The 54,179-nt window shown below is 58.8% G+C and carries 59 protein-coding genes and 1 pseudogene (2 of these 60 cut by a window edge); 20 read left to right on the top strand and 40 right to left on the bottom strand.

Annotation, left to right across the window (positions count from 1 at the left end; translation table 11 throughout):
* The 7 genes in view from TU74_RS03515 to coxB are tightly spaced (at most 57 nt apart) and all read right to left on the bottom strand, a layout consistent with a single transcriptional unit that may run on beyond the window.
* Positions 1-115, bottom strand: the start of a protein-coding gene (locus TU74_RS03515) for a COX15/CtaA family protein (protein WP_048375139.1). Its footprint begins 965 nt before the window's first position; only the first 115 of its 1,080 coding nucleotides appear in the window; the start codon lies at positions 113-115; the stop codon falls past the left edge of the window.
* Between the two features lie 10 nt (positions 116-125).
* Positions 126-719: a hypothetical protein gene (locus tag TU74_RS03520; protein WP_047296346.1), complete on the bottom strand. Its 594-nt coding sequence runs from the start codon at positions 717-719 to the stop codon at positions 126-128.
* The gene (locus TU74_RS03525; protein WP_048375141.1) at positions 694-1,431 is read right to left on the bottom strand and encodes an SURF1 family protein; all 738 of its coding nucleotides are present in this window, start codon (positions 1,429-1,431) and stop codon (positions 694-696) included. The genes TU74_RS03520 and TU74_RS03525 overlap by 26 nt, the downstream gene beginning before the upstream one ends.
* Positions 1,432-1,442: 11 nt before the next feature.
* Positions 1,443-2,330, bottom strand: a complete 888-nt coding sequence (locus tag TU74_RS03530) for a cytochrome c oxidase subunit 3 (RefSeq protein WP_048375143.1) — start codon at positions 2,328-2,330, stop codon at positions 1,443-1,445.
* 12 nt (positions 2,331-2,342) lie between these two features.
* Positions 2,343-2,912: a cytochrome c oxidase assembly protein gene (locus tag TU74_RS03535; RefSeq protein WP_048375145.1), complete on the bottom strand. Its 570-nt coding sequence runs from the start codon at positions 2,910-2,912 to the stop codon at positions 2,343-2,345.
* A 57-nt stretch (positions 2,913-2,969) separates the two neighbouring features.
* Complete coding sequence (gene ctaD / locus TU74_RS03540) at positions 2,970-4,559, bottom strand: cytochrome c oxidase subunit I (RefSeq protein ID WP_047278696.1); 1,590 nt, start codon at positions 4,557-4,559, stop codon at positions 2,970-2,972.
* Between the two features lie 34 nt (positions 4,560-4,593).
* On the bottom strand, positions 4,594-5,721 hold the full coding sequence (gene coxB / locus TU74_RS03545) for a cytochrome c oxidase subunit II (protein ID WP_048375147.1): 1,128 nt from the start codon (positions 5,719-5,721) through the stop codon (positions 4,594-4,596).
* Positions 5,722-6,052: 331 nt separating this feature from the next.
* On the opposite strand from coxB, the gene TU74_RS03550 reads away from it, so the two are divergent.
* A complete protein-coding gene (locus TU74_RS03550; RefSeq protein ID WP_047296350.1) occupies positions 6,053-6,694 on the top strand; it encodes a hypothetical protein in 642 nt (213 codons plus the stop codon).
* Positions 6,695-6,782: 88 nt separating this feature from the next.
* On the opposite strand, the gene TU74_RS03555 is transcribed toward TU74_RS03550, so the two are convergent.
* The 3 genes from TU74_RS03555 to TU74_RS03565 form a co-directional block, all read right to left on the bottom strand.
* Entirely contained in the window at positions 6,783-7,514 is a 732-nt protein-coding gene (locus tag TU74_RS03555) for a carbonic anhydrase (RefSeq protein WP_047278703.1), read from the bottom strand.
* Between the two features lie 93 nt (positions 7,515-7,607).
* Positions 7,608-8,090: a 2-thiouracil desulfurase family protein gene (locus TU74_RS03560; RefSeq protein ID WP_047296351.1), complete on the bottom strand. Its 483-nt coding sequence runs from the start codon at positions 8,088-8,090 to the stop codon at positions 7,608-7,610.
* Entirely contained in the window at positions 8,087-8,722 is a 636-nt protein-coding gene (locus tag TU74_RS03565) for a 2OG-Fe(II) oxygenase (protein ID WP_047296352.1), read from the bottom strand. Before TU74_RS03565 ends, TU74_RS03560 begins: the two co-directional genes overlap by 4 nt.
* A 152-nt stretch (positions 8,723-8,874) precedes the next feature.
* Between TU74_RS03565 and TU74_RS03570 the strand changes: the two genes are divergently transcribed.
* Positions 8,875-9,627, top strand: coding sequence for a DUF2059 domain-containing protein (locus tag TU74_RS03570; protein ID WP_047296353.1), 753 nt, complete (start codon positions 8,875-8,877; stop codon positions 9,625-9,627).
* Positions 9,628-9,636: 9 nt separating this feature from the next.
* On the opposite strand, the gene bipL is transcribed toward TU74_RS03570, so the two are convergent.
* Positions 9,637-10,584 carry a phospholipase BipL gene (gene bipL / locus TU74_RS03575; RefSeq protein WP_047296356.1) on the bottom strand — a complete coding sequence of 316 codons (948 nt, stop codon included), beginning with the start codon at positions 10,582-10,584 and terminating at the stop codon, positions 9,637-9,639.
* A 109-nt stretch (positions 10,585-10,693) separates the two neighbouring features.
* Here bipL and TU74_RS03580 point away from each other — a divergent pair, with 109 nt between their 5' ends.
* Positions 10,694-11,278, top strand: coding sequence for a DUF6436 domain-containing protein (locus TU74_RS03580; RefSeq protein WP_048375148.1), 585 nt, complete (start codon positions 10,694-10,696; stop codon positions 11,276-11,278).
* Positions 11,279-11,306: 28 nt separating this feature from the next.
* Complete coding sequence (locus TU74_RS03585) at positions 11,307-13,688, top strand: penicillin acylase family protein (protein ID WP_048375150.1); 2,382 nt, start codon at positions 11,307-11,309, stop codon at positions 13,686-13,688.
* A gap of 18 nt (positions 13,689-13,706) precedes the next feature.
* Here TU74_RS03585 and ubiA read toward each other — a convergent pair whose 3' ends face one another.
* On the bottom strand, positions 13,707-14,597 hold the full coding sequence (gene ubiA, locus TU74_RS03590; protein WP_047278716.1) for a 4-hydroxybenzoate octaprenyltransferase: 891 nt from the start codon (positions 14,595-14,597) through the stop codon (positions 13,707-13,709).
* Positions 14,597-15,151, bottom strand: coding sequence for a chorismate--pyruvate lyase family protein (locus tag TU74_RS03595; protein WP_164488084.1), 555 nt, complete (start codon positions 15,149-15,151; stop codon positions 14,597-14,599). The genes ubiA and TU74_RS03595 overlap by 1 nt, the downstream gene beginning before the upstream one ends.
* A 209-nt stretch (positions 15,152-15,360) precedes the next feature.
* On the opposite strand from TU74_RS03595, the gene TU74_RS03600 reads away from it, so the two are divergent.
* The 4 genes from TU74_RS03600 (at position 15,361) to TU74_RS03615 (ending at position 17,767) form a co-directional block, all read left to right on the top strand.
* Entirely contained in the window at positions 15,361-15,528 is a 168-nt protein-coding gene (locus TU74_RS03600; protein ID WP_041071620.1) for a rubredoxin, read from the top strand.
* 34 nt (positions 15,529-15,562) lie between these two features.
* Positions 15,563-16,711 carry an NAD(P)/FAD-dependent oxidoreductase gene (locus tag TU74_RS03605; RefSeq protein ID WP_047296364.1) on the top strand — a complete coding sequence of 383 codons (1,149 nt, stop codon included), beginning with the start codon at positions 15,563-15,565 and terminating at the stop codon, positions 16,709-16,711.
* Between the two features lie 189 nt (positions 16,712-16,900).
* Positions 16,901-17,176: an HU family DNA-binding protein gene (locus tag TU74_RS03610; protein WP_047278724.1), complete on the top strand. Its 276-nt coding sequence runs from the start codon at positions 16,901-16,903 to the stop codon at positions 17,174-17,176.
* Between the two features lie 207 nt (positions 17,177-17,383).
* Entirely contained in the window at positions 17,384-17,767 is a 384-nt protein-coding gene (locus TU74_RS03615) for a hypothetical protein (protein ID WP_047278726.1), read from the top strand.
* Between the two features lie 48 nt (positions 17,768-17,815).
* Here the strand turns inward: TU74_RS03615 and TU74_RS03620 are convergent, their stop codons facing one another.
* From TU74_RS03620 to exbB, 6 genes are all read right to left on the bottom strand, one after another.
* A complete protein-coding gene (locus TU74_RS03620; RefSeq protein ID WP_047279564.1) occupies positions 17,816-19,216 on the bottom strand; it encodes an aminoacyl-tRNA deacylase and HDOD domain-containing protein in 1,401 nt (466 codons plus the stop codon).
* A 78-nt stretch (positions 19,217-19,294) separates the two neighbouring features.
* Entirely contained in the window at positions 19,295-21,370 is a 2,076-nt protein-coding gene (gene recG / locus TU74_RS03625) for an ATP-dependent DNA helicase RecG (protein WP_047296396.1), read from the bottom strand.
* Positions 21,371-21,378: 8 nt separating this feature from the next.
* Positions 21,379-22,299 carry a hydrogen peroxide-inducible genes activator gene (locus TU74_RS03630; RefSeq protein WP_047278730.1) on the bottom strand — a complete coding sequence of 307 codons (921 nt, stop codon included), beginning with the start codon at positions 22,297-22,299 and terminating at the stop codon, positions 21,379-21,381.
* A gap of 161 nt (positions 22,300-22,460) precedes the next feature.
* Complete coding sequence (locus tag TU74_RS03635; protein ID WP_047278733.1) at positions 22,461-23,210, bottom strand: TonB family protein; 750 nt, start codon at positions 23,208-23,210, stop codon at positions 22,461-22,463.
* A complete protein-coding gene (exbD, locus tag TU74_RS03640) occupies positions 23,207-23,632 on the bottom strand; it encodes a TonB system transport protein ExbD (protein WP_047278735.1) in 426 nt (141 codons plus the stop codon). Before exbD ends, TU74_RS03635 begins: the two co-directional genes overlap by 4 nt.
* Before the next feature lie 6 nt (positions 23,633-23,638).
* Positions 23,639-24,646 carry a tonB-system energizer ExbB gene (exbB, locus tag TU74_RS03645; RefSeq protein ID WP_047296377.1) on the bottom strand — a complete coding sequence of 336 codons (1,008 nt, stop codon included), beginning with the start codon at positions 24,644-24,646 and terminating at the stop codon, positions 23,639-23,641.
* Positions 24,647-24,831: 185 nt separating this feature from the next.
* On the opposite strand from exbB, the gene TU74_RS03650 reads away from it, so the two are divergent.
* A complete protein-coding gene (locus tag TU74_RS03650; RefSeq protein WP_048375156.1) occupies positions 24,832-25,689 on the top strand; it encodes an NAD-dependent epimerase/dehydratase family protein in 858 nt (285 codons plus the stop codon).
* 45 nt (positions 25,690-25,734) lie between these two features.
* On the opposite strand, the gene TU74_RS03655 is transcribed toward TU74_RS03650, so the two are convergent.
* From TU74_RS03655 to TU74_RS03680, 6 genes are all read right to left on the bottom strand, one after another.
* A complete protein-coding gene (locus TU74_RS03655) occupies positions 25,735-26,478 on the bottom strand; it encodes a hypothetical protein (protein WP_047279567.1) in 744 nt (247 codons plus the stop codon).
* Positions 26,479-26,548: 70 nt separating this feature from the next.
* The gene (locus TU74_RS03660) at positions 26,549-26,929 is read right to left on the bottom strand and encodes a RidA family protein (protein WP_047279568.1); all 381 of its coding nucleotides are present in this window, start codon (positions 26,927-26,929) and stop codon (positions 26,549-26,551) included.
* A 34-nt stretch (positions 26,930-26,963) separates the two neighbouring features.
* Positions 26,964-29,069, bottom strand: coding sequence for a bifunctional GTP diphosphokinase/guanosine-3',5'-bis pyrophosphate 3'-pyrophosphohydrolase (gene spoT / locus TU74_RS03665; protein WP_047278746.1), 2,106 nt, complete (start codon positions 29,067-29,069; stop codon positions 26,964-26,966).
* A 60-nt stretch (positions 29,070-29,129) separates the two neighbouring features.
* The gene (gene rpoZ / locus TU74_RS03670; protein WP_016782707.1) at positions 29,130-29,393 is read right to left on the bottom strand and encodes a DNA-directed RNA polymerase subunit omega; all 264 of its coding nucleotides are present in this window, start codon (positions 29,391-29,393) and stop codon (positions 29,130-29,132) included.
* 168 nt (positions 29,394-29,561) lie between these two features.
* Complete coding sequence (gene gmk / locus TU74_RS03675; RefSeq protein WP_047278749.1) at positions 29,562-30,182, bottom strand: guanylate kinase; 621 nt, start codon at positions 30,180-30,182, stop codon at positions 29,562-29,564.
* Positions 30,183-30,195: 13 nt separating this feature from the next.
* A complete protein-coding gene (locus TU74_RS03680) occupies positions 30,196-31,059 on the bottom strand; it encodes a YicC/YloC family endoribonuclease (RefSeq protein WP_047281549.1) in 864 nt (287 codons plus the stop codon).
* A gap of 284 nt (positions 31,060-31,343) precedes the next feature.
* Between TU74_RS03680 and rph the strand changes: the two genes are divergently transcribed.
* Complete coding sequence (gene rph / locus TU74_RS03685; protein ID WP_047278753.1) at positions 31,344-32,066, top strand: ribonuclease PH; 723 nt, start codon at positions 31,344-31,346, stop codon at positions 32,064-32,066.
* 32 nt (positions 32,067-32,098) lie between these two features.
* Complete coding sequence (locus TU74_RS03690; protein ID WP_047278755.1) at positions 32,099-32,473, top strand: DUF4870 domain-containing protein; 375 nt, start codon at positions 32,099-32,101, stop codon at positions 32,471-32,473.
* A 99-nt stretch (positions 32,474-32,572) separates the two neighbouring features.
* Here the strand turns inward: TU74_RS03690 and TU74_RS03695 are convergent, their stop codons facing one another.
* Together TU74_RS03695 and TU74_RS03700 are read right to left on the bottom strand one after the other, a co-directional pair.
* Positions 32,573-32,776, bottom strand: a complete 204-nt coding sequence (locus tag TU74_RS03695) for a hypothetical protein (RefSeq protein WP_047278757.1) — start codon at positions 32,774-32,776, stop codon at positions 32,573-32,575.
* Positions 32,777-33,006: 230 nt separating this feature from the next.
* Positions 33,007-33,786, bottom strand: coding sequence for an exodeoxyribonuclease III (locus TU74_RS03700; protein WP_048375158.1), 780 nt, complete (start codon positions 33,784-33,786; stop codon positions 33,007-33,009).
* Between the two features lie 83 nt (positions 33,787-33,869).
* Here TU74_RS03700 and pyrE point away from each other — a divergent pair, with 83 nt between their 5' ends.
* Entirely contained in the window at positions 33,870-34,511 is a 642-nt protein-coding gene (gene pyrE / locus TU74_RS03705) for an orotate phosphoribosyltransferase (RefSeq protein WP_048375160.1), read from the top strand.
* A 64-nt stretch (positions 34,512-34,575) separates the two neighbouring features.
* Here pyrE and argB read toward each other — a convergent pair whose 3' ends face one another.
* From argB to coaBC, 4 genes and pseudogenes are all read right to left on the bottom strand, one after another.
* On the bottom strand, positions 34,576-35,481 hold the full coding sequence (argB, locus tag TU74_RS03710) for an acetylglutamate kinase (protein ID WP_047278764.1): 906 nt from the start codon (positions 35,479-35,481) through the stop codon (positions 34,576-34,578).
* A gap of 25 nt (positions 35,482-35,506) precedes the next feature.
* Positions 35,507-36,892, bottom strand: a pseudogene (locus TU74_RS03715) (phosphomannomutase/phosphoglucomutase); the annotation flags it as partial.
* 316 nt (positions 36,893-37,208) lie between these two features.
* Complete coding sequence (dut, locus tag TU74_RS03725; protein WP_047278770.1) at positions 37,209-37,664, bottom strand: dUTP diphosphatase; 456 nt, start codon at positions 37,662-37,664, stop codon at positions 37,209-37,211.
* A 5-nt stretch (positions 37,665-37,669) separates the two neighbouring features.
* Positions 37,670-38,878 carry a bifunctional phosphopantothenoylcysteine decarboxylase/phosphopantothenate--cysteine ligase CoaBC gene (gene coaBC / locus TU74_RS03730; protein ID WP_048375162.1) on the bottom strand — a complete coding sequence of 403 codons (1,209 nt, stop codon included), beginning with the start codon at positions 38,876-38,878 and terminating at the stop codon, positions 37,670-37,672.
* 123 nt (positions 38,879-39,001) lie between these two features.
* Here coaBC and radC point away from each other — a divergent pair, with 123 nt between their 5' ends.
* Entirely contained in the window at positions 39,002-39,676 is a 675-nt protein-coding gene (gene radC / locus TU74_RS03735; protein WP_048375164.1) for a RadC family protein, read from the top strand.
* 3 nt (positions 39,677-39,679) lie between these two features.
* Here the strand turns inward: radC and TU74_RS03740 are convergent, their stop codons facing one another.
* Entirely contained in the window at positions 39,680-41,266 is a 1,587-nt protein-coding gene (locus TU74_RS03740) for an ABC transporter substrate-binding protein (protein ID WP_047296387.1), read from the bottom strand.
* A 512-nt stretch (positions 41,267-41,778) separates the two neighbouring features.
* Here TU74_RS03740 and rpmB point away from each other — a divergent pair.
* Both rpmB and rpmG read left to right on the top strand, forming a co-directional pair.
* Entirely contained in the window at positions 41,779-42,012 is a 234-nt protein-coding gene (gene rpmB, locus TU74_RS03745; RefSeq protein ID WP_019410280.1) for a 50S ribosomal protein L28, read from the top strand.
* A gap of 11 nt (positions 42,013-42,023) precedes the next feature.
* A complete protein-coding gene (gene rpmG / locus TU74_RS03750; protein WP_003437824.1) occupies positions 42,024-42,179 on the top strand; it encodes a 50S ribosomal protein L33 in 156 nt (51 codons plus the stop codon).
* Positions 42,180-42,302: 123 nt separating this feature from the next.
* On the opposite strand, the gene TU74_RS03755 is transcribed toward rpmG, so the two are convergent.
* The 4 genes from TU74_RS03755 to TU74_RS03770 form a co-directional block, all read right to left on the bottom strand.
* Positions 42,303-42,914, bottom strand: a complete 612-nt coding sequence (locus tag TU74_RS03755; RefSeq protein ID WP_048375166.1) for a hypothetical protein — start codon at positions 42,912-42,914, stop codon at positions 42,303-42,305.
* Between the two features lie 9 nt (positions 42,915-42,923).
* Positions 42,924-43,223 carry an I78 family peptidase inhibitor gene (locus TU74_RS03760; protein WP_048375168.1) on the bottom strand — a complete coding sequence of 100 codons (300 nt, stop codon included), beginning with the start codon at positions 43,221-43,223 and terminating at the stop codon, positions 42,924-42,926.
* Between the two features lie 62 nt (positions 43,224-43,285).
* Entirely contained in the window at positions 43,286-43,582 is a 297-nt protein-coding gene (locus tag TU74_RS03765) for a hypothetical protein (RefSeq protein ID WP_047279576.1), read from the bottom strand.
* A gap of 216 nt (positions 43,583-43,798) precedes the next feature.
* The gene (locus TU74_RS03770; RefSeq protein ID WP_048375169.1) at positions 43,799-44,161 is read right to left on the bottom strand and encodes a cupin domain-containing protein; all 363 of its coding nucleotides are present in this window, start codon (positions 44,159-44,161) and stop codon (positions 43,799-43,801) included.
* A gap of 237 nt (positions 44,162-44,398) precedes the next feature.
* On the opposite strand from TU74_RS03770, the gene TU74_RS03775 reads away from it, so the two are divergent.
* Positions 44,399-45,892: an aldehyde dehydrogenase gene (locus TU74_RS03775; protein WP_047279577.1), complete on the top strand. Its 1,494-nt coding sequence runs from the start codon at positions 44,399-44,401 to the stop codon at positions 45,890-45,892.
* A 145-nt stretch (positions 45,893-46,037) separates the two neighbouring features.
* Entirely contained in the window at positions 46,038-47,183 is a 1,146-nt protein-coding gene (locus tag TU74_RS03780; RefSeq protein WP_047296506.1) for an MFS transporter, read from the top strand.
* Here the strand turns inward: TU74_RS03780 and TU74_RS03785 are convergent.
* Complete coding sequence (locus tag TU74_RS03785) at positions 47,180-48,736, bottom strand: phospholipase D family protein (protein ID WP_048375172.1); 1,557 nt, start codon at positions 48,734-48,736, stop codon at positions 47,180-47,182. The genes TU74_RS03780 and TU74_RS03785 overlap by 4 nt on opposite strands.
* Positions 48,737-48,760: 24 nt before the next feature.
* On the bottom strand, positions 48,761-50,185 hold the full coding sequence (locus tag TU74_RS03790; protein ID WP_047279579.1) for an aminotransferase-like domain-containing protein: 1,425 nt from the start codon (positions 50,183-50,185) through the stop codon (positions 48,761-48,763).
* A gap of 181 nt (positions 50,186-50,366) precedes the next feature.
* Here TU74_RS03790 and TU74_RS03795 point away from each other — a divergent pair, with 181 nt between their 5' ends.
* Entirely contained in the window at positions 50,367-50,600 is a 234-nt protein-coding gene (locus TU74_RS03795; protein ID WP_047278787.1) for a DUF1127 domain-containing protein, read from the top strand.
* A gap of 9 nt (positions 50,601-50,609) precedes the next feature.
* Here the strand turns inward: TU74_RS03795 and TU74_RS03800 are convergent, their stop codons facing one another.
* Positions 50,610-51,911 carry an NAD(P)/FAD-dependent oxidoreductase gene (locus TU74_RS03800; RefSeq protein ID WP_047278790.1) on the bottom strand — a complete coding sequence of 434 codons (1,302 nt, stop codon included), beginning with the start codon at positions 51,909-51,911 and terminating at the stop codon, positions 50,610-50,612.
* Positions 51,912-52,058: 147 nt separating this feature from the next.
* On the opposite strand from TU74_RS03800, the gene TU74_RS03805 reads away from it, so the two are divergent.
* Positions 52,059-52,412 (top strand): YkgJ family cysteine cluster protein, encoded by a 354-nt coding sequence (locus tag TU74_RS03805; RefSeq protein WP_047278792.1) that lies wholly within the window; start codon positions 52,059-52,061, stop codon positions 52,410-52,412.
* Between the two features lie 24 nt (positions 52,413-52,436).
* Here TU74_RS03805 and TU74_RS03810 read toward each other — a convergent pair whose 3' ends face one another.
* A complete protein-coding gene (locus TU74_RS03810; protein WP_047278794.1) occupies positions 52,437-52,925 on the bottom strand; it encodes an Lrp/AsnC ligand binding domain-containing protein in 489 nt (162 codons plus the stop codon).
* A 156-nt stretch (positions 52,926-53,081) separates the two neighbouring features.
* Here TU74_RS03810 and dadA point away from each other — a divergent pair, with 156 nt between their 5' ends.
* Positions 53,082-54,179, top strand: partial view of a D-amino acid dehydrogenase gene (dadA, locus tag TU74_RS03815; RefSeq protein WP_047296499.1) — the 5' portion only. 204 nt of this gene lie beyond the right edge of the window; 1,098 of the gene's 1,302 nt are visible here — the first part of the coding sequence; the start codon lies at positions 53,082-53,084; its stop codon lies off the right edge, out of view.

A 54,179-nucleotide genomic window follows, 5' to 3' on the forward strand; every position in this document is an offset into this window, starting at 1 on the left:
GCCAGTCCGGGCAACCCAGCCCGGCGTGGGTCAAACGGGTGTAGGCACCGAGTAACACCACCACCAGTGCCAGCACGGTGGCAAGTAATGCGAGACGAAATCCGGCTTTGGCCATGACGGTTTTCCTACCCGATGTTGGACAGTTTCAACAGGTGGCGCAGGTCGTTGAGCACGTCCTTGCCTTTGACACTGGGGTCGTAACGCAGCACCAGATTGCCGTGCGGGTCGATGATCCACAGCTGAGCGCCGCCATTGCCCTGCGCGCCCCGGGTATACGCTGGCAAGTCCATCGCGTAACGCTGCAACTGCGGGTATTCGCGTTGCAGCCTTGCCACATAGTCAGCGTCCAGCGCCTGCGCGCTCGCCAGCGCATGGGTGGCACGGGAGGCATCGCGGCCCAGGCCGATCTGTATCTGCCGTGCCAAGTACACCAATTGCTGACACGCCACCGTGCAGGTTTGTGGCGCGGTCACCAGCAACTGCCAGCGCTGCTCGTCCGTTTGCACGCCCAGCTCAGCGCGGGTCGGGCCGTTACCTATCAGTTCACCGTGATAGCTGCGGCTTTCGGGCACCCAGAACTTGAGCGTGTACATCCCGGTGGCCAACACCATCGGGCCGATGGTCAGCAACAGAATAAGGATCAACTGCAGCCGTCCACGGCGCCGCGAAGCCGGTGCCGCGTGGTGAGCCGTTTCAGACGGATTGATGGCCGTTCCCATGGCGCTTCTCCCGAGCGTTATGCCAACCGAGGTACCCATAAAGCCCGCACAACGCCAGCGCCATGGCGAACCATTGCACGGCATACGCGGTGTGTTTTTCCGGGCCCATGCCCGTGGCGATCACTGGCCAGTCGGCCTGATACGCCGCAAGGCCGGGCGCAATACGCACTTCATCGTTAAAACCGCTTCGCCCCAGCTCAGCCCACACCTTGGCGGGGAAGACTGCCGTCACCAGCCGCGGCCAGTTACCCGTGGCCGGGTCGGCCTGCAGCTGGAAGGGCGTACCGGGCGACTCATACACCCAGCCTTCCAGCTCCACTAATTGATCCGGGGTACTGAACACCGGCGGCGTGCGCCGACTGGGCCATTCGATCCAGCCCCTATTGAGCAACAGCCACTGGCCACTGGCCTGATCCTGAAAAGGCTGCAACAGCTCCACCCCGACCTTGCCCTCTCGCACCCGGTTGTCCAGCAGCAGGCTGTGCTGCGCATCCAGATGCCCACGCAACTGCACACGGCGGAAAGCGGGCGTTGAGGTGCTCATTAATTGGCCCACATTGAGGGGCGCGGCGGCCCGGTGTACGGCATAGCTGTCGAGCAGGGTGCGTTTTTGCTCGGCACGCCCCAGCTGCCAAACCCCCAGAAACACCAGCACCGGCAAAAGCGCCAGTACCACCACGGTGGGCACACGTCCGGGCGCGAAGGCGGCCATGGTCGCGGCGTCTACAGCACGTAGACAAACAGGAACAGCGCCACCCACACCGCGTCCACAAAGTGCCAGTACCAACTGGCCGCCTGAAAGCCGAATTGATGTTCGGCGTTGAAATGCCCGCGCGCGATACGCACCAGCATCACCAACAGAATCAGGGTGCCGATGGTGACGTGGGCGCCATGGAATCCGGTGAGCATAAAGAAGGTCGCGCCATACACCCCTGAGCCGAGCGTCAGCCCCAGCTCTTTATAAGCGTGAATGTATTCCTCGGCCTGAAAGCCCAAAAAAGCGATGCCCAGCACCACGGTCAGGCCCAGCCAGGCTTTCAATGCACCACGCTGGCCCTTGTTCAACGCATGGTGGGCGAGGGTGAGGGTGACGCTGGAACTGACCAGCAATACCGTGTTCAGCAGCGGCAAGCCCCATGGGTTGATGATGTCTTTGGGCGCCGGGTAAAGCACCGGATCAGGGGTGTTCAGCAATGGCCAGGCGAACTGAAAATTGGGCCACAGCATGTGTGCCAGCCCCTTGCTGCCCTCACCGCCCAGCCACGGGCCCGAGAAATGGCGCACGTAAAACAGCGCGCCAAAAAACGCCGCAAAAAACATCACTTCCGAAAAAATGAACCACGTCATGCCCCAGCGAAACGAACGGTCCAGTTGCGGGCTGTACAGCCCGGCGCGGCTCTCTTTAATCACCGCGCCGAACCAGCCGACCATCATGTAGGCCACCAGCAGGCTGCCGACAAAAAAGATTAGCGGTCCATGGGATTCAGGGCGCGTGGCCTTGAGGTCGTTGAACCACGTGGCCAGCCCCCACACCGTGACCAGCAGGCCGACCGTGGCAATGATCGGCCACTTGCTCTGCGCCGGGACATAGTAGTGATCGTGAGTTGCCATGGAGCGTTCTCCTTATCGGGCTGGCCGTTGAGCGTCATTGCCAGCAGCGGCAACGGGCGGATGGCGCGCAGTGATATCGAACAGCGTGTAGGCCAGCGTCAGGTGTTTCACGTCCTTGGGCATGTCGCGGTCGACGATAAAACGCAGGGGCATTTCGATGCGCTGTCCCGCTTGCAGCACTTGCTGGGTGAAACAGAAACATTCGGTCTTGTGGAAGTACTGCGCCGCCTCGGCCGGGGAAATACTCGGCACCGCCTGGGCCGACATCGGGTGGTCAGACGGGTTGGACGCCACAAACACCATCTCGTACACGCCGCCGGGGTTGACCACTAACTGATCGCCCTTTGGGTAAAACTCCCACACCATGCCCAGGTTGTTGGTGGCCAGAAACTGCACCCGCACCTGCCGCCCGGTGTCCACCACCTGCGCGCCCTCATACTGCCCGGCGGTCTTGCCGTTAATGCCGAAGGCTTTGCACATCACGTCGTAGAGCGGCACCAGGGCAAAGCCGAAGGCAAACATCACCACCACCATCAGCAACAGGCGCATGACCAGGCGCTTGATCGATGTTGAGTCAGCCATGAATCCTCCTGACCCTCTGCCGGCCCTCCCGAAGAGGGTTGGGGTGAGGGCACCGGCTCACTTGATTTCAGGGGGAGTCGTAAAGGTGTGATACGGCGCGGGCGAAGGCACGCTCCATTCCAGACCTTCGGCACCGTCCCACGGTTTGGCAGGCGCTTTGGGCCCGCCGCGAATGCACTTGATGACGATGAACAGGAACAGCAACTGCGTAGCGCCAAACATGAACCCACCGATCGACGACACCATGTTGAAGTCGGCAAATTGCAGGTTGTAGTCAGGAATCCGACGCGGCATACCGGCCAGTCCCACGAAGTGCATCGGGAAGAACGTCAGGTTCATGCCCACGAAGGACAGCCAAAAATGCAGCCTGCCGAGGGTTTCGTCGTACATATGCCCGGTCCACTTCGGCAACCAGTAATAGGTCGAGGCGAAAATGCCGAAGATGGCGCCCGGCACCAGCACGTAGTGGAAGTGCGCCACCACGAAATAGGTGTCGTGGTACTGGAAGTCCGCCGGGGCAATGGCCAGCATCAGCCCGGAAAACCCGCCGATGGTGAACAGAATCACAAACGCCACGGCAAACAGCATCGGCGTCTCGAACGTCAGCGAGCCTTGCCACATGGTGCTGGCCCAGTTGAAGACTTTGACCCCGGTGGGCACGGCGATCAGCAACGTGGCGTACATGAAGAACAACTCGCCCACCAGCGGAATGCCCACCACAAACATGTGGTGCGCCCAGACGATGAAGGACAGGAAGGCGATGCTGGCCGTGGCGTAGACCATTGAGGTGTAACCGAACAGCGGTTTGCGCGAGAAGGTCGGGATGATGGCACTGATCGCGCCGAAGGCCGGCAGGATCATGATGTACACCTCGGGATGACCGAAGAACCAGAACACATGCTGGAACAGCACCGGGTCCCCGCCGCCGGCCGCGCTGAAAAAGCTGGTGCCGAAATGGATGTCCATCAACATCATGGTGACCACGCCTGCCAGCACCGGCATCACGGCGATCAGCAGGAACGCGGTAATCAGCCAGGTCCAGACAAACAGCGGCATTTTCATCAACGTCATGCCGGGCGCACGCAGGTTAAGGATGGTGGCGATCACGTTGATCGCGCCCATGATCGAACTGATGCCCATCAGATGGATGGCAAAGATGAAGTACGTCACGCTCTCGGGTGCATAAGTGGTGGACAAGGGGGCGTAGAAGGTCCAGCCAAAATTCGGCCCGCCCCCGGCCATGAACAAGGTCGACACCAGCATCAGAAACGCCGCCGGCAGCAGCCAGAAACTGAAGTTGTTCATGCGCGGCAAGGCCATGTCGGGCGCGCCGATCATCAGCGGAATCATCCAGTTGGCCAACCCGACGAACGCGGGCATCACCGCGCCAAATACCATGATCAGGCCGTGCAGGGTGGTCATCTGGTTAAAGAACGCCGGCTCGACGATCTGTAAGCCCGGCTGGAACAGTTCGGCACGGATGACCATCGCGAATGAGCCACCGAGCAAAAACATGCAGAAACTGAACCACAGGTACAGGGTGCCGATGTCTTTGTGGTTGGTGGTCAGCACCCAGCGCATCAAGCCTTTGGCCGGGCCGTGAGCGTGGTCGTCCGCGTGCCCGTGGTCGTCGATAACAGCACTCATGTCCTGACTCCTTGCGCGCACATCAATGAGCGGCTCATTTGCCTTGCGCCTGTTTCAGCGCGAGCACGTCTTTGGGGGTGACCATGTCGCCCTTGTTGTTGCCCCACGCGTTGCGTTCGTACGTCACCACCGCCGCGATGTCGACTTCCGACAGTTGCTTGCCGAAGGCGGCCATGGCCGTGCCCGGCTTGCCGAAATACACGCGATGCAGGTGATCGGCGGCGGGGCCGGTGGCAATCGAAGAGCCCTTGAGCGCCGGGAACATCGGCGGCAACCCTTGGCCTTCGGCCTGGTGACAGGCGACGCAAGCGGTGTGGTAGACCTTGTCACCCCGAGCGACCAACTCGTCGAGAGTCCACTCCTTGCTGGTCAGTTCTTTAAGCTGCGCAGCCTGTGCTTTGCGTTCGGCCAGCCAGGCGTCGTAGTCAGGCCGGGTTTTGACATCCACCACAATCGGCATGAAGCCATGGTCCTTGCCGCACAACTCGGCGCATTGCCCCCGATAAACGCCGGGCTTTTCAACGCGGGTCCAGGCCTCGTTGATAAACCCCGGAATGGCGTCGCGCTTGACCGCGAACGCGGGCACCCACCACGAGTGGATGACGTCGGCCGAGGTCACCAGAAAGCGCACTTTGGCGCCAATCGGCAGCACCAGCGGCTCATCGACTTCGAGCAGGTAATGTTCGTCCTTGGGGGCTTTGTTATGGATTTGATCGGCGGGGGTGGCCAGGTTGCTGAAGAACTCGACGTCTTGACCCAGGTATTTGTAATGCCATTTCCACTGATAGCCCGTGACCTGGATATCGACATCCGAATCACTGCTGTCGTAGATGTTGATCAGGGTTTTGGTGGCGGGCACCGCCATCGCCACAAGGATAAGAAAGGGCACGACCGTCCAGAGGATTTCAACCGTGGTGCTCTCGTGGAACTTGGCTGCTTGCTGGCCCGTGGAACGCCGGTGAACGATCATTGACCAGAACATGGCGCCAAACACGATGAGGCCGATCACCACACAGATCCAGAAAATGGTCATGTGCAGGTTGAAGACCGCCTGGCTGACCTCATTCGCGCCGGGCGTCATGTTCACGGTCCAGGCGGCCTGCGCCTGGCTGAAAACGGACCACAACAGCAGGCCCATCCATAGGTTTGGATGTCGCTTCATTGCGGGTTCCCCTTTATTTTTCTTGTTATTGCGCCGGTCTATACCTGCGTTACAAGGGGGCGGTTTTCAAACCAGTGAACCTTGACCGCCGAGCCTCGCCTGCTCAGGCAGTCGGGCATCATCAGAAAACGTTTACAAAATCGAGTATAGCCAGCGCCTTCAACCCCGCAACGCGCTGGCTGAAAACTGTAAAAAACTGACCCCAACGACAAATGGCACTCACTGCCCGCTCACAAAATGAATAACAATACGCGCCCTCTGAAAAAGGCCCTCTGATTCACGGGGCCATTTTTCAACGATATTCCCTGTCTAGTGTCTCCCTGGAGTTCCCATGAACACCGCCGCCATCCGCGAGCAGATCTTGTGTGCCCAAGAACATGAGGCCGATACGGGCCTGCTCGCTCGCCAACTGGAAACCAAACTGCCGCACCTTCACACCGCCATCCGTGTGCCTGAAGAAGACCACCCTAAAAATCTGGTGATGACCCGTTTTGTCAGCGCCTACATCGATCAAGTGCCTGACTTGCTGGAGGCGGCCAATGAAGTCGCGCGCGAAGCGGGCATCGAGTCGCAGATCACGCCGGTGCTGAAAATTGCCGAACAGTTTTTCGTTCAGCCGCCAGCCGTGATGAACGGACACGTCGGTCTGGAAGGTTTGCTGGATGAAGCGTATCTGGCCCACCGCCTGGTGGAAGAGGTCAACGACCTCTATATCAAGCATTTCAACCAGCCGCTGATCCCGCTGGACACCACGGTGGCCAATGTAATCGCCCACCACTTGATTGGTGAAACCTTTGCCAATCAGTTGGATGAAGTGGTTCACCACGCGGTTGATTGCATGCTGGACGACGAATGTTTCACGCTGGAATCGGTGGAAGCCTACCGCGACAAACTCACCAGCCCGGACACCGGCGCTGCCTGGAAGCGCTGGCCGTGCCTGTCCAAACAGTTGGGTGTCGGTTTGAATTTGTAAGCTGACACCTGTCGCACGGGCTCAATGACGTGCGACGGCGCCGCCGCCGAATCAGCCTCTGGTGTTCGGCGGCGACGCTGGGCAACGGTTAGAACCGCGCCTTGGGCGTTGCACTCGGGATCGGGTTGGTCCCGTCGAGCGGCAGGAAAGCGCCTTTATCGGCGTCATACGCTTTGATCTGGCTGGTTTCGATGTCATACACCCAGCCATGAATGAACAAATGCCCGCTGGCCATGCGCGAAGCCACTGACGGGTGCGTGCGCAAATGCTGCAACTGAGCGATGACGTTTTCTTCGGTCAGTACGTGCATGCTTTCGGCTTCATTGGCGCAGTTGCAGTTGTCCTGCACCATGGTTTTAGCGACTTCCACGTGATGCAACCAGGCGCGTACCGTCGGCATTTTTTTCAAACTGGCCGGGTTCAGCACCGCGCGCATCGCGCCACAGTCCGAGTGGCCGCAAATAATGATGTGCTGCACACCCAAGGCCAGAACGGCGTATTCGATGGCGGTTGAAACACCACCGTTCATCTGACCGTACGGCGGAACAACGTTGCCCACGTTACGGGTCACAAACAGATCGCCCGGCGCGCTTTGGGTAATCAATTCAGGCACGATCCGCGAATCCGCACAGGCAATGAACATTGCCCGCGGACGTTGTGCGGTGGCGAGCTTTTTAAAGAAGGCTTCTTGTTCAGGAAAAATTTCGTGATGGAAATGCAAAAAGCCATCAACGATATGGTGCAAGGCTGCGTCGGCGCTTTCAGCGGGTGAAGGGCCAGTGGCCGAAGCAGCAGGCTGCGGTTTTTGTTTATCACTCATCGCGTATTCCCCAAGGCAAAGTGGCACCGGATGTTACCTGAACTCAAATCGGGGCTCTACGCCAAACCGGCGCATGGCCCCGACGATTGCGGGTCATTGTTCCAGCGCTTTGGCCGCATCATCGAGTTCGAGTTCACTGAACACTTGCACGCCAGCCTCACTCAGTAGCGCGGCCGTCACGCCCTGACCGGCCACTTTGGTTGCGCTGAAACTGCCATCGTAGGTTAGCCGGTTGCCGCATGAAGGGCTGTTGGCCTTGAGAATCGCCACGCGGATGCCGTGTTTTTGCACCAGTGCCAGCGCTTGCCGGGCGCCCGATACAAAGGCCTCGGTGACATCGTCGCCGTCTGTCGTTATCACCGCAACCTTGCCGCTGAGGACTTCAATGCCCTGGCCTCCGGGAATTTCGGCCGCCGCGCGCGGCGTGGGCAAACCGCCCGCGACCTCAGGACAAAGTGCAATCACCCGGCCTTGCGCTTGCCACTCCAGCAGTTGCGGATACGGGCCGCTGGCGCCTGCGTCATACCGCACGCGATGCCCCAGCAAGCAGCGGCTGACCAGCACTTTGGACTTCACAGCACGATCTCTGTGGGACGACGCCGGAACCAGCCCGTCAATGACAAGCGGTCACGGGTCGCGGGCATCACTTCATGCGGAACTTCACCCGACAGGAACACCACCAGACAACCGCCCGTCGGCAGCACATCGTATTCGCCGCGGTCATTGAGGTACATGCGCAGGTGTCCACCATGCTCGGGCAACCACGCCTGATTGAGGTACACCACGGCCGACACCATGCGCCGGTCGTCATCGCGAAAACGGTCCAGATGCTTGAGGTAAAACGCGCCGGGCGGGTACATCGCGAAGTGGCTTTCGAAGTCCTCCAGGCCCAAAAAAAGCCTGCGGTTCATGGCGACTCGCAGGCTTTCCATCAAGCCGAGATAACTGTCACAGGCCAGCGCTTCTCCGGGCTCCAGCCATTGAATGTGGTCCCCGCGGATCCCCTCGCGGACCTCCTGATTCAGCCCGCGCCCGACCGCAGCCGGGGTCAGTTCCCCTTCGGCCGAACGTTTGCGGCACTCAGCCGCCAACTCAAGGGTCAAAGCCTCGGGCAGGAAGATGTTTTGCTGTGACCATCCCTGTGCGTACAGGTCGTCGACAATGCGCAGTAATAGCGGGTGATCAGAGGATATGTGCATGGCGCGCATAGTATCCATACGCCTCAAAATCTGACAGAGCCATATAGCGGTGTTCCACGAAAAAATACCGCTCGCACTTTAAAAGCCCTTTGGACCAGACGAATTCTCGACAAGTCCTACGCCACACCCGGACAATAGCGACTTGTTGACAGGAGTCCTTCATGCGCCGCTTGGTTTTATCGTTGCTTATTTTTTGTTCATTACCCGCATGGTCAGACAGCCTGGATGATTTGTACAAGGTCGCTGGCTGGTCGGATCAACGGGCGCATTTCAATGACGCGCTGACGGCAGCCCAAGAACGCTATCGCAGCAATTTGCCGCCCGCTGTGTATCAAGCCCTGGTCAACAACAGCAGTCAGCGTTTCGACCCGCAAGCCATGGACACCCGCGCCAAGGATCAGATGCGCAAGCATCTGCCCGAACCGGCCCCGGCACTGGCTTTTTTCCAGTCCGAGCTGGGGCGCAAGATTGTCGCGGCCGAGCTGCTGGCCACGCGTCGCGACCAGTTGGCCCAGCACGCCCAAGGTTTGCCGCGCATCGAAGCCAGCGCCACCCGCCAATTGTTGATTAATCATTTGTCCAACGCCTTGCCGGCGCGCGAAGCAGGGGCGGAAGTCAGCCTCGCGATTGCGGGCGTGGCGGCAGACAGCCTGAGCTCGATGATCCCGGGACTGCTCGGCGGCGGTCAGGCCCAAGGCATGCTCAACGGTCAGCGCCAGCGGCTGATGGAGCAGATCGGCGGCGAGCTGGATAACACGTTGCTCTATGTGTACCGCGACTTGTCCGATCCCGAGCTCGAAGAATTCGTCACTTTTGCAGAGTCGCCGGAAGGCAAAGCGTATTACCAGGCCGCCTTGAGCGCCGTGCGCGCCGGGCTGGCGGTCGGGCAGAGCACCTCAAATCTGGCGCCGTAACCTTACGGGTTACGCGTCGAAGTGCTGGTCCAGAAACGCGAAATAGCGATCGCGTATGTCATCCGTTTCATTGGCCAAATGATGGCGGGCGCCGGGTAGCAACAACACGTGCGGCTGATGGAATTTGCTTTTGAGCACCTGCAGGTTGTGTCGCCAATCCACTGTTTTGTCCGCGTCGCCCTGAATGATCAGCGGCTGACGCGCGCTGGGTGTTGCGCCTTCAATGCGCGGGATCCAGCGGGCCAGCGCACCGACCCAGGCGGTCGGTAAACGCAGCGGCTGCAACGGATCGGCCTGCAAAAACGGCATGAAATCAGGGTTATTGGTGTTTTCACTGAAACGCCGGGCAATGCCTTTGACGAACGGCCGCAGCAGGTAATAGCTGAATTTGGACCAATGCCAGTCCTTGGGCCGTACCAACGGGGCCATCAATATCGCCTGCCCTTGTGCCGGGCTGCTGTCGCCCTGCCGCAACACATGATCCAGCACGATCGCGCCGCCGGTGCTTTGCCCGTACAGGTGCCACGGCTGAGGCAGCGACAGTGATTGCGCCTCAATGAACAGGCCCTGCAAGGCTTCCTGATACTGATAAAAATCCCCGATGCTGGCCCGCTCGCCACTGGACAGGCCGTGCCCCGGCAAGTCGCAGGCAATGACCGCAAAACCCCGATTGAGCCCCCATTCAATGATGTGGCGGTACAACCCCATGTGGTCGTAAAAACCGTGTATCACGAATAGCGTGCCCACTGGCGCAGCCTCCGGCCACCACACTTGGCTGACCAGGTCGTAGCCCGCCGCACTGTAGCGCCCCAGTTGCCGCTTCACGGGCGTGGCGCGAAGAGGGAAGTCCAGCCCGTAAAACCGTTGGTACGCCAACCCCTCACTCGATATCGGGCCCTCTGCGGCCAAGGGCTGCAAACTGGCGCGCAAGGTATCGGGGGAAAACGGGGCAGGCATAAGGGGTTCCAGGCAGGGCGCGTGTGCGCAAAACAGGCTTTATAGACCGTCGATATTCTTCTGTCAGGTCAAGCATGGCAAGCTACGCGGCCTTCGAGGACCTAATTTGATGCCTGTGCCCACTTTCAAAACCCTGCTTGCCTGCGTGCTGATCGGTGTCTGTGCGGCCGGATTATGGGCCGCTTATGACTGGTTTCAAGGCCAGTACATTCGTCCCTTCAGTGAGCAGACCGCGCTGTTCGCCGGGGATGTGCTGAGCCTGCCCGCCGAGCTGTCCGGGCCGGGCCCGATCCGCGTGGTGCATTTCTGGGACCCGGCCTGCCCGTGCAATGTCGGCAATCAGCAGCACTTGAGCGAACTGTTGGCGCATTACGTGCCACTGGGCATTGAGTTTTATGCGGTGCAAAAATCAGGCACTCAAGGCCAACTGCCCGAGAGCCTCGGCGCGATCAAACCCCTCGCCCAACTGCCCGGCGCCGAACACGTGAGCGCCAGCCCTGCCGTCGCCATCTGGGACCACAGTGGTCAACTGGCGTACTTCGGTCCTTACAGCGAAGGGGCCACCTGTAACGCCAGCAACAGTTTTATCGAGCCGATCCTGCAAGCGCTGAGCACCGGTCGTCCGGTAAAAGCCACGCACACCATGGCTGTGGGCTGTTATTGCCCGTGGCAGGCCGATCACGTCGCCCCGTGATGGCGTTTTAACGAACAGGAGCTCGCCCATGAAACGTAGCCTGACTGTCATCGCCCTTATCGTCGCCTCCGTGGCCGGGGGTGGTGTCTGGTACGTGCAGAGCAAATTGCCCACGCGTCAGGGGCAGGTTGAGCTGCCCACACTGCAAGAGCCCGTCACCGTGCGTTACGACGAGCGCGGCGTGCCGCACATCCGCGCGGGCAATCAGCTGGATATGTACCGGGCGCTGGGGTATGTGCAGGCACAGGATCGGCTGTTCCAGATGGAAATCATGCGCCGCCTGGCCCGGGGTGAACTGGCTGAAGTGTTGGGCCCTAAACTAGTGGACACCGACAAACTGTTTCGCAGCCTGCGCATTCGCGAGCGAGCGGCCAGTTATGTCAGTGAACTGGATCAACAATCGCCCGCCTGGCAGGCGCTGCAAGCGTATCTGGACGGTATTAATCAATACCAGGCCACCCACGCCACACCCGTGGAGTTCGATCTGCTGGGCATCACGCCCCGCGCGTTTACTGCCGAAGACACCATCAGCGTCTCCGGTTATATGGCCTACAGCTTTGCGGCCGCTTTCCGTACCGAGCCGCTTCTGACCTATGTGCGCGATCAACTGGGCAGCGATTACTTGAAGGTCTTTGACCTCGACTGGCAACCCAAAGGGGTCTTGCCCCCGACGCTGGCGGCCAATGACTGGAAATCCCTCGGCGCACTGGCGCAGCTCAGCGATAGCGCCTTGAGTCAGGCCGGGTTGCCGCAATTTGAAGGCAGCAATGCCTGGGTCGTGTCAGGCAGACGCACGCAAAGCGGTAAGCCGCTGCTGGCGGGCGATCCGCACATCCGCTTTTCAGTGCCGTCGGTGTGGTACGAAGCGCAGCTGTCGGCCCCTGATTTTGACCTGTACGGCTATCACCAGGCGCTGGTGCCGTTCGCGTTTCTGGGCAACAACCGCGCGTTCGGCTGGAGCCTGACGATGTTCCAGAACGATGACTTGGACTTGATTGCCGAGAAGACCAACCCTGCCAACCCGAATCAGGTCTGGTATCAGGGCCAATGGGTCGACATGACCCGCACCGAACAGGAAATTGCCGTCAAGGGCCAGGCCCCCGTGACGCTGGTACTGCGTCAGTCGCCACACGGGCCGATCATCAACGACGTGCTGGGTGGCATCGCTGGCAATACGCCCATCGCCATGTGGTGGGGCTTTCTGGAAACCAAAAACCCGATTCTGGAAGGTTTTTACCGGCTCAACCGCGCGGACACGGTCAGCAAAGCGCGTCAGGCCGCGACGTACATCCACTCGCCGGGGCTCAATGTGGTCTGGGCCAATGCCTCAGGCAACATCGGCTGGTGGGCCGCCGCGCAATTGCCCAAACGTGCGGCCGGGGTGAACCCGGCGTTCATTCTGGATGGCAGCACCGCGCAGGCCGACAAGCCCGGGTTTTACCCGTTCAGCGCCAACCCGCAGGAAGTGAACCCGCCACGTGGCTATATCGTGTCGGCCAACTTCCAGCCGGTCTCACCCGCCGGCATTGAGATTGCGGGCTATTACAACCTGGCGGACCGCGGCCAGCAGCTCGATCGACAGCTAAGCGCCCCCGGTGTGAAGTGGAACCTGAAAAACAGTCAGGCGCTGCAACTGGGCACCACCACAGGTTATGGGCCGCGCGTGCTCACCGCCCTGCTGCCGGTACTGCGCAAGGTGGTGAGCGACCCGGCCGAACTCAAACTGGTGGAGCAACTGGCGCAGTGGCAAGGCGACTACCCGCTGGAGTCCACCAGTGCCACGCTGTTCAATCAATTGCTGTTCAGCCTGGCCGATGCCGCGATGCAGGATGAGTTGGGCGATGCCTTCTTCGACATTCTGCTGACCACCCGGTTGGTGGATGAAGCGCTACCTCGCCTGATTGCCAATCCGGCATCGCCGTGGTGGGACAATCGCCACACACTGGCCAAAGAGTCGCGGGCCGACACGGTGCTGGTCGCCTGGCAAAACAGCATCACTGCGCTCAAAGCCACCTTGGGGGACGATCCCGCGCACTGGCAGTGGGGACGGGCGCACACGCTGACCCAAGAACACCCGCTGGGCAAACAGAAGCCGCTGGACTGGCTGCTCAACGTCGGCCCGTTCGACGCGCCGGGGAGCCATGAAGTGCCCAATAACCTGTCGGCCAAACTCGGGCCGGCGCCGTGGCCGGTGAGTTACGGCCCGTCCACGCGGCGTTTGATCGATTTCGCAGACCCGACCCACACCCTGACCATCAACCCGGTGGGCCAGAGCGGGGTGCCGTTCGACAAGCACTATAAGGATCAGGCGCAAAGCTACATTGAAGGCCAGTACGACAAACCGTACCTGGAAGAAGCCGATGTGCAGCTCAACACCCGTAGCACCTTGCGCTTGATGCCCCAGCCGTAAGCGCTGATCTGACCAGGGTCAGGCCAGGGCGTAGTTGAGGACGATGCCGACGAAGATTGCCAACCCGGCCCAGTGGTTGTGCAAGAAGGCCTTGAAGCAACGCTGCGGATCGCGGTCGCGGGTGTACCAGAACTCCCACACGAAGCAGCCCGCAGCCACCAGCAGACCCAGGTGGAACCAGCCGCCCAACTCAAAATGCGTCCCGGCCAGCCACAAGCAACCCAGCGCCAGGCCTTGCAGGCTGAGGTTGATCACGCGATCCGCATCACCGAACAGGATGGCGGTGGATTTGACACCGATTTTCAGGTCGTCTTCACGGTCAGTCATGGCGTAGTAGGTGTCGTAGGCCACGGTCCAGAGCAGATTGGCGATGTACAGCAACCAGGCCGCCGCAGGCAGGCTGCCGGTTTCGGCCGTGAACGCCATCGGCATGCCCCACGAGAACGCAGCACCGAGCACCACTTGCGGGTAATAGGTGTAGCGCTTCATGAACGGGTAGCTGGCCGCCAATGCCAGGCCCCCGAAGGACAGCCAGATGGTGGTCGCATTGGTGCACAGCACCAGCAGGAAGCTGACCCCCATGAGCAGGGCAAAAAACACCAATGCTTCTTTACTGCTGATTTTTCCGCTCACCAAAGGGCGTTGTTCAGTGCGTTTGACGTGGCCGTCGACCTTGCGGTCTGCAAAGTCGTTAATCACGCAGCCACCGGCCCGGGTCAGGATAACGCCGAAGACGAAAATCAGCAGGTTGCTCAGGGAGGGCACCCCTTTAGCGGCAATCCACAGCGCCCACAGGGTGGGCCACAACAGCAGGTAAATGCCGATGGGTTTGTCCATGCGCGTCAGCTGGATGAAGTCCCATGCGCGGGGGTTCAGGCGATTGAGAGATTTGAGCAAACGCACGTACATCAGTTGGTCTCCGGCCGGGCACTCACTGCGGCCCACAGGTTGGGTAAAAACACTTCAGCCACCAGCACACTCAACGACCCGCGCATAAAACGTGAGCGCCGCGCCCACAGGTTGTCGGTGCGGTCGGCGTCCGGCAACCAGTCCCGAGGGTAGCGGCACACCTGCAACGGGCCACGCTCGAACGCCTGATCGCTGAACAACAACTCGCCCAGCGAACGCGTGCCCAGCGCGTCCATATTCAAACCACCCGCTTCAAGGGCGGACTTGGACGCCACACTGCGGGCAAACACCCACGGCACCTGATGCCCGCGTAAACACACTTCACGCACCCAGCCCAGACTGCCAGCGGGCAACTCCAGGACGCGGCATTCGTCCTCGCGCAGGGTTTGCCAGCCTTCAAACAGTGGCGACACGCTGAAGTGGTCATTCGACACAGCAGTGAGGCGGCGGGTCAGGGAGCCTTCATCGAACAACCAGTCGAGGGTGAGGGCGTCGGGCAGGGCGCCAAGCTGACTTTGCTCAAGCCAGACGGGGGAGATCAACGGGGAAGTCATGTGCGGCACAGTCGGTCATAATTGGCAGCCATTGAGGGCGCCGAGCTTATCACGCTGCCCTTGCCCTGAGCGCTTGAGTACCGATTGGTCGTCATCAGGCTTGCATCTGCGGCGTGCGATCAGTACAAAACGCCCTGATTTCACCTAGCACCACGTGCCGTTGTTAAGAAACCGTGGGCTTGTCTAAGCCTGAACCCGAGGAAATCCCCATGAAAAAGTGGCAATGCATCGTCTGTGGACTGATTTATAACGAAGCCGATGGCTGGCCGGATGACGGCATTGCGCCCGGCACCCTGTGGCAAGACGTGCCCGAAGACTGGCTGTGCCCGGACTGCGGCGTCGGCAAACTGGATTTCGAGATGATCGAAATCAACTGATCCTTTTTTGAGTTTGACCCCTATGGAGAATGGAATGAACGCACCTGTCGTGATCGTGGGCACCGGGCTGGCCGGCTACAACCTGGCTCGGGAGTTTCGCAAACTGGACAGCGAAACCCCACTGTTGTTAATCACGGCCGATGACGGGCGCTCCTACTCCAAGCCCATGCTCTCCACCGGTTTTGGCAAAAACAAAGAAGCCGACGGCCTGAGCATGGCCATGCCGGGCGCGATGGCCGAGCAACTCAAGGCCCAAGTGCGCACCCATACGCGCATCAGCGGCATCGACCCCGGCCATAAACAATTGTGGATCGGTGAAGAAGCCGTCCCGTATCGCGACCTGATTCTGGCGTGGGGCGCGCAGACGGTGCAGGTGCCGGTAGAAGGTGACGCTCAGGACGCGATTTTCCCGATCAACGATCTGGAAGACTACGCACGCTTTCGCGCCGCGGCTGCGGGCAAGCGCCGTGTGCTGATATTGGGCGCCGGTCTGATTGGCTGCGAATTTGCCAATGACCTGATCGCTGGCGGCTATGAAGTGGACCTGGTCGCCCCGTGCGAACAAATCATGCCCACCCTGCTGCACCCGGCTGCCGCCACGGCGGTGAAAACAGCCCTCGAAGGGCTCGGCGCACGCTTTCACCTCGGGCCGGTGCTGACCCGCCTGCAACGGACTGAGGACGGGCTGCACGCACAGCTGTCCGACGGCAGCGTCATCTCGTGCGACGTGGTGGTGTCCGCCATCGGTTTGCGCCCGCGCATCGACTTGGCGGCGGCTGCCGGGATTCGGGTCAATCGCGGGATCGAAGTGGATCGCCTGCTCAAAACCTCCCACGCCAACATTTTCGCGCTCGGGGACTGCGCCGAGGTGGAAGGCCTGAGCTTGCTGTACGTGATGCCGTTGATGAGCTGCGCCCGCGCGCTCGCACAAACCCTGGCGGGCAACCCGACGGCCGTCAGCTACGGCGCCATGCCGATCACCGTCAAAACGCCGGTGTGCCCCTTGGTGGTCTCGCCTGTACCCCGTGGCTGCGAAGGCGTGTGGTCGGTTGAAGGCGCTGGCGCTGATATCAAGGCGCTGTGCCGCGATGCTGATGGCAAATTGCTGGGCTATGCACTGACAGGCGAAGCCGTTCGCGAGAAATTGGCGCTCAACAAAGAGCTGCCTGCGCTTTTGGCGTAAATGCTGCGAATTCTGTCGCATATGCCTTTGCCTTGGGGCAACAAAGGCCGGATCGATGCTGGCGTCGGCTTTGGCCGCATGCCATTCTCACACCGGTCTGCCGCAGCGTAGAGCCTGCGGCGCCTTAGGCGTTGCTCCACAGAGAGCAGCACGGACATAACAACAAAAAACCGTCAAAGAGGCTTCATCATGCGTAAACCAGATCTCGCCGCCGCCATCGCTGAAAAGGCTGACCTCACCAAAGAACAAGCCAACCGTGTCCTGAATGCGGTACTGGAAGAAATCACCGGCGCCCTGCATCGCAAAGACACCGTCACGCTGGTCGGTTTCGGTACGTTCCTGCAGCGCCATCGCGGCGCCCGTACCGGTCAAAACCCGCAAACGGGCCAGCCGGTCACGATCAAAGCCAGCAACACGGTTGCATTCAAGCCTGGCAAATTCCTGAAAGACAGCGTCAACCCTTAGTCTTCGCCCGGCCATTAGCTGCACCTGGCCATGAAGAATGGGCACGCTGGCCCGGCCAGTCGCCCATTCTTGATAGACAATGAGACAATCGTGCGGCCATAAGTGGCAAAATCTCGCCTATCTACGCCTATCCCTACAGATATATGGCGTTCCCTGAGCAAATCGCTACACTGCGCCGGCCATTTATTTTTCCCTGAGGCCGCGTAGATGAAATTTCGTTTTTTGCTCTGGATGCTGGGCTTCCTGATGAGCAAGGCCAGCCGTAAAAACCCCGCGTTCCAGCAGCAACTGGTGGACAAGGATCTGGTGTTCCAGCTGCAAACCCTCGATGGCAAGGTTGCCCGTCACTTCAAGGTCAAAAACCAACGCATCACCAGCCACGCCGGGCTGTACCCGGAACCGGCTTTTGCGATTGCGTTCAAGGATGCGGCGTACGGGTTTGCGACCCTGCAGGCCAAGAACAAGCAATTGGCATTCATGACCGGGATTCAGGACAAATCGATTCAGATCAAGGGTAATCCGGCACAGGTGATCTGGTTTCAGGGCCTGACCAAATACCTCAAACCGCGCAAAAAACCAAAAGCCCAGTGAATCCTGACCCTCTCCCGCCGGGAGAGGGCATTGAGTGGCGTGGCGGCTTTACGCCTGACTGAACTGCGCTGCCAGCTCACGCAGCAGCACCTCAGCCTCCAGCACTTTGCTGACCACGTCTTCGGCTTTCTCGCGCGTCACGCCAAGGCTTTCAAACAACGCGTCCGGCAGCGGCTCATAAGGCCCGTGACCGATGCTTCGGCTACGCAACAGGCCAACGGCCACACACACCAGATTCGGATACTGGGCATGTTCCCCGGTGTAATGCGGGTCGTGCTGGAAGCGCAGCGCGGTCGCCAACTCGTCAGGCATGTCCCAGTAACGCATCAGCCAGGCGCCGATTTGCTCGCGCGTAATGCCCAGCAAATGGTGTTCGACAAGGCTGTGGCTGACGTGAGGGTTCACTTCCAGATGCCGGCAAATCAGCGAAAAGTGTGGCGGAAACACGTGCGCCAACAGCAGATAACCGAAGTTGTGCAGCAAACCCGCCAGATAGGTCAGACCGGTTTCAGGGCGGCCGGCCCGGGGCATGGCGCGGGTCAACCCTTCAATGACCGCCGCCGTGTAAATCGACTGCTGCCAGTAAGGCGTGCTCGATTGCGGATGGTCCTTGGGCAAGCTCAGGGTTTTGCCCAAGGCCAGACCTAACGCCAGATTAATCACCAGGTCAAAACCCAGTACCCGCACGATGGCATCTTCTACGGAGCGAATCTTGCCCGGCGACGCGTAGTACGGCGACGCCGCCCAGCTCATTACTTGAGCCGCCAGCGCCGGGTCGGTTTCGACAACCCCGGTGATGTCGTCGATGGTGGCGTTGGGATCGACGCGCAAGCGGATGATTTTGCGTGCGGTTTCGGCCAGCGGTGGAATCTCGATGGTGGCTTCCAGCCGCTGCTGGATGCGGCGCGCCGTAAACGCATGCACCGCCTCAGTGATGGCTTCGCTGTCGTCATCGGGCCGATCAAGGTTGAGTTTGATCCCCGCCAGCGGTTCGGCAAAACGGCCCGCGCTGGCTTTGGTCAGCATGCTTTTGAAGTCCTCTTGCGAGATCTCCAGCAACAGGCCCGACTCCCCGGCATTAATCAGCAGCAGCGGCTGTTGCAGCAGTTGCTCTTCATACAGACAAGGCGAACTGGTGAGCGCCGGCAACCCCGGCAACAACGTCAGTTCGTGTTTGCCGAGCATGCGTTCCAGCGCGGCCGGAGCCACAGCCGTCATGCGCCGACCGGTCAGTTCCGCCAAACGGTTGAGGTCGAGCAAATGGCTCTGCGGGAACAGCACCATGAGTGCACCGACCGAATCATCGAGCAGTGCGGCTTGGACCTTGCGGGCGGGATTCAGGCCGGGGTGGTCAATGACTTCCCGGTATGGGATGGCCAACTCGCCGAGCAATTCCCGGATAACGGAGGGTGTGCTCGGGGAGGTTGGGGCGCTGGCGACTTCAGTCATGATGTGTGTCCGGTTCTTACAACTCGAATGTGGTTATTAGGCAGTTAATCGGCCGCTGATCTATTTACTGAACGCGCTTTAGACTTGCCCGTATTGCTGGCCATGCCGCAACCATCGGTCCAGCAACGGACTGACATGGGTTGGCCAACGCTCCAGGAGGGCTTGCGCGGCATCACGCACCGCAGGCAGCAGGTCAGCATCGCGCATCAGGTCCGCGACCTTGAATTGCAGCAGGCCTGTTTGCCGGGTGCCGAGCATTTCGCCGGGGCCACGCAGCTCCAGGTCTTTTTCCGCGATAACGAAACCATCGTTGGTCTCGCGCATGATGCCCAAACGCTGACGGCCGATTTGCGACAGCGGCGGGTGGTACAACAGCACGCAATGGCTGACGGCGCTGCCACGCCCGACGCGGCCGCGTAACTGGTGCAATTGCGACAGGCCCAGACGCTCGGGGTTTTCGATAATCATCAGGCTGGCGTTGGGCACGTCGACCCCGACTTCAATCACGGTGGTAGCAATCAGCAATTGCAGCTCACCGGCCTTGAAACACGCCATGACTTCGGCCTTTTCTGCGGCTTTCATGCGGCCGTGAATCAAGCCGACGCGCAGCTCGCCCAAGGCGCTGGACAGGTCTTCAAACGTAGTTTCTGCCGCCTGGCAGGTCAGCTCTTCAGATTCTTCGATCAAGGTGCACACCCAGTACGCCTGACGGCCTTCGGCACACGCAGCGCGCACCCGCTCGATCACTTCGACACGCCGGGTGTCGACCACCAGCACGGTGTTGACGGGCGTGCGGCCGGGGGGCAATTCGTCGAGGATCGACGTGTCGAGGTCAGCGTAAGCACTCATGGCCAGCGTGCGCGGGATCGGGGTGGCGGTCATGATCAATTGGTGCGGACATATCACACCGCCCGCCCCCTTATTGCGCAGGGCCAGCCGCTGCTGAACACCGAAACGGTGCTGCTCGTCGATGATGACCAGGGCCAGGTTCTTGAACTGCACTTGATCCTGAAACAACGCGTGCGTGCCCACCACCATCGGCGCGCCATTGGCGATCTGCTCCAGCGCAGAGGCGCGTGCCTTGCCCTTGAGCTTGCCCGCCAGCCACGCCACTTCAAGCCCCAGCGGTTCCAGCCAGCGTTTGAAGCTGATGAAGTGTTGCTCGGCGAGGATCTCCGTTGGCGCCATCAATGCCACTTGATAGCCTGCCTCCAGCGCCTGCAACGCCGCCATGGCCGCGACCACCGTTTTACCGGCGCCAACATCGCCCTGGATCAGACGTAGCATGGGCTCGTGCTGACTGAGATCGTAGGCAATTTCGTTGCCCACACGGACCTGGGCACCCGTGGGCGAAAACCCAAGATTGTTCAAAAATTGAACAGGCAGCTGTTTGGCCTTGGGCAAAACCGGAGCACGCAGCGACCGCAGGCTTTCACGCAGCCGCTGCTGGGAGAGCTGATGGGTGAGCAGTTCTTCGAAAGCCAGCCGGTGTTGAGCCCAATGATGGCCGAGGGCAAGCTCTTCTACATCCGCATCGGCCGGCGGCTGGTGCAAATAGCGAATCGCTTCGTCCAGCGGGGCCAGTTGATAGTCTTTGGCCAGCTCCGGCGGCAGCCAGTCCGGCAGGCTGCGCGGTCCCAGCATGGCCAGGCTTTGCTGGCTTAACTGGCGCAGCCGTTGTTGGGTCAAGCCTTCCGTCGTGGGGTAAATCGGGGTCAGGGTGGTGTCCACCGGAGGCGGCTCATCGCCCGTGATGGCGCGGTACTCCGGGTGGTAGATTTCCAGCCCCGATGCGCCGGGACGCGCTTCGCCGTAACACCGTACTTCGGTGCCGCGCTTGAGGCTTTCCTTTTGCGCATTGCTGAAGTGGTAGAAGCGCAGACTCAGGCCGCCGGTGCCGTCATTGATACGCACCAGCAGACTGCGACGCTTGCCCATGACCACATCGGCGCCGATCACCCGCCCTTCGACCACCGCATCCTGACCCGGCCGCAACGCGCCGATGGGCACGACGCGGGTACGGTCCTGATAACGCAGCGGCAAATGGAACAATACGTCTTGTACGGTTTCCAGCCCGACCTTGGCCAATTTCTCGGCCATGGCCTCGCCCACACCCTTGAGCGCAGTGACCGACACCTTCGACAACTCGGTCATGGCAGCACTTATGTCGCCGCGGGCGGCTTGGCCACCGAGCACAGGCGAATCGAATCAGCGAGGATCTCAATGGCTTTGGGCCGCGGGAAACTGGCGCGCCATGCAATCGCAACCGTCCGAAATGGCACGGGCGGCGTCAGTGGACGTACCGCCAGCACGCCGGGGGAATAGTGATGGCTGTCTACCGCCGACAGCGGCAGGATCGAAATCCCCAAACCGGAGGCCACCATGTGGCGAATGGTTTCGAGCGAGCTGGATTCCACCGTGGTGTGCTTGGCGCCGTCATTGCCTTTGGTCAGGGTCGGGCACGCTTCAAGCACCTGATCGCGGAAGCAATGGCCTTCACCCAGCAACAACAAGCTCTTGTCGTTCAGCAGGCTGGCGTCGATGGTTTCTTTTTTGGTCCACGGGTGTTCGCTCGGCATCAGCACGTAGAACGGCTCGTCGTAGAGCGGCAAGGTCAGCACGTCCGCTTCCTGGAACGGCAGGGCGATGATGATCGCGTCCAGTTCGCCGTTGCGCAGTTTGTCGCGCAGCACATGCGTGAAGTTTTCTTCGATGTACAACGGCATCTGCGGGGCGACCCGGTGCAGTTGCGGGATCAGGTGCGGAAACAGATAGGGGCCAACGGTGTAGATCGCGCCGACCTTGAGCGGGGCAGTCAGCTGGTTTTTACCCGCCTGGGCCAGCTCGCGAATGCCTTGCGCCTGCTCCAGTACTTTTTGGGCCTGGGCCACAATGCCTTCACCCACGGGCGTGAGTCGCACGGCGCTTTTGCTGCGCTCAAAAATCAGCACACCGAGTTCGTCTTCCAGTTTTTTCACGCCCACCGAGAGGGTCGGTTGGCTGACGTGGCAACGCTCAGCCGCATGGCCGAAATGTTGCTCTTGGGCAAGAGTAACGATGTAACGCAATTCTGTAAGAGTCATAGCGGGCGTCCATGTGGTTGCGGGCCAAAGCATAACGGCTGCAATCGATAGACGCACGTTATCAGACATTACCCACGTAGCTACAGTCGCTAATCAGTGCCTGAGCTGTTTTCTTGCGCTAGCAGACGCAAAAAGGGCACCTCGCGGTGCCCTTTCTGATATTAGCGCCTACGTTTATCGATCGAATAAACGAAAGGCGCCACAATTTCGATGCTGCCGTTGGTCAGCATGTCTGCCGGAGGCTTGGGCAGCGGCTGTGCCCGGCGGATCATTTCCAGGGTGGCCCGGTCCAGATCGGCGTTGCCCGAGCGTCCTACCAACTCATAGGACAGCACCTTGCCCTCGGCATCGACTACGAAGCGCAGCCGGTTCAGGCCTTCCTTGCCACGCGACTGAGCAGCCGCCGGGTACTTTTTGTACTTGCCCAGGTGAGCCAGCAAGGCGCCTTCCCAACTGGCCTTCGCCGCCAACTGTTGTGCCGACGGCCCTTGGACCGGTGCGGCTGACTTCTCGCTTGGCGCCTTGGTAGGCGTCGCATCGCTCGGTTTTTCTTCAGAAGGTTTCTCTTTGACCGGCTCCTGCTTCTTTTCCACAGGCTTGGGAGGCTGCGGCTTCTGCTTGGGCTTGACCGGTTTAGGAACGGAAATCTTCGGCTTGGGCGCTTCGGCCAGCTTGGGGATCGGCAACTCTTCTACCGGTGCCGGCGGCTGTGGTGGGGTCACCACTTTCGGCGGCGCAGGAGGAGGCGGTGCCGGCAGTGGCGCGAGATCGATCATCATCGCCTGAGGCGGCAGTTCGATCGCGCGCGGGTTAGACCATTGCAGGGCGAGGATAACCGCCACTGCATGGACGCCCAATACCACGGCCAGGCTGATTCCGTAACGCGTCATCTTTTGGCGCGTCATGCTCATTTCTTGGCTGCCGTCTCAAGTCCGACCAGACCCACCTTCAAGTAACCGGCTGCGCGCAATGCATCCATTACGCTCATCAAGTCACCGTAATCCACGCCTTTATCGGCCTGGAAGAAGATCGTCGTGTCCTTGTTGTTGTGCGTGCGGGCATCCAGGGTCGGGCCCAGCGCTTCGACCGATACCGGCTCTTCGCCCAGGAACAGACGCTGGTCAGCCTTGACGCTCAGAAACACCGGCTTCTCGGGACGAGGCGCAGGCTTGGCCGTCGAAGCGGGCAGGTCCACTTTGATGTCCACAGTGGCCAGCGGAGCGGCCACCATGAAGATGATCAGCAGCACCAACATCACGTCAATGAAGGGCGTGACGTTGATTTCATGGTTCTCGGCGAGATCGTCTGCGCCTTCTTTTAAATGCAGGCCCATGGCCGATTACCCCACTTTCACCATGTGCGGTTGCGAGCTGCGCTCAGGCGGCAGGTGATCGAGGTCACGGCTGACCAGCAACAACACCTCGGCCGACGCGTCTGCCACCTGGGCCTTGTAGCCGGTGATCGAGCGGGCAAAGACGTTGTAAATCACGACCGCCGGGATCGCTGCAACCAGGCCCAAAGCCGTCGCCAGAAGGGCTTCGGCAATACCGGGCGCAACAACAGCCAGGTTGGTGGTTTGCGTTTTAGCGATGCCGATGAAGCTGTTCATGATGCCCCACACGGTCCCGAACAGGCCGACAAACGGGGCAGTCGAACCGATGGTGGCCAATACACCTGTGCCGCTGCTCATGTTACGGCCACATGCCGCAACCAGGCGCTCCAGGCGGAAGCTCACACGCTCCTTGATGCCTTCTTTTTCACGGCTGTTTGCCGACAAACGCATCTCTTCGAGAGCGTCTTGCACTAGCAGGTGAGCAAGGGTGCCTTCTTTGGCGGCCGACTCGCTGGCTTCCTTAAGGGTGCGGGCCTTTTTCAGGTTGGCGATTTCGGTACGCAGGCGACGCTTGGCGCCCAGCACTTCAAACCCTTTGGCAATCCAGATGGTCCAGGTAATGATCGAAGCAATAGCCAGACCGATCATCACAATTTTGACGATGATGTCGGCATTTTTATACATGCCCCAAGGCGACAGGTCGTGGGCCATGCCCAGGCTGTTGCCTTCTTCGGCGACGATTTGTTGTGCGTCTTCAGCGGGCACCGCAGCACCGTCAGCAGCATTGGCCGGCGCAGTAGCGTCAGGAGTGGCAACAGGAGGCGTGGCAGGAGCTGCCGCATCCGCCGGAGCAGGCGCGACGGCAGCAGGCTGGGTGGCAGGCGTCGTTGGCTCATCGGCAAACGCCGCAGCAGGAGCAAGTAACAGGCTGAACATCAGCGCCGCCACTCCACGCCAAAGACGTGTCGGGCTCAACGGCTGGGTTGGCGAAGCGGTGGAATGATTGCGTGTCATGCTAGCCGGACCTGAGAAAGTATTAGGGTTTTGCCCTACAACGCGTGTAAGACCAAGGACAAATGATGCGTTATTATTGCAAGTAATTCTTGTTAACAAAAGCAATAGCACCTGTTTTTTTCCAGTGTCACGACCAACGTCTGACCTTTTCGTGCCGCTTTGTTGCTTTTCTTTAGGAGTTTGAGATGACCAAAGGCGCTGTTTTGATCGTCGGCTGTGGCGATGTCGGAAGCCGACTTGCTGCCCAACTGATGGATGCCGACTGGAAGGTGTACGGATTGCGACGCTCCGTTGATCGACTGCCCAAGGGGGTGATCGGCGTTCCCGCTGATCTGTTCAACGCGCAGTGCCCGGCCCAATGGCCCACTGAACAGATTGATTACGTCGTCTATAGCGTTGCCGCGACCGAGCATGACGAAGCGGGCTATCAAGCGGCGTATGTGCAAGCCCTCACCCACGCGTTGAGCTGGCTGAAACAGCACAACCAGCACCCCAAGCACTTGTTGTTTGTCTCCAGCAGCGGTGTGTATGTGCAGCAAAGCGGGGAATGGGTCGATGAGAACTCCCCGGCCGAAGCCACCCGGTATTCAGGCCGCATCATGCTCGACGCCGAACAGCTCGCGTTGAACAGCGGCATCCCCGCCAGCGTTGTACGCCTGACCGGCATTTATGGACCGGGCCGGGAGTGGCTGCTGGGGCAAGTGCGCAAAGGCTATCGCGTAGAGCGTGATCCGCCGCTGTATGGCAATCGCATTCATGCGGACGATGCGGGCGGGTTGCTGGCCTTTCTGTTAGAAGCGCACCGGCAGGGCAAAAAGCTGGACGATTGTTACATCGGTGTCGACAACGAGCCTGCACCGCTGGCAGATGTGGTCGACTGGCTGCGCGGGCAGTTGGGCGTCACACAATGGAGCGACGAAGCTAGCGTGCGACGCGCAGGTAGCAAGCGGTGCAGCAACGCGCGGGCCAGGGCATTGGGCTGGGAACCGCGCTACCCGAGCTACCGTGAAGGTTATGCGGCAATTCTGGCAGGGCAGTCTTAATTCAGAGAGGAGGGCGGGAGCTGTTAATCAAGCTCCCGCGCACGCTTAACTCTGTTTCTCAAGCACCCATTCACGCTTGCCCGGATACAACTGAGGCATTTCGTCAGGTTGCGATGCATCCAGCGCTTCAAAGATTTCGAGCTGCTTACCTTTACGCACGAAAATGTGAGCGGCACCCGCATCACCCTGCTGCAGCCACAGGCTGTCGTACTCACCGCTCATCGACGCACAATCGCCCGCCAGACACAGCGCGTAGGCATTCATGCCCGGCAACCCCGTGAGCTGGCCACCCGGTGAAAACGTCACCGTACCACCTTGCCCAGTGCCGCTCTGAATGCGCCACGGGCCACCCAGGTAAGCTGCTTTGAGCGCTTTTTCGAAGCTGGTTCCAAGCGGGTCATCGGCCATCACATTGACGCGTGACCGTACGAAAGATTGCTGAGGGTCGGCGTCAGCCGCAGCCTGGATGAGTTCATCGCCCTCCACACTCAAGGCCGTTGCCGCGCTGCCATAAAAATTAACCTGCCACACACCCTTGTCTTCGGGCTGCAATTTGCCTTCGACACGCTCGAAACCATTGGTGTAGCGGGCTTGAGCACGCTGGGTGTCAATGTCCCACTCAAGGTTGGGACCGTAAGTCAGCAACGCTTCACGCAGGTTGCCACCTTGGGCAGCTGCATCAATCGCAGCCTGGTTGATCCAGATACCACTGACATCGCGGTGGGCGGGTTCGTTGGCACAGCCACCCAGAAAAACGGTGAGCAGTGACAAGGCTAGCGCTTTGCGCATGGTGGAATCCTTTTAAAACGGGGAAAAGCGGGGGAGTTGGCGCAGCATGAGGACGCTGCGCCGAGGGGCATTACTCGATAACCAGAATGGCATCCATCTCAACCTGCGAACCCTTTGGCAGGGCTGCAACCCCAATGGCTGCACGAGCCGGGTAAGGTTGTTCGAAGTACGTGCCCATGATCTCGTTGACCTTGGCGAAGTGGCTCAAGTCAGTCAGGAAGATGTTCAGCTTGACGATATCCTTGAACGAACCGCCTGCTGCTTCGGCCACCGACTTCAGGTTTTCAAACACTTGGATGGTCTGGGCTTCGAAGCCTTCAACCAGCTCCATGGTGTTTGGGTCCAGCGGGATTTGACCGGACATGTAGACGGTATTGCCAGCTTTGATCGCCTGGGAATAAGTACCGATGGCCGCAGGTGCCTTGTCGCTGGTGATAACAGTCTTGGTCATGATTGACTCCTTGTAATGGCCGCAGGTAGACGGCCTATGCACGCATCCGAGTGATGCGGATAACCCCGGTAAGGGCACGCAGTTTTTTGATCACGCGAGCCAGGTGCACGCGATCGTGCACGCTGACCACCAGTTGGACCACGCTGATTCGACCATCGCGTTCGTCCATGCTGATCTTTTCAATGTTGCCGTCGGCGGCGTTCACGCTACTGGCCAGCAGCGCGATCAAACCGCGCTGGTGCTCCAGCTCGACGCGCAATTCGACGTTGAATTCGCCCGTTACATCCTTGGCCCATGCCAACTGGATGCACTTCTCAGGGTTGTGGCGGATTTCGCTGATATTGCGGCAGTTGTCCAAGTGCACAACCATGCCTTTGCCCGCGGACAAATGACCCACGATCGGGTCGCCCGGAATAGGCGTACAGCACTTGGCGTAGCTGAGCACCAACCCCTCGGTGCCACGGATGGCCAGTGGCCCTTCCGGGCTTGGCAACTGCTCACCTTCGCCCATCAGGCGGCGGGCGACGACGTAAGCCATGCGATTGCCCAGACCGATGTCTTCGAGCAAGTCTTCGATCTGTTCCAGGCGATATTCGTTGAGCATCGCCTGCACACGCTCGGCCGGGATTTTGTCCAGCGAGCTGTTGAACCCGTTGAGCACCTTGTTGAGCAGCCGCTCGCCGAGGTTCACCGACTCGGAACGACGCTGCAACTTGAGGGCGTGACGGATGTGGGTGCGGGCTTTGCCTGTCACCACAAAATTAAGCCACGCCGGATTCGGGCGGGCGCCGGGGGCACTGACAATCTCGACCGTAGAGCCGCTTTGCAGCGGTTCGGACAGCGGCGCAAGACGACGGTTGATCCGACAGGCAATGCAACTGTTGCCCACGTCAGTGTGTACCGCATACGCAAAGTCGACCGCCGTGGAGCCTTTTGGCAGCTCCATGATCCGGCCTTTGGGGGTGAATACGTAAACCTCGTCCGGGAACAGGTCGATTTTCACGCTTTCAATGAATTCGAGGGAGTTGCCTGCGCGCTGTTGCATTTCAAGCACGCCTTTGACCCATTGCCGTGCACGGGCATGGGTGCCGGTGTGTTGCTCGTCGCCACTGGATTTGTACAACCAGTGGGCGGCAATACCGTTGTTGGCCATTTCTTCCATTTCACGGGTACGGATCTGGATCTCGATCGGTACACCATGCATGCCGAACAGCGTGGTATGCAGCGACTGATAGCCGTTGGCTTTGGGAATGGCAATGTAATCTTTGAAGCGCCCCGGCAGCGGCTTGTACAAATTATGTACAGCGCCCAACACGCGATAACAGGTATCGACCTTATCAACGATGATGCGGAACGCGTAAACGTCCATGATCTCGTTGAACGCCCGACGCTTGCCGCGCATCTTCTTGTAGATGCCGTAGATGTGTTTCTGGCGACCACTGACTTCGCCCTGAATGCCGTCAACGGCCAGGCAGTGGCTCAGCGACTCTTCGATCTTGTTGACGATTTCCTTGCGATTGCCCCGGGCACGCTTGACGGCCTGATAGATGCGCGCCGAACGCATCGGGTACATCGCCTTGAAACCGAGGTCTTCGAATTCGATTCGAATGTTGTGCATGCCCAGCCGGTTGGCAATGGGTGCGTAGATTTCCAGGGTTTCCTTGGCAATCCGCCGGCGTTTCTCGCCGGACAACACTTCGAGGGTACGCATGTTGTGCAGACGGTCAGCCAGTTTGACCAGAATCACGCGAATGTCCCGCGCCATGGCCATGGCCATTTTCTGGAAGTTTTCGGCTTGGGCTTCGGCTTTGGTTTCGAAGTTCATCTGGGTCAGCTTGCTGACACCATCAACCAGTTCTGCCACGGTTTCGCCGAACTGCGCGACGAGCGCCTCTTTGGCAATACCGGTGTCTTCGATGACGTCATGCAGCATCGCCGCCATCAGGCTTTGATGATCCATGTGCATGTCGGCAAGGATATTCGCGACTGCCAGCGGATGCGTGACATACGGTTCGCCGCTACGGCGGCGTTGGCCGTCGTGGGCTTGTTCTGCGTAGTAGTACGCTCGGCGGACCAGATTGACCTGGTCCGGGCCGAGGTACGCCGACAAGCGATCGGCGAGGGCGTCTATGCTCGGCAAGAGTAAGCCTCCTGCCAAAACTGTGTACCCTTCGCCGTGCTACGTCGACCGGGCATAGGCTTAGTTCGCCTCGTTGGACTCGTCCTCGAACGCTGCAAACAGCGGTTCGTCTTCGACGATTTCAGCGTTGGCGATAAACTCGTAGCTCATCAGGCCTTCAGCGATTTCACGCAGGGCTACAACAGTAGGCTTGTCGTTTTCCCACTGAACCAGCGGCTCTTTACCACCGGTGGCCAGTTGGCGGGCACGCTTGGTAGACAGCATGACCAGCTCAAAGCGGTTATCCACGTGTTCTAGACAGTCTTCAACGGTTACGCGGGCCATGGTCTTCCTCGTAGCAAATGCAATATGCGCGCTGCCCGGATGGGCGAGCGGACTGAACAGTTTAAAAAATCACCAGCCATTAGGGAAGCGCTGATTTTTCGAGCGCTCTCCCAAAACCGTCTGTAAGCGCCAATGTAACGGCCTTACAGGGGTTTTGGGAAGAGCCCTTTAGCCGAGCAGTTCGGCCAGTAATTTGCCATAACGCTGCTGCTGACGCTTCTGCTGGAGGCGATTGGCACGGAAAATAGCCTTCAAATCCTCCAGCGCCAGCGCAAAGTCATCATTGATGATGAGGTAGTCATAGTCGACGTAGTGACTCATTTCACTCACCGCTTCGCGCATGCGGCCGTCAATGATTTCATCGCTGTCCTGCCCGCGATTGTCCAGACGCTCACGCAATGCTTGCTGGCTGGGCGGCAGGATAAAGATCGAACGCGCCTGCGGCATCAACTTGCGCACTTGTTCGGCACCCTGCCAGTCGATTTCCAGAATCAGGTCGTGACCTTCATCCAGCGTCTGCTGCAAATGGCTTTGGGACGTGCCATAGAGGTTGCCGAACACTTCTGCGCGCTCAAGAAAGTCGCCGTGCTCGATCATTTTCACGAATTCTTCGCGCTCGACGAAGTGGTAGTTCACGCCGTCGACTTCACCCGGACGCATCGCCCGCGTGGTGTGCGAAACCGAGACGCGGATTTGCGGCTCAAGGTCGATCAACGCCTTCACCAAGCTGGTTTTTCCTGCGCCCGAAGGTGCAGAAACGATGTAAAGGGTGCCAGTACTGTGGGTCATGTCAGGGGAAGCCTTACTCAATATTCTGTACTTGTTCACGCATCTGCTCGATCAACACTTTGAGGTTGACCGCTGCTTGCGTGCTGCGGGGATCAAAAGCCTTGGAGCCCAGTGTATTGGCTTCACGATTAAGCTCTTGCATCAGAAAATCCAGGCGCCGGCCCGCGGCACCACCGGACTTGAGCACACGCCGCACCTCAAGGAGGTGGGTACTCAAACGGTCAAGCTCTTCGGCCACGTCACTTTTTTGCGCCAGCATGACCATTTCCTGCTCAAGGCGCTGGGGGTCCATCTCAGCCTTCATGTCAGCAAAACGGTCGAGTACTTTTTGACGCTGGGTTGCCAGCATCTGCGGCACGAGCTCACGCAGGGTTTCAACATCGCTTTCGATGGCGGTCAGACGATCACTGATCAGCCGTGCCAGCTCGGCGCCTTCGCGCTCACGACCCTGCTTGAGCTCTTGCAGACCTTGCTTGAACAAAGCCAGTGCCTGCGAATTCAGTGCTTGCGGATCAGTCGCATCGGCCACCAGGACGCCAGGCCAGGCCAGGACCTCCAAAGGGTTCAGCGCAGCGGGTTGTTTAATCAGACTGGCGATAGTCTCTGCAGCCGCAACCAGTTGCGCGGCGCGCTCACGATCAACCTGCAACGGCTTGCCCGTGGTTTCCTCAGTGAAACGCAACGTGCATTCCAGTTTGCCCCGCGAAATGCCCTGACGCAGCGCTTCGCGCACTGCGCCTTCCAGATCCCGAAAAGACTCGGGCAGACGCAGATGCGGCTCCAGGTAGCGGCTGTTGACCGAACGCAGCTCCCAACTAAGGGTGCCTTGAGTGCCAGCGCTTTCGACGCGGGCAAAGGCGGTCATGCTATGCACCATGGAGGTACCTCGCGGTCTGATGAATTAAGCCAAGTGGCCATTAAGGCGGCGGATTGTAGCGCAGAGCGGGGGATGCCCCCAAATGACGTCTGTCGCAAAACTCACGTCGTCATCACCCGCCGGTCATTGAAACGCTGCACGTTGTGCTGATTCGTCTTCAATTGCTGTAACTGAAAGCCTAAACGGTTGCCTCCTACACACCGCAGGGAGGTTTTAGATGTGACCCTGCCGGTCTATGGCCTTTATAATGCTCGCCAGTTTTCCGTCCCGTACAGGTATCCCACATGAAACGTCCAAGTGGTCGCGTTGCCGATCAGCTCCGTCCGATCCGCATCACCCGCAACTACACCAAACACGCAGAGGGTTCTGTACTGGTCGAGTTCGGTGACACCAAAGTCATTTGCACCGTCAGCGTCGAGAACGGCGTTCCACGCTTTCTCAAAGGTCAGGGCCAGGGCTGGTTGACCGCAGAGTACGGCATGCTGCCGCGCGCTACGGGCGACCGTAACCAGCGTGAAGCCAGCCGTGGCAAACAAGGTGGCCGCACCCTGGAAATCCAGCGCTTGATCGGTCGCTCCCTGCGCGCGGCACTGGACATGTCCAAACTGGGTGATATCACTCTTTATGTCGACTGCGATGTGATTCAGGCAGACGGCGGCACCCGTACCGCTTCGATTACTGGCGCCATGGTTGCCCTGGTCGACGCGCTGAAAGTGATCAAAAAACGTGGCGGCCTTAAGAGCGGCGACCCGATCAAACAAATGATCGCCGCGGTATCGGTTGGCATGTATCAGGGCGAGCCCGTGCTTGACCTCGACTACCCTGAAGACTCGGCTGCCGAAACCGACCTCAATGTCGTAATGACCAGCACCGGTGGCTTCATAGAAGTGCAGGGCACCGCCGAAGGTGCGCCGTTCCAGCCAGACGAGCTGAACGCCATGCTGGCACTGGCTCAAAAAGGCATGACTGACATTTTTGCACTGCAACACGCCGCACTGGCAGACTGACAACCCCTTTCGTTAACCCTTCGGAGAACGCCATGAGTGAGCTGGACCTGTCAAAAACCGAGCCGGGCCCGAGCCGCGAAGCTCGGCAGTGGGCCATGTTTTGTCACTTCTCGGCGTTCCTCGGAATGTGGTTTCCGTTTGGCAGCCTGATCGGCCCACTGATCCTGTGGCAGATGAAGCGCGAAAGCGATCCGTTCATCGACGATCAAGGCAAAGAGGCGCTGAATTTTCAGATCACGGTAGCGATTGCTTCGGCCATTTGTTACGTCCTGATGTTTATCCTGATCGGTTTCGCGTTGCTTGGACTGGTGCTGATTGGGGCGGTGGTGCTGGTGGTGATCGCCGGGGTCAAAGCCAATGATGGCGTGGCTTACCGTTATCCATTCACGTGGCGGCCGATCAAGTAAATGTGCCAGCACATTCAGCAGAATTTGCCTCGCTCCCATTAAAAAACCCGCACCGAAAGGTGCGGGTTTTTTAATGCTTGTTTGGCCGTGTATCAGCTATCAACCGAACTGAAAGGACACAATGCAATTGTTGTCGTCAGCTTTAATGTTGATTCGGTCAGTGTCGAACTCTTTGGTAGACACTTCGTTGACGCCGACGACACGGGTGCGGCCCGTCAGTTCGCTGATATAGGCTTTGACGCTAGGTACGTAACGGGTGCCAATCAAATGGCTGATGAGCTGGGAAACTTGTTCATTATTCATTTTTTTAATCCCTTAAATGTATGAAATGTCCTACTGGACCACGCCATTCTCTAGGGTTTGCCTGCTCACTCCGCGGTATATATTTATCGTTTTTTCCGCAAGGCACCCTCAAAACGTATCTCCATGTAATCCCTGACAGGTCCGGCCATCAGTCGACCCCCTCTCGTATTTTTGACAAAAAAAAACCCGTTTCTCTCGAAACGGGCATTCTTCTGACAGCGACCGAACACTTAGATAGTCAGCGTCCAGTCGTAGTCCACGATCAAGGGCGCGTGCTGCGAGAACCGTGGCTGACGCGGCATCCGAGCGCTACGGACAAAACGGCGCAGGCCGGGTGTCAGCAACTGATAGTCGAAACGCCAGCCGAGGTTAAGCATCTCGGCCTGTTCGTTATCCGGCCACCAGCTGTACTGATCGCCTTCACGGCTGACTTCACGCAGGGCATCGACATAGCCCATGTTGCCGAAAATCTCGTCCATCCAGGCACGTTCGGGCGCCAGAAAGCCGGGAGACTGCTGGCTGTCACGCCAGTTTTTAATGTCAAGTTTCTGCTGCGCCACATACAGCGAGCCGCAGTAGATGTACTCGCGACGCTTGCGACGCTGTTTATCCAGATAGCGTGCGAAATCGTCCATTAGCTTGAATTTTTGATTCAAGTCTTCATCGCCGTTCTGCCCCGAAGGAAGCAGCAAGGTCGCGATGCTGACCTTGTCGAAATCGGCTTGCAGGTAGCGCCCGTAGCGATCGGCGGTTTCGAAGCCGAGCCCAGTAATGACCGCTTTCGGCTGCAACCGCGAGTACAAAGCCACACCACCTTGGGCAGGGACTTCAGCTTCGCAGGCATAAAGAAAGTAGCCATCCAGCTGGTAGGCCGGATCGTCCAATTCAAAGGCGGAGGCGCGGGTGTCCTGCAGGCAAATAACGTCGGCATTCTGAGCTTGCAGCCAACTGAGCAAACCGCGCTCGACTGCCGTCTGAATACCATTAACGTTCACACTGATGATCCGCATAAATGGCCCCAAAAATCACGTGCGTGTATGATACACGCCGTCTTACTATTTAGCTAAATCCGCGGTATTCAGGGGCTTTTTTCATGCAAGCGTATCAGCGCGATTTCATCCGTTTTGCCATCGATCGCGGCGTTTTGCGCTTCGGCGAGTTCACCCTGAAGTCCGGGCGCACCAGCCCATACTTCTTCAATGCCGGCCTGTTCAATACGGGCTCTGCGCTGGCACAGCTGGGACGCTTCTATGCCGCCGCCATCGTAGACAGCGGCATCCCTTTCGACGTGCTGTTTGGCCCGGCCTACAAGGGTATTCCTTTGGCAGCGACCACCGCCGTGGCGCTGGCCGAGCATCATGACCGTGATATGCCATGGTGCTTCAACCGCAAAGAAGCCAAGGCCCATGGCGAAGGCGGCAGTCTGGTCGGCTCCCCACTGGAAGGCAATGTACTGATCATCGACGACGTGATCACCGCTGGCACTGCCATCCGTGAAGTGATGCAAATCATTGGTGCTCAAGACGCCCGGGCTGCCGGTGTATTGATCGCGCTTAACCGGCAGGAACGCGGCAACGGCGAGTTATCAGCCATTCAAGAGGTCGAGCGCGACTTCGGCATTCCTGTCGTCAGCATTGTTTCTCTCACCCAGGTTTTGCAGTTCCTGGCGGATGATGAAGCGCTCAAACAGCATTTACCGGCCGTTGAAGCCTATCGGGCGCAGTACGGGATCTAACCCGCCGCCCATAAAAAAGGCCTCGCCCGAGATCGTCGGGCGAGGCCTTTTTATGTGGCGCGGCTTACACAGTTTTGCTGTTGGTAATCAGCGTGCCGACACCCGTGTCGGTGAAGATTTCCAGCAAGACCGCATTCGGCACACGACCATCCACGATGTGCGCCGTGGTCACCCCGCCTTGCACCGCTTCCAGTGCGCAGCGAATCTTCGGCAGCATGCCGCCGTAGATCGTACCGTCAGCGATCAGGTCATCCACCTGAGAGGTGGTCAACCCGGTCAGGACGTTGCCCTGCTTGTCCATCAACCCCGCGATATTGGTCAGCAACATCAGCTTTTCAGCCTTCAACGCTTCGGCCACTTTGCCGGCAACCAAATCCGCATTGATGTTGTAAGACTCGCCATTGGCACCCACGCCAATCGGCGCGATCACCGGGATGAAATCACCATTGGTCAGCATGTGCAGCAAGTCGGTATTGATCCCGACCACCTCACCCACGTGGCCAATGTCGATGATTTCCGGCGACGTCATTTCCGGCGTCTGACGGGTAACTGTCAGCTTTTTCGCGCGAATCAGCTCCGCGTCCTTACCGGTCAAACCAATGGCGCTGCCGCCGTGGCGGTTGATCAGGTTCACGATGTCCTTGTTGACCTGCCCACCCAGCACCATTTCAACCACATCCATGGTTTGCGCATCAGTGACACGCATGCCATCGATGAAGTGGCTCTCGATGGAGAGCCGCTTGAGCAGATCCCCGATTTGCGGGCCGCCACCGTGAACGACGACCGGGTTGATCCCGACCGCCTTCATCAACACGATGTCACGGGCGAAACCGGTTTTCAGGTCATCGTTCTCCATTGCGTTGCCGCCGTATTTGATCACCAGCGTCTTGCCGACATAGCGGCGAATGTAGGGCAGCGCTTCGGACAAAACCTTGGCGACGTTGGAGGCGGCATCACGTTCGAGGGTCATTCAGGGCTCCGGTAGGACAAGTCGATCAAAACGGTAGTTGGAGATCAGGTGCCACACGCTTGAGTTGGGCGTGGAAAACATCCTTGATACGTTGCAGTTCGGCCTCGGTATCCGCCTCAAATCGCAGCACCAGCACCGGCGTGGTGTTGGATGCGCGAACCAGGCCCCAGCCATGCGGGTAATCGACCCGCACACCATCAATGGTGGTCAACTCGGCGGCCTCACCCCATTGGGCATCGTGCAGGGCGCTAATGATGCTGAATTTGCTCTCATCCGTCACATCGATATTGATCTCAGGCGTAGAAATATCGTTCGGGAATGCCGCAAATACCTCTTCAGCGCTTTCTTGGCGGTGACTGAGGATTTCCAGCAGGCGCGCAGCACTGTAAATGCCGTCATCAAAACCGTACCAGCGCTCTTTGAAAAAGATGTGGCCGCTCATTTCGCCCGCGAGCAATGCACCCGTCTCTTTCATTTTCTTTTTGATCAACGAATGACCGGTCTTCCACATCAAGGGGCGACCGCCATATTCCTTGATCAGAGGAATCAGCCGGCGCGTGCATTTGACGTCAAAAATGATCTCTGCGGCCGGGTTACGTACCAGCACATCCTGGGCAAACAGCATCAACAGGCGATCTGGAAAGACCATGGTTCCGGTATTGGTTACGACGCCGACACGGTCGCCATCACCATCAAAGGCCAGGCCCAGATCAGCGCCGACTTCCTTGACCTTCGCGATCAAATCCACAAGGTTTTCCGGCTTGCCCGGGTCCGGGTGATGGTTCGGGAAATGCCCGTCCACCTCGCAGAACAACGGGATGACTTCGCAATTGAGGGCCTCGATCAATTGGGGGGCAATCACGCCTGCCGCGCCGTTACCGCAATCAACGACCACTTTCAGACGCTTTTGAAGCTTGATGTCACGGGTAATTTGCGTCGCGTACTGCTCCAGAATCTCGACTTTCGCGATGCTGCCTTCGCCCCACGTCAGATCGTTGGTCTTGAGGCGCGTATGCAATGCCTGGATTTGCTCATTGGCCAACGTATCGCCCGCAATCACGATTTTGAACCCGTTGTAGTTCGAAGGGTTATGGCTACCCGTGAGCATCACACCGGACTTGCCAGCCAACACGTTGGCGGCGTAATACAACGCGGGTGTCGGCACCAGCCCCACATCGCTGACATGACAGCCACTGTCAGCCACACCTTGAATCAAACGCTCGACCAACTCTGGGCCAGAAAGACGGCCATCACGACCGACCGACACATTGGGCTCATCTTTGGCCAGGCTTTCAGCGCCAATTGCGCGACCTATCCAGTAGGCCGTTTCAGCGGTCAACGTCTCCGGAACTACGCCACGTATGTCGTAAGCACGAAAAATGCTGTCAGGGAATGCAGGGGCGACCGAAGTTGGGCTGCTCATTACAAGGTGTACTCCACTTTCAGGGAATTTGGGGCATGCGCTGAAATTCTCAGGCACACAAATGCCGACCCGGTGGCCGGACGTTTCGACGTCAGCGCACCGTCAGCGATCGAACGCAAACTGCAGGGTTGGACGGCGTTTTTACGGGAGAGTTCGTGAGGCCAATTGGCATCATTGCCCTTGTGGCAAAGGGCCGCCATCCGCTCAGGTAATGAATACGGGAACACTACGGGCGCGAACTTCATCCTGAATTACCACACGATCAATTAAGGCCGGGCAGGGCGCCCGGCCCGATGCAGCATAGTCAGAGGCTGCCGGAATGGCCAAAACCGCCTGCGCCACGCTGACTTTCGTCAAAGGTCTCAACCAGCTCGAAATGCGCTTGCACCACAGGCACCAGCACCAGTTGAGCGATGCGCTCACCGACCGCGATGTTGAACGCGGTTTGACCACGGTTCCAGCACGACACCATCAACTCACCCTGATAGTCCGAGTCGATCAACCCCACCAGGTTGCCCAGCACAATACCGTGCTTATGGCCCAGGCCCGAACGCGGCAAAATCAGCGCGGCCAGGCCCGGATCGCCAATGTACACGGACAGACCGGTCGGGATCAGCAGGGTCTGCCCCGGCTCCAGCACGGTGTCTTCTTTGAGCATGGCGCGCAGGTCGAGACCGGCGGATCCTGGAGTGGCGTACTGTGGCAACGGGAATTCGTTGCCAATGCGTGGATCGAGAATTTTGGCTTGTAAAGCGTGCATACGAGTTAAACCTGGTTCAGACGTTCGGCGATAAATGTAACCAACTGACGGGCAATCTTGCCCTTGCTGGTCTGAGCAAACACGGTGGCATGCAGTTGGCGATCAATCACGCTGCACGCATTTTCCTCGCTGTTGAAGCCAATGCTGGGGTTAGCCACATCATTGGCCACAATCAGGTCGAGGTTTTTGTCTTTGAGCTTGCGCGCGGCGTAGTCAAGCAAGTGCTCGGTTTCGGCAGCAAAACCGACACTGAACGGACGATCCGGGCGCGAGGCGATGGTGGCGAGAATGTCCGGGTTACGGACCATTTGCAGCAATAGACCGTCACCACTTGTAGGGTCTTTCTTGAGTTTTTGCGGCGCGATCACCTCCGGCCGGTAATCCGCAACCGCAGCCGAGGCAATAAAGATGTCGCAAGGCATCGCGGCATCGCAGGCTGCCAGCATGTCTCGCGCACTGACCACATCGATTCGGTTGACCCGATCAGGCGTCGGCAAATGCACCGGGCCGGTAATCAAGGTCACACGGGCACCGGCCTCCACAGCCGCTTCGGCCAGGGCAAAGCCCATTTTCCCGGAGCTGTGGTTCGTGATGTAACGCACCGGGTCGATGTTTTCCTGGGTCGGGCCGGCCGTAATCAACACGTGCTTGCCTGTCAGCACCTGACGCTGGAAGCATTCGGCGGCGCAGCTCACCAAATCATCAGCCTCAAGCATGCGACCAAAACCCACGTCTCCACAGGCCTGGCTGCCGGAAGCTGGCCCAAACACTTTTACCCCACGGGTTTGCAGCAGTTGAGTGTTGGCCTGGGTCGCCGGGTCACGCCACATGGCCTGGTTCATCGCGGGCGCAATGGCAACCGTAGCGTCAGTCGCGAGCACAAGGGTGGTCAGCAAGTCGTTGGCGATGCCTTGCGCCAGACGGGCAATCAGGTCAGCCGTCGCAGGCGCGATCAGCACCAGATCGGCCCATTTGGCCAGCTCGATGTGACCCATGGCAGCCTCGGCGGCCGGATCGAGCAGATCGAGATGAACCGGGTGGCCGGACAAGGCTTGCATGGTCAGCGGCGTGATGAACTCACTGCCACCACGGGTCATCACTACCCGCACTTCAGCGCCTTGATCCAGCAGACGGCGAACCAGCTCTGCACTTTTGTAAGCAGCAATGCCGCCGCCGACGCCCAAAACAATGCGTTTTCGATACAGCCGCTGCATAGGCCTGCCTTTTTAGTTCGATAATGACTGCGCGGAAAATGGCCAAATGCCACGCAAAAATGATGGGCTAAGATAACACAGCGCCTGCTATGGAACAGCGGCGCCCACTGACATGGAGGTGTTATGAGCATTAGGGATTGGCCCGCAGCCGAGCGTCCGCGGGAGAAACTTTTAGAGCAAGGATCAGCCAGCCTTTCAGACGCCGAGTTACTCGCTATCTTCCTGCGCACGGGAGTCACCGGCAAAAGCGCAGTGGATCTGGCACGTCACTTATTGGCTGAATTCGGCAGCTTGCGAGCATTGCTGGAAGCCGACTTGGGCTCGTTCAGCCGACAACTTGGGCTAGGCCCTGCCAAGTTCAGCCAGTTGCAGGCGGTGCTGGAGATGGGACGTCGTCACTTGGCCGAACGCTTGCGTCGCGACTCCGCGCTGGAGAGCCCGCAAGCGGTGCGCGATTACCTGAAATCGTTGCTGCGTCATGAGCACCACGAGGTGTTCGGCTGTCTGTTTATGGACTCCAAACATCGCATGCTGGCGTTTGAAGTATTGTTCAGAGGCTCGATCGACAGCGCCAGCGTGTACCCGCGACAAGTCGTAAAGCGCGCACTGGCGCATAACGCGGCCGCGGTGATTTTTTGTCACAACCACCCTTCCGGTGTTCCGGAACCCAGCGAAGCCGACAGAACGCTAACCCGGCGCCTGACAGAGGCGCTGGACCTGATCGAAGTGAGGGTGCTCGACCATTTCATTGTCGGCGACGGTGAGCCGCTGTCCATGGTCGAGCATGGGTGGATGTGAAGGTTAAGGCTTGAGGCTGACCGAGGAAAAATCCTGACGGCCAAATGGACTCACCTGATAACCCTGTACGTCTTTACGCGTCAGCGCGTAAGCCGTTGGGTGTGCCAGTGGCAGCCACAACGCTTGCTGTTGAATCTGTGCCTGAGCCTTCTGATACAGCGCACTGCGCTTGTCCTGATCGCTCAGGTGTTTGCCTTCACTGATCAAGCTGTCCAGCGTCTTGTCGCAATAACGCGCAAAGTTGGTCCCCGACTGCACGGCCGCACAGGAAAACTGCGGCGTCAGGAAGTTATCCGGATCGCCGTTGTCCCCCGCCCAGCCCATAAACAGCAAATCGTGCTCACCCGCCTTGGCGCGGCGTATCAACTCGCCCCATTCGATCACCCGAATATCGGCCTTGATCCCGACCTTCGCCAAATCCGCTTGCAACAGTTGCGCCCCCAGGCTCGGATTGGGGTTCAACACGCTGCCTGTCGGACGCGTCCAGATCGTTGTACTGAAGCCGTCCTTGAGCCCGGCCTTGGCCAATAATGCCTTGGCTTTTTGCGGGTCATGGGGATACTCCGGCAAATCCTTGGCGTAGCTCCAGGTGGTTGCGGGATAAACACCCTTGGCCGCTTGACCGCTGTTTTCAAACACCGCTTTCAAGTAGGAGTTTCTGTCAAAAGCCAGATTGATCGCCTGCCGCACTTCGGGTTTATCCAGCGGTGGATGCTGAGTGTTGATCGCCACGAAAGCCGTCATGAATGCAGGCGTTTGCGCCACCTTCAACGTGGCCTCTTTGGCTGCGGCTTCAACATCCAGCGGTTTGGGCGAGAGCGCAATCTGACATTCGTTGCGTCGCAGCTTTTGCAGCCTGACGTTGGCATCCGGAGTAATGGCGAAGATCAGCCCGTCAACCTTGGGCTTGCCGGCGAAATAGTCAGGATTGGCCTTGTAGCGCACCACGGCATCCTTCTGAAAGCGCGAAAACACGAACGGCCCGGTGCCGATCGGCTGGCTGTTCATTTTTTCAGGCGTGCCCGCCTTCAGCAATTTGTCGGCGTATTCGGCCGAATAGATGGAAGCAAAGCCCATGCTCAACGCTGGCAGGAAGGTTGAGTCCGGATGGGTGAGGGTGAAGCGGACAGTCTGAGGGTCCGGGGTCTCGATGCTTTTAATCAGTGCAGGCAGTTGCAAAGACTGCGCGTGAGGAAAACCGCTTTGCGCCACTTTGTGCCAAGGGTTGGCAGGATCAAGCATGCGCTCAAAACTGAAGCGCACATCGTCGGCATTCAGCGCGCGCGTGGGGGTGAAGTAGGGCGTGGTGTGAAACTTGACGTCCGGGCGCAATTTAAAGTCGTACACGAGGCCGTCAGCGGACACTGACCAGCTTTGCGCAAGGCTTGGCACTAACTTCCCGGCCTGTGCATCAAAATCCACCAGACGGTTCATCAGCACGTCAGCAGACGCATTGGTGGTGCTGAGCGAGTTGTATTGCACGACATCGAACCCTTCAGGGCTGGCTTCAGTGCAGACGCTCAATGTGGCGGCGTGCGCCAACGGTGCCAAACAAAAAGAGAACAATAAAGGGGCGGCAGCGAGGCGCATGGTTGGTTTCCTTGACAAGTCGTTGGCCCATCTGCAGGCGCAGTCTGGAAAAGGCCTACCCTAGTGATCTATAGCGCAAATGACTACTTTTAAGCGCAACTCGTTCCCTAGTGAAGCTTCAGGAGGCCAAGGAAATTGACCGGACACCGTTTTTTTGTTTTCGTCATCGCGGTCGCGTCGCGGCTCAACGTGCGCCTTGAACGTAAACACGCCCCCTGTTGCACCTGAAACCTTTAACCCAGCGACGAGCGGTAAGGGCCCATAGGGCATAGGCTTTAGCGCGGATTGTCGCTAGAATGCCGCCTTTATCCATCAATGCAAATCACACTGCATGTTGTTGCTCAATAGTCTTTCTGGTATAAAGCAGCGCTCTTTTCTAGGGGCCCGGTTCCTTCGTTTGTAGGCGTAACCGGTAAGACCCTTAAAGAAACGCGGCGCCTAGCGCCAAATGACTGAGAGATTAAGCGGCCAACCCATGCCGGGTTGGGCATGTGGTTTTAGAGGGCTGAGGCATGTCGAGAGTCTGTCAAGTTACCGGTAAGGGTCCGGTGACTGGGAATAACATTTCCCACGCAAATAACAAAACCCGTCGTCGTTTCCTGCCGAACCTGCAGCATCACCGCTTCTGGGTTGAAGAAGAGAAACGTTTCGTGCGTCTGCGCGTATCCGCCAAGGGCATGCGTATCATCGACAAGCGTGGCATTACTGTCGTGCTGGCCGAAATCCGCCGCGCTGGCAAGATCTAAGGGAGCTAATCATGCGTGAATTGATCCGTTTGGTGTCGAGCGCTGGTACAGGCCATTTCTACACCACTGATAAGAACAAGCGCACCACTCCGGACAAAATCGAAATCAAAAAATTCGATCCGCGGGTTCGCAAGCACGTGATCTACAAAGAAGCCAAAATCAAGTAATTGATTTTTCTTCTTAACAAAGAAGGCCCGTATCTCACGATGCGGGCCTTTTTTGTGGCTCATGCCAAAGGGAACCTCAGCATGAGTGGTAGCAGGTAGCGTCAGCCCTTGAGGTTGAACACCTCATCCTGAAAACGGTAACCCCTGTCCCACCTCAAGCACTTTGAGGGTGAACGAACCCGCTTCTCCCGCCCCGCTTTCATTCAGCAAAGGGTAACCCTCATCGTCCACTACTTTAACCTGACGTCCGTAAGGGCTGGTCAACTGCACACGTTCAACAACTTGCCCCATGCTTAAAGCCTCAGTTCCGAGGTTATCAAGCTGGAACAACAACTTGTTTAAATAATCGCCACCGTTAATATAGTCGGGGTGAACGTCGTACACACCTAAAAAGCCGTTTTTACTAATATCAACATGATGCCCATTAAACCGATGGTTTCGGTCATCCGACTGTTCAAGATGGCGTGTAAAGGCGGCGATACGATACAAGTGCCGACCATCCTCAAATACATAACAACCAAACCAAAAACTTAACTGCACCAAGTAACGATCCCAGACCATTCCATTACTTAAGCGCTTTGTATAGTTATCTTTTCCCGCAAACAACCAACCGTCGTTATTTTTAAATACGGTCTGATTATTCATGGTGGCAGCAACTTTATGCAGTACCTGGTCTTTACCCTTCCAGTAAACATCTGCACAAAAGCAATTTTGTGCCTTCAGTGTGCTTTTCATACGCCACCCTTAACCGCACATATAACCTTGAATAATATTGTTTTTATTGACGATGACGCGCAATCGATCTGCGTTGTATTCCATCGTGTAGACCTGACCGGGCCTTTCGACCCGAACCACCGTCGCGCCGGAGCGCTGGCGTATGCTTTCTACAAATTCAGGGGTTGCCGCATGCAGGATCTTGGTCAGGGCGAAGTCCAAGCTGCATGTTCCTGGTTCCTGTTCTGAAGCCGATGCCTGAACGCTTCCTGCACCCAAAACGACCAGGCACGCAATGGCTGCTTTTTTCATATTGAATAACGTGCTCATTTCACTTCCTTGTCAAATTCAACAAAAACGTTTAACCCTGTTAAACGTTGACTCTCACCCCGTTACCCGCAGCGGTAGTAGCTCACTTTATTATCCGTACCCACGCCGATTCTCAGACGGTTCTCATTGAACTCAGTGGTATAGGCGACGCCCTTGCGCTCGACGCGAATATCTTTCGCTTCATAGACCTTACGCAATATTTCGAAGTTTTCAGGCGTGGCATCAAGGGGCACAACGGAATTGTAGGCAATATCAGTCCTGCACTTTCCACCTTCCGCAGCCATGGCCGGTGCAGACATAAATACTGCGGTAATAATGGCCGCTAAAGCCGTGTTTTTCGTTACCGTTAACGCGCTCATGTTAGTTCCTTATTGAGATAAGTGTTGGGGCGAATTCAGCCCACGTGCCGGTTTATGTAATCAACCGCTGCACACTTAAAAGTCTGGATGTATTTTCCAACAGGGCGGGCGTCGAGCTGTAACTGAATTCGTCCTGCCTCCCCATTCAACCGGACACAAAAAAGCCCTGCCATTATCTAATGGCAGGGCTTGGGGCAACGCTCTAACTCGTCACTCTCAGCGTTTTTGCTCAAACACGACGTAAATTTTCCGACACGCCTCAAGCACTTCCCACGTGCCCTGGAAACCCGCCGGGATGACAAAGCGGTCGCCTGCTCTCAAGGTTTTGGAATGACCTTCCCTGTCACGTAAAACTGAAACGCCCTGCACAATTTCACAGTATTCGTGCTCGGTGTAGTTAACCGTCCACTGACCTACCGCCCCTTCCCACACACCCGCGTTCATTTGCCCGCAGGGGCTGTCGTAATGGTTGTGGATAACTTGCTCCGGGTCACCTTTGAGCACCTTCTCCGGTGCCGGGCGAAAGCGTTCAGCCTCGGTTTTGGCGGTGTTGAAATCGACGATCGTTTCGATGCTCATGGTGCTTGTCCCCCCGAAATTGCGGTGTGTGTGGCCAGAAAGGCCAAAGTCTATGTTTATTAAAACGAACAAGCCACGCCGTTTACGACACGCGTGTCAAATATATTGAAAGTCTCACAGCCACTGGTTTAGGGTGGCGCATGTCTTGTGCCGATCACATGAGTGGATTGGACAGCATTCCTGAGGTGCCGCGTGAAAACCGTGGTGCATGTATATCAATAAGAGGAGGACACTCGAATGACCACCCTGACGCGTGCTGATTGGGAACAACGGGCCCAACAGCTGAAAATCGAAGGTCGCGCCTACATCAACGGTGAATACACCGCTGCGGTCTCCAATGAAACGTTCGAGTGTCTCAGCCCGGTCGATGGCCGTTTGCTGGGCAAGGTTGCCAGCTGCGATGCCGCAGATGCACAACGCGCCGTTGAAAACGCGCGCAAAACCTTCGACTCGGGCGTGTGGTCACGCATGGCACCGGCCAAGCGCAAAGCCACCATGATCCGTTTCGCGGGCCTGCTCAAGCAAAACGCTGAAGAACTGGCCCTGCTTGAAACCCTCGATATGGGCAAGCCGATCAGTGACTCCTTGGGCATCGACGTCCCCGGCGCCGCTAACGCGCTGAGCTGGAGCGGCGAAGCCATCGACAAGATTTACGACGAAGTGGCCGCGACTCCGCACAATCAACTGGGCCTGGTGACACGCGAACCAGTCGGTGTGGTTGCCGCCATTGTGCCGTGGAACTTCCCCCTGATGATGGCCTGCTGGAAGCTCGGTCCTGCGCTGTCCACCGGTAACTCCGTCATCCTGAAGCCGTCCGAAAAATCGCCACTGACAGCCATCCGCATCGCCGCACTGGCCGTCGAAGCGGGAATTCCGGCAGGCGTGTTCAACGTTTTGCCGGGTTACGGCCACACCGTCGGCAAGGCGCTGGCGTTGCACATGGACGTCGACACCCTGGTGTTTACGGGCTCCACCAAAATCGCCAAGCAACTGATGGTGTATGCCGGCGAATCCAACATGAAGCGCGTCTGGCTCGAAGCGGGCGGTAAAAGCCCGAACATCGTGTTTGCCGACGCACCTGACCTGCAAGCGGCCGCCGAATCGGCTGCCAGCGCCATTGCCTTCAACCAGGGCGAAGTCTGCACGGCAGGCTCGCGCCTGTTGGTCGAGCGCTCGATCAAAGACACATTCCTGCCGCTGGTGATCGAAGCCCTCAAAGGCTGGAAGCCGGGCAACCCGCTGGATCCGGCCACCACCGTCGGCGCACTGGTTGATACACAGCAAATGAACACCGTGCTGTCGTACATCAAATCGGGCCATACCGAAGGCGCCAAACTGGTTGCCGGGGGTAACCAGATCCTGCAAGAGACCGGCGGGACCTACGTCGAGCCGACCATCTTCGACGGTGTCAGCAACGCGATGAAAATCGCCCAGGAAGAAATCTTCGGCCCGGTGCTGTCGGTTATTACCTTCGACACAGCGCAAGAGGCGGTGCAGATCGCCAACGACACGCCTTACGGTCTGGCAGCAGCGGTGTGGACCGCCGATATTTCCAAGGCTCACCTGACCGCCAAGGCACTGCGCGCCGGCAGCGTCTGGGTTAACCAATACGATGGCGGCGACATGACCGCACCGTTTGGGGGGTTCAAACAGTCGGGCAACGGTCGCGATAAATCGCTGCACGCGTTCGACAAATACACCGAACTGAAATCCACCTGGATCAAGCTGTAACGCACCCGACCTTACCGTCGCACCACCCCTGTGGGAGCGAGCGAGTCTCGCGATGACCCTGCCCAACGGCAGACCCATCGCAGACCTGCCCGCTCCCACAGTTGCTTGAACACACAGAAACCACGTGATCCACAGGAGCACCCCCATGCGTTGGGCGACTTATTTTGCGGTGCTGGCTTCGGTCCTGAGCGTCGGGCTCGCGCTCGGCGTCAGCATGCCGCTGGTGTCGCTGCGCCTCGAAAGCTGGGGCTACGGCGGATTTGCCATCGGTGTGATGGCAGCCATGCCCGCCATTGGGGTACTGGTCGGCGCCAGCATTGCCAGCAAGCTCGCGGCACGCTTCGGCACGCCAGGGTTGATGCGTTTGTGCCTGTGGTGCGGCGCGCTGTCCATCGGGTTGTTGGCCTTGTTGCCCAGTTATCCCGTATGGCTGGTGTTGAGGCTGTTGATCGGGGTGGTGCTCACCGTGATCTTTATCCTCGGCGAGAGCTGGATCAACCAGTTGGTGACCGAGCAATGGCGAGGCCGCCTCGTGGCCTTGTACGGCTGCGCGTATGCCTTGAGCCAACTGTCCGGGCCTTTGCTTCTGGGGGTGGTGGGGTCTGAAAACGATTACGGCTTCTGGATCGGCGTCGCGTTGCTGACACTCTCGCCGTTGCTGCTGATGGGCCGCGATGGCGCCCCCGTGACGCAATCCTGCAGCGTGACCTTCAGCGATCTACTCGGTTTTTGTCGCGGCTTGCCGGCCATCGCGTGGGCTGTCGCGCTGTTTGCAGCCTTTGAGGCGATGATTCTGACGCTGTTGCCGGTGTACTGCCTGCGCCAAGGCTTCACCACCGACATCGCGCTGGCGATGGTCAGTACCGTGGTGGTCGGAGATGCCTTGCTGCAACTGCCCATTGGTGCGCTGGCCGACAAACTGTCGCGCCGCTCCTTGTTCACGGCATGCGCCGCCGCGCTGATGCTGTCCAGCCTCGCCGTGCCGCTCCTGATCGATACGCTGTTGATCTGGCCGGTGTGGGTGATGTTCGGTGCCAGTGCCGGGGGGTTGTTCACGTTGTCGCTGATCCTGATCGGCGAGCGTTACCGCGACGATGCGCTGGTGCGCGCCAATGCCCACGTGGCCCAGCTGTGGGGCATCGGCTGCCTGATCGGCCCGCTGGCGGCAGGGGCGGGCAGCCAATGGGTCAGTGGCCATGCGCTGCCTTTGTTCATGGCAGCCGGGGCGTTCGGGCTGGTGATTCTGGTGTTGCGTCAGGGCGCGTTTGGCGCCGAACAGTCGGCCGCCTAGAGCATCTTTTCCAGACCGAAACGCTTGCTGAACCAGGCATTGAACTGGCGCCACCCATTTCCCGGCTCACGCTTCAGGGTGTGCAATTGCCCGTTGTCTTCGGTCTGCCAGACGATGTTTCCGTCCTCCAGCACCGGCTGATAACTCAAGGCGGGCGACATCCCCTGCAACGCCAGCTTCCGGGCCTGTGCCGCCAATTCAGGGCTGTCGACCAACACACCCACTTCGGTATTCCACAGCCCGGAACGGGGGTCGAAGTTGAATGAGCCAATAAAGGATTTTTGCTGATCGAAAATCATCGCCTTGCTGTGCAGGCTCGAATCGGAACTCAGGCTGGTCTTGAACAGATGCGGGCCGCTGCCGCCTGTACTGCCCGGCTGGCGACGCAACTCGTACAGTTTGACCCCATGCTCCAGCAGCGCTTTGCGATACGGCGCATAGCCGCCATGCACCGCGGGGACGTCAGTGGCTTCCAGCGAGTTGGTCAATAAACGTACATCGACCCCGGCGTCGGAGCGGCCGGTCAGGTACACCAGGCCGGTTTCTCCCGGCACAAAATAGGCCGAGATCAGGATCAGTTCCTGATTTACGCCTGCCAGATCCGGCGCCAACTGTGTTGTCAGCAACAAATGCGGGTCGGGCTCACCCTTGGACAACACCTTGCTCGGCGCATCCCACAAGGCCTGGTTCCAGGCCCAGATCAACTCTTTGCGCCAGACCGCCAGCTGCGGGTGGGTTTCATACGACGCCAACTGCTCATAAAGCGCCGGGTTGCGCCGTTGCGCCTGGCTGAGTGACGCCTCCAGCTCTTTTCGGGCCTTGGACAGCTCGCGCCGGGACAGGCGCGACGAGACAAAATCCCCGATGGGCTGGCTTAACGCGCTGTTCCAGTACTGGTCAAAACTGTGCCCGAGCTGTTCAGCGACCGGCCCGACGCTCAATAAATCAATGTCGGTGAAGTTCAGGTCGGGCTGGGCGTCGAAGTACTCATCGCCCAGATTGCGCCCGCCCACAATGGCCACGCTGTTATCGGCCAACCACAGCTTGTTGTGCATGCGCCGATGCTGACGCGACAGGTTGAACAGCCGCCCCATGGCTCGCGTCACACCGGTGCTGCGCCCAAGCTGCAAGGGGTTGAACAGCCGGATTTGCACATTGGGGTGCGCCGCGAGCGTCGCCAGCAGTTCGTCGAGCCCGTCGCTGGCCGTGTCATCTAGCAGAATCCGCACCCGCACGCCGCGATCGGCCGCCTTCAACAACTCATCGACCAGCATCCGCGTACTCAAACCGTCATGCACGATGTAGTACTGCAAGTCGAGGCTGGTGTGCGCGTTGCGAATCAACTCGGCCCGCGCGCGAAAGGCTTCGCCACTGTTGGGAAGCAGGCGAAACCCCGAACGCCCCTGATAGGGCGCTGCCTGTTGTTCAATGGAACGCCCGAAGGAGGATTTCGCCGCCGGGATGGCCTGACTCGGCCCGCGGGGCACGTCCAACGTGGCGCAGCCTCCCAGCAAGACGCTCAGCAAAACTGCGCACAGTGATTTCAACGGCAAGACCTCAATCCAATCATCGCAAGGTTAAAAGGGGTTTTCTGACAACAACTGGCTGACTGCCATGCCGACCTTGCGTACAGCGTCTTCGATCTGGGACGTAGGCTTGGCTGCGTAGTTCATTCGTAAACAGTTCCGGTACTTGCCCGAAGCCGAAAAGATGCTGCCCACCGCGATCTGAACGCCTTGCTCCAACAACACGCGATTAAGCCGCAAGGTGTCGAATGCCTCTGGCAGTTCGAGCCACAACATAAAGCTGCCTTGCGGCCGACTGGCACGAGTGCCCGGCGGAAAATAACGGCTCACCCAACCCAGCATCAGGTCGCGATTACGCTGGTATTGCGCGCGCATCTTGCGTAAATGTGGCTCGAAATGTCCATTTTTCAAGAAATCGGCAATCGCCAGTTGCGGCTGCGGCGCAGTGGACCCGGTGCTGATGTATTTCATGTGCAGCACCCGTTCCAGATAGCGGCCGGGCGCGACCCAACCAATGCGCAAGCCCGGTGCCAACGTCTTTGAAAAAGAGCTGCAAAGCAGGACGCGTCCTTCGTCATCGAAGGATTTAATCGTGCGCGGGCGAGGGTAGGTGTAGGCCAGTTCGCCGTAAACATCGTCCTCAATGATCGCCACATCGAAGCGCTGTGCCAATGCCACCAAAGCCCGCTTGCGGGGCTCGGGCATGATGTACCCCAAGGGGTTATTGCAACTGGGCGTGACTTGAATGGCCTTGATGGGCCACTGTTCCAGCGCCAGCTCAAGCGCCTCCAGGCTGATACCGGTCAACGGGTCGGTGGGGATCTCCAGCGCTTTCATGCCCAACCCCTTGAGGGTCTGCATGGCGCCATGAAAGCTCGGCGAATCCACGGCCACGATATCCCCCGGCTCGCACACCGCGCGAATACTGCACGACAGCGCCTCGTGACAGCCCGTGGTGATCACCAGTTCGTCAGGCCCTAACTGGCAGCCAGAGTCGAGCAGCAAACGCGCCAATTGCTCACGCAAGCTCAGCACGCCATACACCGTGTCGTAATACAGGCCGGGCAAGTCCTGATGGCGACTCAGTTGCGCCAGGCTACGCAGCAACGGCTTGATGGTCGGCGTGGTGACGTCAGGCATGCCGCGGCCCAACTGAATCACGTCCTTGCGCGGCACCGAGCGGACCAGCTCCAGGACTTGCTCCCACTGGGAAATTTCCACTGGCCTTTGGGCTGGCTTGCCCATCCCCGGCAACGCAGGCAGCTCACGCTCCATCGGCACGAAATACCCGGATTTGGGCCGCGGCGAGGCCAGTCCGTTGTCTTCCAGCAACCTGTATGCCTGCTGCACGGTACTCAAGCTGACCCCATGCTCGGCGCTCAGTGCGCGCACTGAGGGCAGGCGGTCGCCCGGTCGATAAAAGCCCTGCTCGATCCGCGTACCGATCAGGTCAGCGAGGTTGACGTAAAGGGTCATGACAGCACTCCCGGCAAGGGTTCGAACGTTAAAAACCAGTACAGATGCTGCCCATTTAAGAAATTCAGCGGCACAAAGCCGCATCTGTATGCACGCAAAAACAGTTCGGTGAATCTGTCATGGTTTCGCGATCAGGGCCATCCTTTTGACTCGTAGCCACCGAGGCAAAAGGAACCTGAAGATGAATGGTTTGAGCGATGTACGTCTGACACTGCACGGCCCGCAACTGCTAGAGGAGCGGGAGGTTTATCAACGGCCCAGCTCCCCTGCCGGTCTCAGTCGCTGGGGCCTGTTCTGGCACCGCTCACGCACCCGTCGCGTATTGCTGTCGATGGACGATCAGCAATTGCGCGACATAGGGCTGAGCCGCACCATGGCGCAACACGAAGGTTGCAAGCCGTTCTGGCGCTCGTAACGCCGGGGCTTAACGCAGCTCTTTGAGACGGTGCCACAACATCCCGAGTGCGAGCAGTGGAGAACGCAAGTATTTGCCACCCGGGAAGGTAATGTGCGGCACCTTGGCGAACAGGTCGAAGCCATCGCTGTGTTGTCCGCTGATGGCTTCGGCCAGCAGCTTGCCCGCCAAATGCGTGGCGTTCACGCCATGCCCGGAATACGCCTGAGCAAAGTACACGTTCGGCTGATCTGGCAAGCGGCCGATCTGCGGCAAACGGTTCGCGCCAATCCCAATCATGCCGCCCCACTGGTAATCGATGCGGACGTCTTTCAGATGCGGGAACACCTCCAGCATTTTCGGGCGCATGTAGGCCGCGATGTCCTGTGGGTCGCGTCCTGAATAGTGGCAGGCACCGCCGAACAGCAGGCGTCGGTCGGCGGACAGACGGTAGTAGTCCAGGGCCACGCGCTGATCGCAGACCGCCATGTTCTGCGGCAACAACGCGTGGGCCTGCGCTTCGCTCAGCGGCTCGGTGGCAATGATGTAACTGCCTGCGGGCAGCACCTTGCCGCTCAATTGCGGGTTGAGGTCTTTCAGGTAAGCGTTGCAGCCCAACACCAGGCTCTTGGCACGCACGGTCCCCCGGGCTGTGTGGACCCGCACTTCGGGGCCGTAATCAATGCGCGTCACCGCTGAATGCTCAAACAGTTGTACACCTGATTGCACGGCGGCGGCCGCTTCACCCAAAGCCAGATTGAGCGGGTGCAGGTGGCCAGACCCCATGTCAATCAACCCGCCCACATAACGGTCAGACCCGACCACGCTACGCACTTCATGGGCTTGGAGCAGACGGGTTTCATGGCGATAACCCAGCGCGCGCAACGCTTCAGCCTCTTCGGCAAAACCTTCAAGGTCGCGCGGCTTATTGGCGAGGTCGCAGTACCCCCAGGTCAGGTCGCAAGCGATATTGAACCGCTCCACCCGCTGGCGAACGATTTCCACCGCCTCAAGGCCCATTAGCTTCATCTGGCGCACGCCGTCTTTGCCGATGATGCCTTCAAACTGCTCAAGGCCATGGCCTACGCCGCGAATCAGCTGCCCGCCGTTGCGACCACTGGCGCCCCAGCCGATCTTGTGTGCTTCGAGCACGATCACGCTCATGCCGCGCTCGGCCAGCTCCAGCGCCGTGTTCAGCCCCGAAAAACCCCCGCCCACCACGCACACATCCGCCACATACTCACCTTGCAGCACCGGATGGTCGGGCTGCGGCAAGCTGCTGGCGGCGTAATAAGAAGCGGTGTGCTGGCTGCGCTGAACAGGGGCGTTCATGTGCGGGATCCTGATTATTTGTGTTTGGAAAATTTGACGGAGCATAAGCCGTGCCCTTCCCGTGGGGCAAGAACAGCTGGACGGCGCTGTCTAGGGCAGGGGTTTTCAGGCAGACTCTGTGGCCTTTTCAACATCGGTACGCGCTGAATGAGCTGTAACAGTCACAAAATCCGCTTTCTCAGGCAGCAAATCCCGTCGTTCGAATGCGTACCGGGTTGCCACGACTGCTGCGGGCCCGTGACCACCTCGTCCGAAGAAATGGCGCGTCTGCCGCGCAAAACAGCGGCCGAACAGGCGGCGGCCATGGACGAGCTCAATTGCGTACACCTGGGGCCGAACGGTTGCACGGTGTATGAAGAGCGCCCGTTGATCTGCCGCCTGTTCGGCACCACCCCGACATTGCCGTGCCCCAATGGCCGACGCCCTGTGGAGATGATTCATCCGAGCGCCGAAAAGCTGGTGCACGAATACATCGCCACCACCCGGCAAGTGCTGGTCTGAACGCTCGCGGCAGCACCCTCAGGTTCAATCTGGGATCGGCAGGTTCAGGCTTTCTTTGACTTCTTCCATCACGATGTAACTTTTGGATTCGCGTACGTGGGGCAGTTTCAACAGAATGTCCCCCAGCAACTTGCGATAAGACGCCATCTCGCTGATGCGCGCTTTCACCAGATAGTCAAAATCCCCTGACACCAGATGGCACTCAAGCACATGGGGAAGTTTCAGCACGGCACGTCGGAACTCATCAAAGGTGTCGCCTGACTTGTAGTCGAGGCTGATCTCAACGAACACGAGCAAACTGCCCTGCAAATGCTGCGGGTTGAGCCGGGCGTTGTAACCCATGATGATCCCTTCGCGCTCCAGCCTGCGCACCCGCTCGGTACACGGCGTGGTCGACAGCCCGACCTTCTCCCCCAGTTCAGTAAACGAGATGCGGCCGTCGGCCTGCAAAATGCGCAAAATATTGCGATCGATCTTGTCCAGTTCACGCTTTGTTTGGTGATTTGTGCGCATAGGAGAATCTCCTTTGTCAAAAGCGTTTAAGCCGAGAATTGTCGCCAAATATAGCCATTTATACAGTGAATTCCACTAGCCAATGGTTCATATACTGCGCCCATCTTCGCTTTGAACAATAAACGTCTGCGGCTGGCCGCGATGAGGGATATAAATATGCGAGTTATGGTATTGGGTGGCGGCGTCATTGGTACTGCCAGCGCCTATTATCTGGCCCGAGCCGGCTTTGAAGTGGTCGTGATCGACCGTCAGCCCGCCGTTGCAATGGAAACCAGCTTTGCCAACGCAGGCCAGGTTTCACCCGGTTATGCCTCACCGTGGGCTGCACCGGGCGTGCCGCTCAAAGCCATGAAATGGCTGCTCGAACGCCACGCGCCTTTGGCCATCAAAGCCACCGCCAATATCGATCAATACCTGTGGATGGCGCAGATGCTGCGCAACTGCACCGCCAGCCGTTATGCCGTGAACAAAGAGCGCATGGTGCGTCTGTCCGAGTACAGCCGCGACTGCCTGGATGAACTGCGCGCCGAAACCGGCATTGCCTACGAGGCTCGCAACCTGGGTACGACTCAACTGTTCCGCACCCAGGCGCAGCTCGATGGCGCCGCCAAAGACATCGCCGTCCTCAAAGAATCAGGCGTTCCTTACGAACTGCTCGACCGCGACGGCATTGCCCGCGTCGAACCTGCACTGGCCAGCGTCACCGACATTCTGGCCGGGGCTTTGCGCTTGCCGAATGACCAGACGGGCGACTGTCAGATGTTCACCACCCGCCTGGCAGAAATGGCGAAGAACCTGGGCGTGGAATTCCGCTTCGGCCAGGACATTCAGCGTCTGGACTACGCGGGCGACCGCATCAACGGTGTGATGATCGACGGCAAGCTCGAAACGGCCGACCGTTACGTGCTGGCGCTGGGCAGCTACTCGCCGCAACTGCTCAAGCCGCTGGGCATCAAGGCCCCGGTTTACCCGCTCAAGGGTTACTCGTTGACCATTCCGATCACCCACCCGGACATGGCCCCGACCTCGACGATTCTCGACGAGACCTACAAGGTCGCGATCACCCGTTTCGACAACCGCATTCGCGTCGGCGGCATGGCCGAGATTGCCGGTTTTGACCTCTCGCTTAATCCGCGTCGGCGCGAAACCCTGGAGATGATCGTCAACGACCTTTATCCTCGCGGCGGTGACTTGAGCCAGGCCAGTTTCTGGACCGGCTTGCGTCCCACCACGCCAGACGGCACGCCGATTGTC

The organism is Pseudomonas lundensis, from assembly GCF_001042985.1.
GTDB lineage: Bacteria > Pseudomonadota > Gammaproteobacteria > Pseudomonadales > Pseudomonadaceae > Aquipseudomonas > Aquipseudomonas lundensis.

What these genes read in the sequence shown, in the direction of transcription:
- TU74_RS03520 (WP_047296346.1), bottom strand. Translation starts at nt 719, where the DNA reads ATGGGAACGGCCATCAATCCGTCTGAAACGGCTCACCACGCGGCACCG.
- TU74_RS03525 (WP_048375141.1), bottom strand. Translation starts at nt 1,431, where the DNA reads ATGGCCGCCTTCGCGCCCGGACGTGTGCCCACCGTGGTGGTACTGGCG.
- TU74_RS03530 (WP_048375143.1), bottom strand. Translation starts at nt 2,330, where the DNA reads ATGGCAACTCACGATCACTACTATGTCCCGGCGCAGAGCAAGTGGCCG.
- TU74_RS03535 (WP_048375145.1), bottom strand. Translation starts at nt 2,912, where the DNA reads ATGGCTGACTCAACATCGATCAAGCGCCTGGTCATGCGCCTGTTGCTG.
- ctaD (WP_047278696.1), bottom strand. Translation starts at nt 4,559, where the DNA reads ATGAGTGCTGTTATCGACGACCACGGGCACGCGGACGACCACGCTCAC.
- coxB (WP_048375147.1), bottom strand. Translation starts at nt 5,721, where the DNA reads ATGAAGCGACATCCAAACCTATGGATGGGCCTGCTGTTGTGGTCCGTT.
- TU74_RS03550 (WP_047296350.1), top strand. Translation starts at nt 6,053, where the DNA reads ATGAACACCGCCGCCATCCGCGAGCAGATCTTGTGTGCCCAAGAACAT.
- TU74_RS03555 (WP_047278703.1), bottom strand. Translation starts at nt 7,514, where the DNA reads ATGAGTGATAAACAAAAACCGCAGCCTGCTGCTTCGGCCACTGGCCCT.
- TU74_RS03565 (WP_047296352.1), bottom strand. Translation starts at nt 8,722, where the DNA reads ATGCGCGCCATGCACATATCCTCTGATCACCCGCTATTACTGCGCATT.
- TU74_RS03570 (WP_047296353.1), top strand. Translation starts at nt 8,875, where the DNA reads ATGCGCCGCTTGGTTTTATCGTTGCTTATTTTTTGTTCATTACCCGCA.
- bipL (WP_047296356.1), bottom strand. Translation starts at nt 10,584, where the DNA reads ATGCCTGCCCCGTTTTCCCCCGATACCTTGCGCGCCAGTTTGCAGCCC.
- TU74_RS03580 (WP_048375148.1), top strand. Translation starts at nt 10,694, where the DNA reads ATGCCTGTGCCCACTTTCAAAACCCTGCTTGCCTGCGTGCTGATCGGT.
- TU74_RS03585 (WP_048375150.1), top strand. Translation starts at nt 11,307, where the DNA reads ATGAAACGTAGCCTGACTGTCATCGCCCTTATCGTCGCCTCCGTGGCC.
- ubiA (WP_047278716.1), bottom strand. Translation starts at nt 14,597, where the DNA reads ATGTACGTGCGTTTGCTCAAATCTCTCAATCGCCTGAACCCCCGCGCA.
- TU74_RS03595 (WP_164488084.1), bottom strand. Translation starts at nt 15,151, where the DNA reads ATGACTTCCCCGTTGATCTCCCCCGTCTGGCTTGAGCAAAGTCAGCTT.
- TU74_RS03600 (WP_041071620.1), top strand. Translation starts at nt 15,361, where the DNA reads ATGAAAAAGTGGCAATGCATCGTCTGTGGACTGATTTATAACGAAGCC.
- TU74_RS03605 (WP_047296364.1), top strand. Translation starts at nt 15,563, where the DNA reads ATGAACGCACCTGTCGTGATCGTGGGCACCGGGCTGGCCGGCTACAAC.
- TU74_RS03610 (WP_047278724.1), top strand. Translation starts at nt 16,901, where the DNA reads ATGCGTAAACCAGATCTCGCCGCCGCCATCGCTGAAAAGGCTGACCTC.
- TU74_RS03615 (WP_047278726.1), top strand. Translation starts at nt 17,384, where the DNA reads ATGAAATTTCGTTTTTTGCTCTGGATGCTGGGCTTCCTGATGAGCAAG.
- TU74_RS03620 (WP_047279564.1), bottom strand. Translation starts at nt 19,216, where the DNA reads ATGACTGAAGTCGCCAGCGCCCCAACCTCCCCGAGCACACCCTCCGTT.
- recG (WP_047296396.1), bottom strand. Translation starts at nt 21,370, where the DNA reads ATGACCGAGTTGTCGAAGGTGTCGGTCACTGCGCTCAAGGGTGTGGGC.
- TU74_RS03630 (WP_047278730.1), bottom strand. Translation starts at nt 22,299, where the DNA reads ATGACTCTTACAGAATTGCGTTACATCGTTACTCTTGCCCAAGAGCAA.
- TU74_RS03635 (WP_047278733.1), bottom strand. Translation starts at nt 23,210, where the DNA reads ATGAGCATGACGCGCCAAAAGATGACGCGTTACGGAATCAGCCTGGCC.
- exbD (WP_047278735.1), bottom strand. Translation starts at nt 23,632, where the DNA reads ATGGGCCTGCATTTAAAAGAAGGCGCAGACGATCTCGCCGAGAACCAT.
- exbB (WP_047296377.1), bottom strand. Translation starts at nt 24,646, where the DNA reads ATGACACGCAATCATTCCACCGCTTCGCCAACCCAGCCGTTGAGCCCG.
- TU74_RS03650 (WP_048375156.1), top strand. Translation starts at nt 24,832, where the DNA reads ATGACCAAAGGCGCTGTTTTGATCGTCGGCTGTGGCGATGTCGGAAGC.
- TU74_RS03655 (WP_047279567.1), bottom strand. Translation starts at nt 26,478, where the DNA reads ATGCGCAAAGCGCTAGCCTTGTCACTGCTCACCGTTTTTCTGGGTGGC.
- TU74_RS03660 (WP_047279568.1), bottom strand. Translation starts at nt 26,929, where the DNA reads ATGACCAAGACTGTTATCACCAGCGACAAGGCACCTGCGGCCATCGGT.
- rpoZ (WP_016782707.1), bottom strand. Translation starts at nt 29,393, where the DNA reads ATGGCCCGCGTAACCGTTGAAGACTGTCTAGAACACGTGGATAACCGC.
- gmk (WP_047278749.1), bottom strand. Translation starts at nt 30,182, where the DNA reads ATGACCCACAGTACTGGCACCCTTTACATCGTTTCTGCACCTTCGGGC.
- TU74_RS03680 (WP_047281549.1), bottom strand. Translation starts at nt 31,059, where the DNA reads ATGGTGCATAGCATGACCGCCTTTGCCCGCGTCGAAAGCGCTGGCACT.
- rph (WP_047278753.1), top strand. Translation starts at nt 31,344, where the DNA reads ATGAAACGTCCAAGTGGTCGCGTTGCCGATCAGCTCCGTCCGATCCGC.
- TU74_RS03690 (WP_047278755.1), top strand. Translation starts at nt 32,099, where the DNA reads ATGAGTGAGCTGGACCTGTCAAAAACCGAGCCGGGCCCGAGCCGCGAA.
- TU74_RS03695 (WP_047278757.1), bottom strand. Translation starts at nt 32,776, where the DNA reads ATGAATAATGAACAAGTTTCCCAGCTCATCAGCCATTTGATTGGCACC.
- TU74_RS03700 (WP_048375158.1), bottom strand. Translation starts at nt 33,786, where the DNA reads ATGCGGATCATCAGTGTGAACGTTAATGGTATTCAGACGGCAGTCGAG.
- pyrE (WP_048375160.1), top strand. Translation starts at nt 33,870, where the DNA reads ATGCAAGCGTATCAGCGCGATTTCATCCGTTTTGCCATCGATCGCGGC.
- argB (WP_047278764.1), bottom strand. Translation starts at nt 35,481, where the DNA reads ATGACCCTCGAACGTGATGCCGCCTCCAACGTCGCCAAGGTTTTGTCC.
- dut (WP_047278770.1), bottom strand. Translation starts at nt 37,664, where the DNA reads ATGCACGCTTTACAAGCCAAAATTCTCGATCCACGCATTGGCAACGAA.
- coaBC (WP_048375162.1), bottom strand. Translation starts at nt 38,878, where the DNA reads ATGCAGCGGCTGTATCGAAAACGCATTGTTTTGGGCGTCGGCGGCGGC.
- radC (WP_048375164.1), top strand. Translation starts at nt 39,002, where the DNA reads ATGAGCATTAGGGATTGGCCCGCAGCCGAGCGTCCGCGGGAGAAACTT.
- TU74_RS03740 (WP_047296387.1), bottom strand. Translation starts at nt 41,266, where the DNA reads ATGCGCCTCGCTGCCGCCCCTTTATTGTTCTCTTTTTGTTTGGCACCG.
- rpmB (WP_019410280.1), top strand. Translation starts at nt 41,779, where the DNA reads ATGTCGAGAGTCTGTCAAGTTACCGGTAAGGGTCCGGTGACTGGGAAT.
- rpmG (WP_003437824.1), top strand. Translation starts at nt 42,024, where the DNA reads ATGCGTGAATTGATCCGTTTGGTGTCGAGCGCTGGTACAGGCCATTTC.
- TU74_RS03755 (WP_048375166.1), bottom strand. Translation starts at nt 42,914, where the DNA reads ATGAAAAGCACACTGAAGGCACAAAATTGCTTTTGTGCAGATGTTTAC.
- TU74_RS03760 (WP_048375168.1), bottom strand. Translation starts at nt 43,223, where the DNA reads ATGAGCACGTTATTCAATATGAAAAAAGCAGCCATTGCGTGCCTGGTC.
- TU74_RS03765 (WP_047279576.1), bottom strand. Translation starts at nt 43,582, where the DNA reads ATGAGCGCGTTAACGGTAACGAAAAACACGGCTTTAGCGGCCATTATT.
- TU74_RS03770 (WP_048375169.1), bottom strand. Translation starts at nt 44,161, where the DNA reads ATGAGCATCGAAACGATCGTCGATTTCAACACCGCCAAAACCGAGGCT.
- TU74_RS03775 (WP_047279577.1), top strand. Translation starts at nt 44,399, where the DNA reads ATGACCACCCTGACGCGTGCTGATTGGGAACAACGGGCCCAACAGCTG.
- TU74_RS03780 (WP_047296506.1), top strand. Translation starts at nt 46,038, where the DNA reads ATGCGTTGGGCGACTTATTTTGCGGTGCTGGCTTCGGTCCTGAGCGTC.
- TU74_RS03790 (WP_047279579.1), bottom strand. Translation starts at nt 50,185, where the DNA reads ATGACCCTTTACGTCAACCTCGCTGACCTGATCGGTACGCGGATCGAG.
- TU74_RS03795 (WP_047278787.1), top strand. Translation starts at nt 50,367, where the DNA reads ATGAATGGTTTGAGCGATGTACGTCTGACACTGCACGGCCCGCAACTG.
- TU74_RS03800 (WP_047278790.1), bottom strand. Translation starts at nt 51,911, where the DNA reads ATGAACGCCCCTGTTCAGCGCAGCCAGCACACCGCTTCTTATTACGCC.
- TU74_RS03805 (WP_047278792.1), top strand. Translation starts at nt 52,059, where the DNA reads ATGAGCTGTAACAGTCACAAAATCCGCTTTCTCAGGCAGCAAATCCCG.
- TU74_RS03810 (WP_047278794.1), bottom strand. Translation starts at nt 52,925, where the DNA reads ATGCGCACAAATCACCAAACAAAGCGTGAACTGGACAAGATCGATCGC.